Genomic DNA, 57,671 nt, shown 5'->3' on the forward strand with positions numbered 1-57,671 from the left:
CAACGCACGCATCAGCGTATAGGCCAACTGCAAGAGGCCCTTAGCGGCTGCGATAAAGTGGTACTTCAGGCGCAGCTGGACGAGGTTGATTCACAGTGTGCGCAGCTAAGCCGGGACGTCGTTCACCTCGAGGAACGGGTTGACGCCACTCAACAGGCGTTAGCGATAGCTCAGCAAGAGCAACACGAAGCCGCCCACAGGCTCGATCTGAGTAAAGGGGAATTACAAGATTCTCGCGCCAGCCTGGCGGCCCTTAATACATTAGCCCAGACCCGCGCCGCCGCCGAGCCTGCCGGTGAACAGTTTTCACCGGCATGGCAGCACATTGCCATAGCGCCCCAGTGGGCAAAAGCAGCGCAGGCGGTGCTGGCTTATTTTCATGACCCAATCATAGCGAATACGCCGCAAGGCCACGCTTTTGACAATCTTGCGCTACCCGATGGCACGTTACTATGGCTCGACTCACAGCTTAGCGACCAGCCTGTACCGGATTCCCTGGCTGCTTATTTGTTACCGCATAGCGCGATACCGGCGGTGTTTAATCAAATTAAACCGGTATCTACGCTGGCCGAGGCCATTAGCGAGATCAGCGAGTTAACCGATGAACAGCTCCTAGTGACGGCTCAGGGTCAACTGTTAACCGCAGGCTGGATTTATCAGTATGGCGACGACACGGGCCAAGGGGCATTAGAAGTTGCCATGCAAATCGAGCGCTTAACGGGGGAGGTCGCCAGGCTCGATGGCGAGGTAGCGCAGGCGCGACAGACATGGCAGAACACCGATGCAGCACGGCAGGACGCTGATGAAGCCGTCAAGGCCAGTGCCAGTGCATTACAACATGCCCAGCTTGCGCTAACCAACCAGCAGCACAAAAGTAGTATGCTAAATGAGGAAATCCGCCGCCAGAATAGCCGGAGTGAACAGCTCACCGATGAGCTCAAACAACAAACCATGCTCATGCAGGAAGAAACCGACGAGATAGACTTGCTGAGCGAACAATTGTCAGTCGCCAGTGAACAATTAGCGCAATACGGTGAGCAAAGAGAGCACTGTCAGGCTACAAAAGAACAACTGGAAGGGCAACTGGCGCATCATCGGCAAGCGGTGGTGCAGTGCCAGCAGGAACGCCATCAGTTACAACTGACCGTGCAGCAATACGAAAACAATGTGGCCCGGCAACAAGATAACCTGCAGCGTTTTGAGCAGCGCTACCAGGAACAGGAAGCGCGCCAACAGCGGCTGCAGCATGAATATGACTCACTTAGCGCGCCACTGGCACAACAGCAGCAAACATTACAGCAGTTATTAGCTGATAAAGAAGCGCTGGATAAGCAAATGCAGATAAGTCGTAGCGAGCTACAGGCGCTGGAAACCTTTATTGATGACGCACGTAAAACGCAACAAGATATAAGCAGTCGACTGGCCAGTCGCCAGACGGGGATCGACGGGTTGACTATCGAAATTGAGTCAATACGGGCGCGGGCTGATGCGGTATTGGAACAGCTAAGTGAGGCTGGGCAGGCGCTTAAAGAGGTGCTTGAAAAACTACCGGCAGATGCGCACGAAACACAATGGCAGTCGCAGTTGGAACAAACCGCAGCGGCGCTGGGTAAGTTGGGTGCAGTGAACCTTGCCGCAGTAGAAGAGTATGAAATACAAGCCGAGCGTAAACAGCATCTGGATACTCAGTTTGATGACTTAACCCTGGCGCTGGAGACATTGCAAAGCGCGATTAGAAAGATTGATAAAGAAACCCGGACGCGTTTCTCTGCCACTTTTGATCAGGTAAATAGCGATTTACAAGCGTTATTCCCTAAAGTATTTGGCGGGGGCTCAGCCTACCTGGACCTAACCGGCGACGATATGTTGGAAACCGGTGTAACCATCATGGCCAGGCCGCCAGGTAAGAAAAATAGCACGATTCATCTATTAAGCGGTGGAGAAAAAGCGTTAACCGCTTTATCATTGGTATTTGCTATTTTCAGATTAAATCCGGCACCATTTTGTCTGCTGGATGAGGTAGATGCGCCATTGGATGACGCTAATGTAGGTCGCTTTTGCAACCTGGTTTCACAAATGTCATCCTCGGTGCAATTTATTTATATCACCCATAATAAGATTGCTATGGAAATGGCTACGCATCTTACTGGTGTTACTATGGCTGAACCTGGTGTTTCGCGCATGGTGGCAGTGGATGTGGATGAAGCCATGGCATTTGTAGAAGCATAACAAAGGGCGACTTAATTAAGATGGAAGATGAACTACGTCTGTCATTACTGGTAGTAGGCACAATCATTATTGTTGCAGTGCTGGCTCACGGTATTTGGAAAATCAGAAAAAATAATGGTCATTCGACAAGACGCAATCGAGTCGAGCCTGGCCAGTGGGATGAAGCCCGCCACAGTGATGACGGCGATTATCAGGATAAAGGCTGGCATATTAATAGTGCAGACAGCAACCTGGATAGCCCCTCAGGGCAGCATGATTTTGACGAGCTTGGTGTGGGCAAAGTACGGGTTGTAGGCGGTGCCACAGCCTCTTCTGAGCAGCACAATGAGAGCACTGGCGGCCGCTCTTCCCCGTCCAGTAATGCTGGTTCAGAGTCGGGTAATACAGCCAGTGAACAAACGAAGCCGGCTGCTGCTTCGGATGTATCAGGCGCCGCCTCGCAAGGTAAAAGTGATGCGGAAAAACAACAACTATACGGCTCAGTAGTCAGTAATCCTAAGCCGCATATGCAAAAGCCGTCGGGCGCGCATTCTGAACACGACAATGAAAGCGATCATCTACCGGAACCGCCAGGTTTCTTATTAAAAGAAAAACACGGAGCGGGGGCGTCAACGGCAGCCGGCGAAGTCGATGATTTTAGCCTGGATGCGCCAGGCCCGGGCCAGACGGAAGCTGACGAAGATAGCAACAGCCAAACCTTGCGTAAAACCCGCGGTTATCGGCAACGGCAGGAACCCAATTTCGGTGATGATCAGATGCGTATTGATTTTGATGATACGCCAGCTGCACCGGGGGCGCAGCGTCGCGAGCCCGAACAGGCCACGCCGTCTGCCGCCACGAAGCCTGTGCAGCAGGAAGTGCTGGTATTAAACGTCAGAGCTACAGAAGATAATCCTATCTCGGGTGCAGCCTTGTTACCGATGCTGCTTACCCTGGGCTTTAAATTTGGCGATCAGGATATTTTTCATCGGCATGTCAATTCCAATGGGAAAGGGCCGGTGCTGTTTAGCCTGGCAAATATGTTCAAACCGGGTGTGTTTGATATCGACAATCTGGAAACCTTTACTACGGTGGGGGTCTCATTATTTATGATATTGCCGATAGAAGGCGAGGCACACCAGGTTTTCAACATGATGCATAATGCAGCAAGAAAAATTGCTGAAGAATTTGGTGCACAGGTATTGGATGGGCGGCGCAGCGTGTTGACCAAGCAGGGATTGCAACAATACTTCGAAAAAATCAGGGATTTTGAGCGGCGCAGAATGCTCTCGCGCGCATAGGTTTAGTCAGGGCCATCCTCTTCGGGTGGCCTTTTCATTTAAAAGTAAGTTATGTCTGATAAATCACAATCACCAGAAGTACAAATAAATACGCTGCGAAAAACCCTTCGCCACTATAATCATGAATATTATGTGATGGATACGCCCAGCGTTCCTGATGCAGAATATGACCGCCTGATGCAGCAGCTTATTGAATTGGAACAAGCGCACCCGCAATTTGCCAGCGCGCAATCACCCAGTCAAAAAGTCGGTGGCGCCCCGCTCAGCGCGTTCACCCAGGTAACCCACGAAGTACCCATGCTGTCGTTGGATAACGCTTTTGATGAAGCTTCGTTGTTAGCCTTTGAAAAGCGTTTACGGGATCGGTTGAAAACACCGCAATCCTTTGTATTTAGCTGTGAACCCAAGCTTGATGGCTTGGCAGTTAGTTTGCTGTATGAAAACGGGGAACTGGTGCGGGCTGCCACCCGGGGCGACGGCCAGGTAGGGGAAAACATTACCCAAAATGTTCGCACAATTGGTAATATTCCGCTGAGGCTGGAGTCTGCTGAATTACCCCAACGGGTAGAAATTCGTGGTGAAGTATTCATTCCTAGAGCAGGGTTTGAAAAACTTAATGCCCGGCAAAAAGCGTTAGGGGCCAAAGTTTTTGCTAACCCGCGCAATGCGGCAGCGGGAAGTTTACGCCAGCTCGACCCCAAAATTACGGCAAAACGGCCGCTTATGTTTTATGCCTATTCTTTGGGGCTGGTTACACCCGAAGATTTTAGTTTGCCTGCTACGCATAGTGAACGGCTTGCTTTGGTAGCCCAATGGGGCATTCCTCTGTGCCCGCAAATAGATACGGCGACGGGCGGTAAAGGCTGTTTGGAATATTATGAGCGGATCCTCAAAGCCCGCGATACGTTGGCGTATGATATTGATGGTGTAGTATTTAAAGTTGACGATATCAGCTTGCAACACCAACTTGGATTTGTTGCCCGGGCGCCGCGTTGGGCCATTGCGCAAAAGTTCCCGGCACAGGAAGAGATGACGCGGCTGCAGGCAGTTGAATTTCAGGTAGGCCGTACAGGCGCAATTACCCCGGTGGCAAAACTTGATCCGGTTTTTGTCGGGGGCGTCACCGTATCTAATGCTACGCTGCATAATCAGGATGAAATCAATCGCCTCGGTGTGATGGTGGGCGATACTGTGGTGATTCGCCGTGCCGGCGATGTTATCCCGCAAGTGGTGTCGGTGGTATTACCCCAACGCCCGGCCGACGCAACGCTTATCGCATTTCCTAGCCAATGCCCGGTTTGCCAGTCGCAGGTAGAAAAACTTGCCGATGAGGCAGTGGCCAGGTGTACCGGCGGGTTGATTTGCCCGGCTCAACGCAAGCAAGCGTTAAAGCATTTTGCTTCGCGCAAAGCTATGGATATCGACGGCCTGGGCGATAAGCTCATTGACCAGTTGGTTGACGCCGATATGGTGACCAGCCCGGCTGATTTTTTCGATCTTACCGTTTCACAGCTTATCAGCCTGGAAAGAATGGCTGAAAAATCTGCATCGAAGTTACTGATCGCCTTAGAGAACGCTAAACAGACCACCCTGGCGAAGTTTCTGTATGCGCTGGGTATTCGCGAAGTCGGTGAGTCTACGGCTAATAATCTGGCAATCCATTTCACCAGCCTTGAGGCTGTTATGCAGGCCGACGTGGAGGCGCTGCAGCAGGTAAACGATGTAGGGCATATCGTGGCTCAGCACGTATACAATTTTTTCAATGAAGAACACAATACCAACATTGTTCAGGCATTAATCAACGCAGGTATACATTGGCCGGCTATTGAAGCGCCTTCTGGCGATCTGCCGCTGGACGGTCAAACTTGTGTATTAACGGGCTCGTTGGTGCAAATGAGCCGTAACGAAGCAAAAGCATTATTACAGCAATTGGGCGCCAAAGTAGCCGGTTCTGTATCGGCAAAAACTGACTTTTTAGTGGCGGGCGACAAGGCCGGGTCAAAATTGACCAAAGCGCAGGAACTCAATGTGGCAGTTTGGGAAGAGCAGGAGCTGGTTGACTATTTAACCCGCCAGGGCGTCCTGTAAGCCCGGTAAGTACTTTCCTCTGGACGCTGCGCTCGCAGCGTCTGCTGTTGTCTTAAATGCTGTTTTTATCTTAGTCGTCAACGGGAAGATTATTGTGCGTTACGCTTGGCGCGCGCTTGCCGTCTGGCTTCCCAGGCTTTTTTCACCGAAAAGCACCACACCATATTCAGGCCAAAGTACCCTATAATTCCGGCCACCACTGAGCATATCGCGCAGCCCACCACAAAGGCCGGGCCTATAGTGCTGATACTTTCCACCACCCATTGCCAGCTAAACTGAAATTCAAAGTGTGTCGGTTCGGACCCAAGTACAGTCGTGCCCACCTTATAAGCGGCGTAGAATATAGGTGGCATAGTAAAGGGATTAGTTATCCATACTGTTGCTACCGACAATGGCAGATTTGCTCGAAAGGGAATCGCGGTAGCCGCTGACAGCCACATTTGAAACGGCACTGGCCAGAAGGCAAAAAATAACCCGATACCAAAAGCGCCTCTGGCTGAACGACGGTTCAGATGCCAAAGGTTGGGCTCATGAAGAACAGTACCGAAAATCTTTAACGCACGATTACGTTTGATTGTCTGGTGGTCCGGCAAAAATCGTTTAATAAATTTTCTTGGCATAACTGGATTAAAACCACGTTCGCGCTTCAAGGCTATTCAATGGTCAAGCATACCACGATCTGGATGACATGTTTTTGCATCGCCTCGCTATCAGCGGTTATTTGGCCTGTTTTACCTCATCCGTTGCTGTTAACTGTTTGTTGGCTACTACTGGTTGGTTGCCATGTGTTGCTAAGGCAATCCAAATGGTATCGCTACTTTGTACCCGTTCGGCAAAGAAATAGTTTGCTACCTGAGTACTTGCTTTGGGCCATGATAGCGTTTAACGGTTTTTTGACGGGTTGTATATGGGGGGCGAGTTTAGGGTATTGGTATATCAGTTGGCAACAGCCAACCGAAAAATTTCAACAAGACGTCATACTCCCGGTGGCTGTAGAGCAGGTTCGCCCTGCCCATAGCACTACCCAGTGCATCCTCACCGTCGCACTGATAACTCACAGCCAGCATTACCCGCACACGGCGGCGCTGGATACCAAGTTGATAGCTGGGTGGCATAACTTTTGGTTAACCCCAAAAGCGCGGCTGTACTGGTATGCAGCGCAGCCATGCCCAACGCCGGGCCAGCGGCTTTTGGTCCGGGCCAGATTACGGCCGCTAACCTTTTTGCGTAACCCTGGCGGCCCAGACAGCGGTCGGCAGTACATCGCGCAACGTATCGTCGCCACAGGCTATGTGAAGTCCCTACTGCAACAATTACCCGCCTCTGCTGCCAGCTTGCATCAACGTATAAGCCAGGCCATCAGGCAATTGGCTATGCCCAACCAGCGTTGGACATTAGCCCTATTAACCGGTGATCGTAGCCAGCTTACCGATACCGACTGGCAGTCGCTTCAACATACCGGCACGGCACACTTATTTAGTATTTCGGGGATGCATTTAGCGCTTATCGCCGGTTGGGCAATACTTATAGCAAGTTACTGTATTTTACCGCTGGTCTCGTTATTCACGAGGGGCCGTGCTCAACCCCCTCTGCGGGGGGCGTTGATATTTATCACCTGGCTGATATGTGTAGCCTATACAGCCTTAGCAAACTGGCAGCTGCCCGTTTGCCGGGCTTTGTTATTATTGACCGTGGCTGGGCTGTGTTACCTGCGCGCAGCTTTCATACGCCACACCGATATGGCCCTGATAATGTTATGCGTTTGTTGTGTTGTATTCCCGTTTGCGGTCTATGGTTCAGGCCTGTACCTGAGTATTGGGGCAGTCATGGTTATCTGGCTCGTACATTGGCGGATACGACCAAACCTTACTTCGTTAATGGCACGGTGGCGTTGGTTCATGCTGTTGCAAGCGTGGCTTACAGTATGTTTGTTACCGTTAACCCTAGGCTTTTTTGATACATTCTCAGCCACTGCTCCGCTGATCAATTTATTGGTGATTCCGATTATTGGATTATTATTACCACTAGGAATGGGGGCCTTACTTGTATTGGTTTTAAGCAATGGAGCATGGTCTCAACCGCTACGGGTATTTGATCAGACGTTGGGGGGATTAACCACAGGCTTGCAAAATGTCGCATCGGCATTGCCGTTAGCTACAGTGTCGCTGTCATGGCTGTCCCTCGTGGCCTTGTTTGTGGCGATTTTACTACTTCTGGCGCCAGCTTTTTCAACCAAACGATGGTGTATAGGTATCTTATTGATGCCTGTGTTGAGTCAGTTTCTACCGTTTAATCCGCGCTACTGGTATTTACACGTGTTAGATGTAGGGCAGGGTACAGCATTGGTTTTTAGCCAGGGGGCCCGAGCTATTTTAGTCGATACCGGACCAGCATACCCTGGCGCTGCCAGTGCATTCGAACGCCACATTCAACCGGCTTTGCGCACTTTGAACCTGACCTCCTTGGATGCCGTGTACATCAGTCACGGTGACAATGACCACGCAGGCGGGGTGCCGCAAGCGCTGGCTTACGCCTCGGCCGGCCAGGCGCTAAGCTCTGTGGCCGGGTGTCAACAGGGATATCATGTACAATGGCAGCAATTAACTTTGACCGCGCTGTGGCCCCAGGCGGCAAATAACATAGATGACAATAATCACTCGTGTGTACTGTTGGTTGGCGATGGCATTAACCATGTATTGGCGCCCGGAGATATTGAAAAACAGGGTGAATATGGCATGTTGTATCATAGTGCTATCAGGCCCGTAGACGTACTTATTGCCCCACACCACGGCAGTGCCAGCAGCTCTGGTGCGCTATTTGTGGAGCGCTTTAAGCCTGACTACGTGGTATTTACCACTGCCCGGTTCAATCGATGGGGCTTTCCGGCCCCGTCGGTGACGAAACGCTACGCACAGGTCGGTAGCCAACAGCTTAACACGGCTGTGGGTGGCTATACTCGTTTTCGATTTAGCGAGGACGATGCGGTATCGGTGTTAAGTTATCAGCAACAGCACCCCAGATGGTACTATCGACCCCTGCAATAGGCTTTTTTAAGGTCGGCGGGCAATAAACCACGCCGACATATTATGGAATTTGGCCGGTAGCAGGTACACTATTGCGGTTATTTTTAGTGGTGAATGAAATACATGCAACAGACTGATTATTCGGGAAGCCAGATTAAGCGCTTTATGGGCTATCTGCGCCATTATAAGCTTGAATTTGCCGTGGCGGTCATTGGGATGATTGGCTATTCGGCCCTGGATACCTATGTGGTCGCGCACTTAAAAACGCTGATAGACGAGTCGTTGTCCAACAACGACAGCGCATTTTTGCGGGTGGCGGCATACGCTATTGTGCCGCTGTTTATCGTGCGCGGTATCTTCAATTTTATGGGCACCTACACCCTTAACTGGATTGGCGCTAAAGTAGTCATGCGGATGCGCCAGCAGCTGTTTGAAAAATACTTGCATTTACCGGTAGCCTTTCACGATACCCAAGCGGTAGGCAACCTTATCAGTAAGGTTACCTATGACACAGAGCAGGTCGCCAATGCTGCGGGTAAAGCCTTTTTGACGTTGGTACGTGAAGGCGCGTTGGTGATTGGCTTGCTGATCGTCATGTTTTATTATTCCTGGCAGTTGTCGCTAATATTTTTGCTAATCGGGCCCGTGGTGGCAGTGATTGTGGCATTAGTCAGCAAGCGCTTTCGCAAAGTCAGCCGCAGTATTCAGCAATCTATGGGAACGGTAACCGCCGCGGTCGAGCAAGCGGTGAAAGGACATAAAGTCATTTTGATGTTTGGTGGCCAGAAGATAGAGGAAGATCGCTTCGCGGCCAAAAATAATCATAACCGGCAACAGAATATGAAGCTGAATGTGACGCAAATATTAAGCGTGTCGTCTATTCAGGTGATTGCTTCTATCGCGCTGGCCTTTGTATTGTATATGGCGAGCATGCCTTCTATGATGCAGGACCTTACTGCGGGCACTTTTGTGAGTGTGGTGTTTTACATGGTGATGTTACTCAAACCGTTAAAACAATTAACCACGGTAAATAACGAATTTCAAAAGGGTATGGCTGCCTGTAGTAGTATTTTTGAAATACTGGACACGGCCGATGAAGATAATTCGGGTACTAACGAGCTTGGTCGGGCACGCGGTGAGCTTGTTTTTGATGACGTTACGTTCACCTACCCGGGGAAATCAACCCCAGCGCTGAAAAATATATCGTTCAGTGCCAATCCTGGGCAGACCATCGCTTTGGTCGGCCGCTCCGGCAGCGGAAAGTCCACCATATCAGCGTTGCTTACCCGCTTTTATTCGCCGCAACAGGGCACTATTTCAATTGATGGCTATCCGCTAAACGAGATCGAGTTAAAAGCCTTACGTCGTCAGTTTGCGTTGGTTTCCCAACATGTGGTGTTGTTCAATGATTCCATCGCTAACAATATTGCATATGGTGCCAATGAGTCGGTTACCCTTAAACAAATTGAAGAAGCCGCCAATATGGCGCATGTTACCGAATTTGTTGATCAGTTACCCGAGGGGCTGGACACTGTTATTGGAGAGAACGGTTTAATGCTATCCGGGGGCCAGCGGCAACGTATAGCGATTGCCCGGGCAATATTGGCAAATGCGCCGATTTTGATTCTGGATGAAGCCACCTCTGCGTTGGATACAGAATCTGAGCGATTAATTCAGGATGCGTTGGAAACCTTACAAAAATCCTGTACCAGCTTGGTTGTGGCACATCGCTTATCAACAATAGAAAATGCAGACCAGATAATGGTGGTTGAGCAGGGCGAAATTATCGAGCGGGGCCGCCACCAGGAGTTGTTGGAGAAAAAAGGCCCTTATTCACAATTACACGCGTTACAGTTTGGCGAGCAGTCCTAAGGTGGTCTGGTGAGCGTACTTGAGCGGGCCTGGTACCGCGCAGGTCCCTGGTTATGGCTGTTATGGCCACTGTCGTGGCTATTCGCCATTATCAGTGCCAGCCGGCGCTATCTGTTTAAAGCCGGTTTCAAAGCCAGTAGCAAGCCTGCGGGTACCTTGGTTATTGTGGTCGGGAATATCAGTGTCGGTGGCAACGGTAAAACGCCGGTGGTCATCGATGTCGCTGAATACTTGTTAAAACAGGGCTTGCGGCCAGGTATCCTGAGTCGTGGCTATGGTGGCAGCAATACAGTATTTCCCCATCTGGTCACCGCCGGTGATACCGCGGCTCAGGTTGGCGATGAACCCAAATTGATGGCCTTGCGTACCGGCGTGCCAGTGGTGACCGATCCGAAACGGGCACGCGGTGCCAACTGGTTGCGCGAGCAACATCAATGCAATGTCATCGTCTGTGATGATGGCTTGCAACACTATGCCTTAAAGCGCGATATGGAACTGGTGGTAATGGATGAGCGCCGCTTCGGTAATGGCCATCTGTTACCCATGGGCCCACTTCGCGAAGGTGTATGGCGGTTGGATACCGTGGATATGATAATTCACAATGTCAGACAGTTTGGTAGCGCCAGATTGTTGGGCGTAGCCCCTGCGCAATACCCAATGCAGCTGGCGCCTAACCACTTTGTTAATGTTGCAGATCCCTCTCTCACACAATCTTTAGCAACGTTTATGGAGACTGACCGCAACATTACTGCGCTGGCCGGCATTGGAAATCCGGCACGGTTTTTTAGTCAATTAGATAACCTTGGTATTTCCTGCAAGCAGCAAATCCCGTTTGCTGACCATTATGAATTTAGCCCGCAGGATATACCATCGGGCACAGTTGTTATGACCGAAAAAGACGCCGTGAAAGTGGCCTCGTTTGCCCACGATGATTGTTGGTATATAAAAGTGTCAGCCCAGCTCCCGCAGGCGTTTTACCATCAGCTAGACCAGAAACTGGCGCCGTTTAAAAAAATACAGAAGGAACATGATCATGGTATTTGATATTAAACTACTCGATGTACTGGCTTGTCCGGTATGCAAAGGAAAGCTTACCGCCGGCAGTGATAAGCGTACCCTGGTCTGTCGGTTTGACCGGCTGGCCTATCCTGTACGTGATGGTATTGCGGTCTTAATTGAAACTGAAGCGCAGCCATTAACCCAGGCGCAACTGGATGATATGAAATGAACACGGCCAATGATTTAGCCTTCACTGTGATTATTCCTGCGCGCTACGGCTCTAGCCGGTTTCCCGGTAAGCCCCTGGCCGATATCAATGGTAAACCCATGGTTGCGCATGTGATTGAACGTGCTCAAGAGGCTGGCGCACAAGCTATTGTAGTGGCGACTGATGATGATCGTATTGCCAGTGCCGTAGCCAACCTATGCCAGGTATGTATGACCCGTACCGGCCATAATTCCGGTACTGAGCGGATAGCCGAAGTCATCAGCACTTTGCAAATACCGGCCGATGCGGTAGTGGTAAATGTACAAGGCGATGAGCCATTCGTGCCAGCCTGTAATATTCGACAGGTAGCGCAAAACCTGGCGCAGCAGAGTAGCGCACCGATGGCTACATTAGCCACCCCATTTTTAAATGCTGATGACATTGCTAACCCCAATATGGTGAAAGTGGTAACCAATCACGCCGGCCATGCGTTGTATTTCTCGCGCTCGGCGATGCCTTATGATCGCGCGGCGATGCTGGAAAATACAGCGGCAATCGATCCTTCACATTATTTACGACATATTGGACTATATGCGTACCGGGCAGGTTATGTAAGGCAATATGTGGACTACGCACCCTGTGCTCTGGAGTCACTTGAATCGCTGGAGCAACTACGCGCTTTGTGGTACGGCGATAACATTATCGTAGACGTAGCAGAGCAAGCGCCCCCCGGCGGCATAGATACGCCAGAGGATTTAGCCCATTTACTGACATTGTTATAAATAGACAGCAATTATAAAAGGAGAGAGCCAGGTGAACGTTGTTATCACAGGAGCAAACCGGGGTATCGGACTGGCGTTAGTTAACGCGTATTTGTCCCGTGGTGATACAGTTTACGCGCTGTGTCGCAATAGCTGTGATGAGCTTAACCGTAGTGGTGCACATATTCATTGCGGAATAGATGTCTCGCGCCCGGAAGTATTAGAGGAAGGCTTAGCCCCGCTGAAGAATGTCAAAATTGATATTTTGCTCAATAACGCAGGGGTCCTGGGGAAGGAAACGTTAGGTGACTGGGATCCCCATACCATTGATTATCAGTTCCGCGTTAATGCATTAGGGCCTCTATTGGTGACCCAACGCCTGTTGGGGAATCTTTCAAAAGACAGCAAAATAGGTTTGATGACCAGCCGGATGGGGTCGATGACCGACAATGGTTCGGGCGGATATTATGGTTACCGAATGTCCAAAGCTGCGTTAAATGCGGCGGGGGTGTCGCTGGCTAACGATTTACGGGATCGCGGAATAAGTGTTGCTTTGCTGCATCCAGGCTTTGTGCAAACTGAGATGGTTAATAACGCCGGTGATATAGATGCGCAGACAGCAGCCCAGCGTCTGGTACAGCGAATGGATGAGTTGACGCTGGCAGATACCGGTAAGTTTTATCATTCCAATGGTGAAGTACTGCCATGGTAAGCCGTCACCGGCTATCCAGGTTGCTTGGGCTGATTTGCCTGGCAGCCAGTGGCGCTGCCAGCGCCGCAGCTAAACCTATCTATCACTGGTCAGCAGGGCCGAATTTGCCTGCGCCGGTGCAGGAGATTTATCCGGCTGTGGTGCAGGGCAATATATATGTTGCTGGTGGCTTGGCGCAGGATGGCGAAGCGATATCTATCAGTGACGATGTTTTTGTATTGAAAGATAAGCCTACCTGGCAGCACACTGTCAGCTTACCTGAGCCTCGCCATCACGCCATGCTGGTAAACTATCGTGAAACCTTGTGGTTGTTTGGCGGCTTTATCAATTCTGCCAGGGGGCAGTGGACGAATACAGATGCTGTTATGTCACTTAACCTGCAAAAGAATCAGTGGGAAAAACAAACTCCCATGCCGAAGCTGGTATCTGAGACGGTAGCCATAAATTTGGCCGGAAAGATTCATGTTATTGGGGGGCGCACGGTTAAAGGTAAGGTCAACGGGCGGTGGCATGATCATACCGACACTGACTGGCATGGTGTCTTCGATCCTAAAGCCGATGTATGGACAACTGCAGCGTCCATGCCCACGCCTCGCAACAGCGCATGTGCGGTGGCTTACGATGACAAAATACATGTAATTGGAGGTCGCCAGGTTGACGGCGGGAATGTAGATAGGCATGAGGTTTACGATCCGGCTGACGATTCGTGGAAAACCTTACCGCGCTTACCTCAGGAACAGGCTGGCATAGCGTGTGTCGTTTATCGTCATGGCATATTTGTTTTTGGCGGTGAGCATTTTATCGATGGCGGTGATGTCTTTTCAGATGTATGGCGCTATGATTTACATCGTAAAAACTGGAGTAAAGTCTCCGTCATGCCTTTGCCCCGTCATGGATTGGGTGCGGTGCTCGCCGACGATAAAGTTTGGCTGATTGGTGGCGCGGCGAAAGCAGGAGCAAAGGCCACCAGTGATACTGTCAGCCAGTTAACCAGTTTGCAATAACCAACAGCAAGGCTGTATTACAGCCTTGCTGATATCCGCTAAAGCCCGGGGCAGTTGCTCTGGTGTCAGTATCATTTAACTGAGTTCAGGCTAAACGCTCCACCACGATAGGCTATAGCCGGCTATTCCATCACGGCGCTGTGGGCAGAATCAGCTTCCTCTTCGAGTTCATCTTCAACAGGAACAGCCCAGGTATCGTGATTGTCGGCATGGATTATTTCTGCCCACACCCGTTGACCGGGTTTAACGTCATACACACCGTTTAGGTGAACAATACCATCTACCTCCGGGGCATCAGCAAAAGTGCGTCCGGTAGCCCCTTCAGCATCAACGCTGTCAATCACAATCAAGTATTCTTTACCAATCCGCTCTTGTAGTTTCTGGGCACTGATACTTTCCTGGATTTCCATGAATCGTTGATGGCGCGCCTGTTTAATTTCCTCTGGTACGGGGTCTGCCAATTCATTTGCTTTGGCTCCCTCTACCGGTGAATACATAAAACAGCCTACACGGTCCAGCCGTGCTTCACGAATAAAGGTCAGTAACTCTTCAAACTCTTCTTCGGTTTCCCCTGGGAAACCTACTATGAACGTTGAGCGAATGATCAGCTCAGGACAGATTTCCCGCCATTTGCGAATTCGTTCAAGCGTCCGATCAGCACTACCTGGCCGCTTCATTAAGCGAAGGATACGTTTATTGGCGTGCTGTAATGGAATATCCAGGTAGGGCAGTATTTTGCCTTCATTCATCAATGGAATCAGGTCGTCCACATGCGGGTATGGATATACATAATGCAAGCGAACCCACATATCCATGCCCCCCAGCTTCTGGCATAACTGCTTAAGATGCGTTTTTACCGGCATCCCATCCCAGAACCCGGTTTGATGCTTAACATCAACGCCATAAGCACTGGTATCCTGCGAAATAACCAACAGTTCATTGACTCCACCTGCCTTCAGCCGTTTCGCTTCATCCAGAATTTCTCCGACTGGACGGCTAACTAAATCGCCGCGCATCGAGGGGATGATACAAAATGTACAACGATGGTTGCAGCCTTCTGAAATTTTAAGGTAAGCAAAATGGCGTGGGGTAAGCTTGATTCCATGGTCAGGCACCAAGTCGGCAAACGGATTGTGCGCCGGTTTGGGCAAGTGGGTATGTACCTGATTTACCACTTCCTCATAAGCGTGCGGGCCGGTTACCGCCAGGACGTTGGGGTGGACCTCACGTATTTCGTCATCTTTGATGCCCAGACAACCGGTGACAATAACCCGGCCGTTTTCTTTCAGGGCTTCGCCAATAGTATCGAGCGACTCTTCTACCGCCGCATCAATAAAACCACAGGTATTAACGATTACCAAATCAGCATCGTTATAGGTGGGGACCACATCATAACCTTCAGTGCGCAACTGCGTTAAAATACGCTCTGAATCGACCAGGTTTTTAGGGCAGCCCAAGCTAACAAAGCCAATTCTGGGACTTTGGTGGTCCGTCATAGCAGTGTCAGATTGCTGACTTCTAAGTACGTCAGCGGGACCACTTAATGTGGTGGTTTGGTTTGGGGTGTATTTCTCTACTGTCATTAATTAAAGCGGGGTTCATGTACTGATGGCGGTGATTATAGCATTAAGCACCAGTTCATCTCACTATTGTATTTACTGTGGTAGCAATTGCGCCTGAAAAGGCGCATTCTAGACCCCAGGTAAGTTGACCCATAATACATTAATCCGTACGGTGTCTCTTATAATTTTGTTTTACCCGTCAAGGATATACAGTTGCGTACTTTATTAAAGCAGCCCGCCGCTATCACCACCCAGGTGGCCCGCCAAATTATCCAGGCCAGAAACAGTTTGCTAGGAAAACTCGATATGGCCTTAAATAAATTTGACCTCACCGCTGCCCAGTATGGCGTACTGGATAGCCTCGCTGAGGCAGAGGAAGCCACCGCCGGGCAACTCTGTCAGCGGTTGAATTATGATAAGGGTGCGATGAGTCGAATGTTAGTGCGGCTGGAGAAAAAGAAACTAATTACCCGGCTGGTACAAAAAGAAGATGCCCGGGTTTTTAACCTGGCGCTATCCGCCAGTGGTGTGGCCATGTTCCCCAGCGCCCGCTCGTGCGTGGATAAAGTGTACGCAGATGTATTTGCACATATCAGTGGTAACGAATTAAATACCCTTCAGTCAGTGTTAGCCAATACCCTTACCACACGAAAATAACCTTCCTTGCCGTCGCTATTGGTAGTTTACATATCGCGCCGTGAGTGAATACCCCCCTGGTTTACTGCTAATGCCTATTTTTTTGCGCTTTAGCCTGGTATGTCTTTTGTGCTTTTACTTACGCTTTTTTTAGCAGGCGAAGTTCAGCAGGGGGTTGTTGTTTTTCAGCCAGACTCCATTACCATAGCCACAGTTTTTGCAACGTTAATGTGAATATGGCCATTCTTCCACTACCGCTGACTTATTACGATGAAGCCGGCATAATCAAGCCGCCCGTATGGCTGTACCTACTATTACTGGCCAATAGTGTGGACTGGCTTATTACTACGTTTGCTGTGGTAAGTATGCAGCATACTACGGTACTGCTGGGGATTTTTTACCCCCACTCTTCGTTACTATGGGTCAAATTAGTAGCCAGTGTGCCCTTTATCCTGGCGCTCCTGTTGATAGGTAATCGGGAAAGGCTATGGAAAAAAAGCTGGCGTCGCTGGGTGGGCGTTTTACGTTTGTTGTGCTGGGTAGGAATTATTGCCAGTGGCACATTACTTATGCAACAACTGTGGCTGAGCCATTGGGCTTTTCATTGGTGGCTGGCCATACAACTGGTAACCCTACTCTTATTTAGCGCGCTGCTAGCCCGAAGCCAACATCTGCGGCTGATGTTGGCTGATTGGCGCAAGGCAAGCTAACCCAGTAAGGGGTTACCTGCGCAGACAATGGCTATTGTGTTTTGGTTTGCAGCGCCTGGTCAAAATAGGCCTTCACACTGACATGGCTATCATTGACCAGTCGTTCATAGCAGATGCCGGCAAATGCATAAGAATGCTCACCGCTATCAAGTACAACAAAAGGGGCGTCTGGATTTGTTTGGTCGTAGCGCCATTCGCCACTCACCAAACGTCGATAAGTCTCACCCAGGTAGGCCCCGTAAATATTGCACAGGGTGAATACCGCACTATCTTCAAGTGCTTTATCCTGATATTTTTCGACAAACGCGAGTAATAGATCGTCCACCGCACGGATACTTTGCGCACTGTAATCCAGTTCAATGGCAAATTCTTCGCGCGCTGTTTGTACTGCATTATGTGCTGAGTCGCTCATCAGCTTTTCAAGTTCCTGTTGTTGCATCGGTATTCTCCTGTAGGCGTTGCAGTTGGGCAACCGTAAAAGGCGCAGTTACGCTGCGGTTATTCTATTAATGATACTTGCTGCTGCCAGCATCCCAAAGGTGGCTGTTACGGTAACACTGGCACCAAAGCCGCCAGCACAGTCCAGCCTGGTGCCATTTTCCATTGCCGATTTATTAAAACAAACACTGCCATCGGGCTGCGGATAGCGCAACTGTTCTGTGGAATATATGCATTCCACGCCAAACCGTCGTTTGGGGTTTTTGGAAAACCCATAGTTGCGACGTAATTCATTGCGTAACTTCGCGGCCAGCGGGTCTTGTATTGTTTTTGCCAGATCGCCCCGGGTTATCTGCACCGGATCGATTTGTCCCCCGGCACCTCCTATCGTAACGACTGGCATTTTATTGCGTTTGCAACAATATATGATAGCGGCTTTTGCCCGAATACTGTCAGTGGCTTCAATAACCGCATCGAACTGTGAAGTAATGTATTCTTGCACATTTTCGGCAGTAACAAAGTCTTCCACCTGGTGGACGGTGCAAGACGGATTGATTAATTGTATGCGCTGGGCCATCACGGTGACTTTAGGCTGTCCGATGGTGTTATCTAAGGCGTGTATTTGTCGGTTCGTATTGGTCAGGCAGACATCGTCCAAATCAATCAGGGTAATCTGACCTACACCTGAGCGTGCCAGTGCTTCAGCACTCCATGAGCCGACGCCCCCGATACCTACTACGCACACGTGACTGGCCGCCAAGCTGGCTAAGCCATCATCCCCGTATAGCCTGGCGGTACCGCCAAATCGTTGTTTATCACTCATAATGTTGCTCTTCCTATACTACCGAGGCCGTGCAAAAGGACTGCAAATGTAAATTAAGCCGGCCATTGTACCTAAAAATGCGTCGCGTATTAAACTGTCGAAAACCTAAAAGCGACCTGTGGGTTCGAAAAAGTCGAACAAACAATCCGAAACTGGCTGGCTTACGTTCAACAGTGTGTATGGTTTAATCGACTTCCGACACACAAAGTGGAGTAACAAATGGGCTTACTGGTAGATGGCAAATGGCAAGATAAGTGGTACGACACCGATAAAAACGCCGGCAAATTTGAGCGCCAGGAAGCCAGCTTCCGGCACTGGATACAAGATGCACAGGACGCCCGCTTTCCCCCGCAGCGCGACCGCTACCATCTTTATGTTTCGCTGGCGTGTCCATGGGCGCACCGTACGCTTATTATGCGCCAGCTAAAAGATCTTCAAGACATTATTAGTGTAAGCGTGGTATCGCCCGAGATGTTGGATAATGGTTGGACATTCGCCGGCTATCCTGACGCTACGGGCGATACGCTATACCGTAAGCAATTTTTGTATGAGCTATACACCATGGCAGATGCCCATGTCACGACGCGGGTTACTGTACCGCTACTTTGGGATAAACAGCAAAAGACCATCGTCAGCAACGAATCGGCAGATATTATACGAATGTTTAACAGCGAATTTAACACGCTGACGGGCAATACTGACGACTATTATCCAGCGCAGCTCGCACAAGAAATAGAGCAGGTAAATGCCTTGGTGTACCACAACATCAATAATGGCGTGTACAAAGCGGGTTTTGCCACGACACAGTCGGCGTATGAAGAAGCGGTGACATCACTGTTCAGAGCACTCGATACCATAGAACAGCGGTTGGTTCATCAACGCTATTTGTGTGGTAAGCAATTTACTGAAGCTGACTGGCGCTTATTTACGACACTTATTCGGTTTGATGCAGTATATTACGGCCACTTCAAATGTAACATTCGACGTATTGCCGACTATCCTGCACTTAGTGGTTATATGCGCGAGCTTTACCAACATCCAGGGGTGTCACAAACGGTTAATCTCAATCACATAAAACACCATTACTATTTTAGTCATACGATGGTTAACCCAACCCAGGTAGTGCCGTTAGGCCCTGAACTGGATCTTGATTCACCGCATGGCAGGGAGCAGTTATTTTGAAGCAGCGTCACGTCACGCATCGGCTATCCGGACAACCCGCTTCTGATGGCGCAGGAGTGAAATTACAGCGGATAATTGGCCAGCCCGCGCTACCCAGGCTGGATCCATTTTTATTATTAGACCATTTTAGCTCAGACCAGCCTGATGACTACATAGCCGGGTTTCCGGCCCATCCTCACCGCGGGTTCCAAACCGTTACTTATATGCTGGCCGGTAAAATGCGGCATCGCGATTCGAAGGCCAATGAAGGGATTATCTCGGCAGGCGGTATTCAGTGGATGAACGCGGGTAGGGGACTTATCCATGAAGAGATACCTCAGCAAACGGCGGGGTTGCTAAGTGGCTTTCAGTTGTGGGTCAACTTACCGGCGGAGCAAAAAATGTCCGACCCGGGGTATCAGGATATACCGCCTGAGGCTGTACCGCGTATCCAGCATAATAGTGCTACAATCGACATTCTGGCCGGTAGTGTTGAAGGGGTAACCGGCCCGGTTAAGCACGTGCCCGTAGACCCGTTATTCGTTCATATAAATACTGACCACGCCACCCAAGTTTCTGTTGCGATCACTGAGTCACATACGGCTTTTTGCTATTGTTATCAGGGTGGTCTGATTATTGCTGGCTCTAATGACGAAGATAATCAGCACGTGAACACTGTGCAAAACAATGCAACAACCAGTGCTGGTACGCAAATTAACGAAGGCGAACTTGCCGTGCTAAGCGAGGGGGCGAGTGTGACCCTGCAAATGGCGGCTAACAGCGGGTGTATTGTTATTGCCGGCGCCCCCTTGAACGAACCTGTAGTGCAATATGGTCCATTTGTAATGAATACTCAGCAACAGATAGACCAGGCGCTCAAAGATTATCAGGCGGGGAATTTTGGGTAATCGGCTATAAATTGTTCGCTTAGTAAAAAAGTGCCAGTTTTTTACATCTGTTTTGCTTCGAAAACAGTAAATAACGTGAGTTTATAAACAAGTTCATTGATTGCAAATTTGAGCTTGATTAACATGGCATTAGGACATTAAGGCTAAAGCCGTCAATCATAGGAAAGAGAATGAAACCAGTAATCTTGGCAGGTGGTACAGGCAGTCGTCTGTGGCCAAAATCACGCGCAGCACTTCCAAAGCAGTTTCTTGCGCTTACATCTGAGCAAACTATGCTGCAGGAAACATTAAGCCGTTTGCACGGGGTTCAGGCTTCTCATCCCATTGTAATCTGTAATGATGCGCATCGCTTTTTGGTGGCTGAGCAGCTACGGCAGCAAAATATCGAACATGGCGGTATTTTGCTGGAGCCAGTGGGGCGCAATACCGCACCCGCCATCGCGTTAGCGGCCTTGCACGCGTTGCAAAGTGATGCAGACGAAACCTTACTGGTATTGGCGGCCGACCACTTAATTAAAGATACTGGTGCCTTTCATCAGGCCATCGGTAAAGCGCAAAAGCTAGCCGATGCCGGATATCTGGTGACTTTCGGTATTGTGCCTGATGCCCCGCATACCGGCTACGGTTACATCAAAGCCGGTCAGGAATTAGAGACCGGTATGGCGGTAGCGCAGTTTGTTGAGAAACCAGATATGGCAACTGCTCAGACCTATGTGGATTCGGGCAATTACCTGTGGAATAGCGGCATGTTTATGTTCAAAGCATCCCGTTTTCTGGAAGAGCTGGAAAAATATAACCCCAAGATGCTGGAAATTTGCAAAAAGGCCATCGCAAGCGAATCACAGGACTTGGATTTCATTCGTATTGATGGTGATATTTTCGCGACCTGCCCGGATGACTCAATAGATTATGCGGTAATGGAAAAAACTGCCAAAGCCGCCATGGTGCCGCTGGATGCAGGCTGGTCAGACGTTGGTAGCTGGTCTTCCTTGTGGGAAACATCGGCCAAAGATGCAAACGGTAACGCGGTTATCGGTGATGCTATTTTGGAAAATGTTTCCAACAGCTACATCAACGCCGAAGAGCGCTTGATATCAGTAATTGGTTTAGACAATGTGGTAGTCGTGGAAACCAAAGATGCGATTATGGTGGCGCACAAAGATAAAGTGCAGGACATCAAAAACGTAGTGACCCGCCTGAAACAGGAAAAAAGACCTGAGTTTGAGTTTCACCGCGAAGTATTTCGGCCGTGGGGCAGTTACGACTCAATCGATCAAGGGGCCCGTTTCCAGGTTAAACGAATTACCGTGAAGCCCGGCGAGAAATTATCGGTGCAGATGCACCACCACCGCGCCGAGCACTGGATTGTTGTATCAGGGACTGCCAGTGTAACGATTGGTGAGGAAACCCGGATGGTAACCGAGAATGAGTCAACCTATATCCCGATTGGTGAGGTTCATGCGCTGGAAAACCCCGGCAAAATTCCGCTGGAATTGATTGAAGTACAGTCTGGTGCTTACTTAGGCGAAGACGATATTGTGCGATTTTCGGATCGTTACGGCCGTACAGCGAAAAAATAGGAAGGGACTATGACCAGAGCAATCACCTGTTTTAAAGCTTACGATATTCGCGGTGAGTTAAACGAGCAACTAGACGAAGAGGTTGCCTATCGGATTGGATACGCATTTTCCAGTGTGCTGACAGCCAGTAATGTGGTGGTCGGTGGTGACGTGCGTTTAACCTCTGCGCCACTTAAGCTGGCGCTCGCTGCAGGGCTGATAGACGGCGGTAGCGCGGTAATCGATTTGGGGCAGGCGGGCACCGAAGAAATTTATTTTGCTACCAAGTATCTGAAGGTAGATGGTGGTATTGAAGTGACAGCAAGCCATAATCCTATTAATTATAATGGGATGAAGCTAGTAAAAGCGGACGCCATTCCCATTAGCGGGGATACAGGCTTGCATGCTATCAAGCAAGCTGCTGAAGAACTCGACAGTGATTACGTGAAGCAGCGCCTGGCTGAGTATACCCAGCAAAAGCCTATTGATCCCAAGGCCTTCTATAATGGTCAGGGGCATATCGCGGTAAGCGTGCTGGAAAATAGTGGGAAATACAAGCAGGATAGCTGTCTGGATGCTTATATCGACCACTTACTCACCTATATTGAGTCAGCTAACTTTACGCCGTTAAAGCTGGTGGCCAATGCCGGTAACGGCGCCGCAGGCAAAGTGGTTGACGCTCTGGAAACAGCCTTCGAACAACGCCGTATTCCCATTGAATTTATCAAAGTTCATCATGATGCGGATCCGACCTTCCCCAATGGTATACCTAATCCACTGCTGCCAGAGAACCGCGCCGATACGGCGCAGGCCGTACGCGAACATAATGCGGACTTTGGAATGGCGTGGGATGGCGATTTCGACCGCTGTTTTTTGTTTGATGCTAAAGGTAACTTTATTGAAGGCTATTATATTGTTGGATTGCTTGCCCAAGCCTTTTTGGATAAAGATCCCAGTGCGAAAATTATTTACGATCCTCGTCTTTACTGGAACACAGAAGATATCGTGAATCGCGCAGGCGGCACCCCAGTCAAAAGCAAAACCGGACATGCCTTTATTAAAGAGCGTATGCGTAAGGAAGATGCTGTATACGGCGGCGAAATGAGTGCCCATCATTATTTTCGAGATTTTGCTTATTGCGATACAGGCATGATCCCATGGTTACTCGTGGCAGAACTGTTATGTACTAAAAAGCAAACATTAGCCTCGATGGTGGAACAACGTATAGCGGCTTACCCGTCTTCCGGTGAAATTAACAGTAAGTTGCAAGATGCTGACGCGGCGCTAGCCAGGGTACTTGAAAAATACCGGCCATTGGCTGAAGCCATTGATGAAACCGACGGAATTGGTTTGGAATTTGGGACATGGCGCTTTAATTTAAGAAAATCCAATACCGAGCCGGTTATTCGTCTGAATGTAGAGTCAAAAGGTGATATACCTTTGATGGAAGAAAAAACCGCAGAACTGTTGGCGCTAATTCGCGCAGAGTAAGCTCACCAATATATTATCTTTCGAAGGGAAATAAGATAAGAAAATAGGCAAATTGGCGTCCTACACAGACGAAAATATCTGTTGATAACACTAAGGCCAGCGTATGATGCTGGCCTTTTTTGTGCTTAATACGTTTACCTGCGCAGGTCAGAAGGTCAGAAGGTACGCCGTTAAGCCAGAATTGTTACCCACAGGCTTGGGTTCACCGCATTAAAAATATCATTACAGCGTGGCACAGGACGACCACAGTGGTCAATCCTACCCGCATTGAAATATAGCTAAGTATCAGATCTTTAGGCAAGGCCAGGGTAAACTTGTCGTAAAATAGAATCAGCAGATAACTGATAGACAGCACGCCTAAGACTCGGACGTCTGCACCATAAGCCAGTGCTAGCCAGGCTACAATGGTCGGTAGCATAGCCAAATAAAGCTGATGATTGGTTTTGCGGGAGGCAATTGCGTCAAACCAATGTACGCCGCCAAAAAACGATAATAATACAGCTGAATATTGGGTGAAATAATGTAGAGCGGCCAACTCGCCAATGACTCCACTAAGGCTAAGAATCGGCAGGGCAATAAACGGAATAAGACCGGCTATACCTAACAGCAGCGCTGGATACGGCATAATATCTCCTCTATCTGACAACGACGGCGACGGGGCATTATGCCATTTTGTCGCTCGCCAACAAGCAGGTATCTTGGTAAAAAACCTGCTACAAACAAAAATAGCGCCCTAAGGCGCTATTTGTAGTCAACTGACCAGAGCTATTTAAGCGGCGTAAATTTACGCTGGCTGTAGCCTGTATACAACTGACGCGGACGACCAATCTTTTGCTTCGGATCGCTCATCATTTCATGCCAGTGTGAAATCCAGCCAACTGTGCGTGACAGGGCAAAGATACACGTGAACATGTTAGTGGGTATACCAATCGCCTTTAGGATAATACCTGAATAGAAATCAACGTTCGGGAACAGTTTTTTCTCTACAAAGTAATCATCACTCAGGGCGATACGTTCAAGTTCCATTGCTACTTCAAGCAGCGGATCTTTTACGTCTAGCTCTTTAAGCACTTCATGACAGCTTTCGCGCATAACAGTGGCGCGTGGATCGTGGTTTTTGTAAACCCGGTGTCCAAAGCCCATTAAGCGGAAAGGGTCATTCTTATCTTTAGCCCGTTCGATAAACTCAGGGATACGATCAACACTACCAATTTCTTCCAGCATGTTTAAACATGCTTCATTGGCACCGCCATGCGCAGGGCCCCACAGTGAAGCCACACCGGCGGCAATACAGGCGTAAGGGTTAGCACCTGATGAACCAGCTAAGCGCACTGTTGAAGTAGATGCATTCTGTTCATGGTCAGCATGTAACGTAAAGATACGATCCATCGCGCGTTCAACCGCAGGACTAATCTGATAATCTTCAGCTGGCACAGAGAACATCATGTTCAAAAAGTTAGCCGCATAGCTTAAGTCATTACGCGGATATACGAATGGCTGGCCTATGTTGTACTTGTAACACATCGCTACCAAGGTCGGCATTTTTGCAATCAAACGATGCGCGCTGCGCATACGTTCTTCGGCATTACCTACATCTAAGTCACTGTGATAAAACGAGGACATAGCGCCTACGGTGCCACATAACATTGCCATAGGGTGGGCGTCGTTACGGAAACCGTGGAAGAACATGTTGATTTGTTCATGTACCATAGTATGGCGGGTTATCGTGGCACGAAACTCTTCGTTTTGTGCTTTATCCGGTGCTTCGCCGTTAAGTAACATGTAGCAAACTTCAAGATAGTTTGCATCACGCGCTAACTCTTCAATGGGATAGCCACGGTGCAGTAACACCCCGTTAGCGCCATCGATGTACGTGATTTCTGACTCGCAGGAACCTGTTGCCATAAAGCCGGGGTCAAATGTGAAATACCCTTGCGCGCCCAGAGAGCGTACATCTATAACATCTTGTCCTTCGGTACCGGACAGAATAGGAAGTTCAATTTCCTTATCGCCCGCTTTAAGAATGGCTTTCTTATCTGCCATATAATGCTCTCCTCAGAATGGTTCTGTTGTCAGCAAAAATCGTCAAAAAATAGCCGCTTTGCTGGGAAAAGTGGCGTAGTTGTACTTTATTATGCATCTACAAGTCAATTTAAATGCATTTTTGCACAATAAATATCCGATATTGGTATAGCTTATAGTCCCCAGCGTAATAACTGAGCAATTAAAAATGTTTCACGAAACACATAAAAACCCGCAGCGACTTGATTTTGAGGTCAAAATGGCTGCTTTTTATTAACAAAATAAATGGGTTACGAAATGTACGCCGACATTTTATTTATCAAGATCTGACGTGATCATCAGTACTATACGCCAGTTCGCCGTAGTTATCATATACAGGTGCTGATAAAATCACACCGTCTTATATACTCTAAAGGTTAACATTTTTGATCAGCAAGACAACTGAATCTTAACTGTAAAACACTTGTATAAGACGATAGTCCTACGTGTTGACAAAAAATTGTAATTATACAACGCGCTAGATATACTCAGCCGAGCCTGAATTAGAAAGATTCTCTTTAGTTAATCAGGCAATTATAAGTTCACAAATTGTTAACATCTCACAGGATGAGGCAATTAACAGTAAACAAACGAAAATTACTCAGTCAGGACATAAAAACAACGGGTAATTCATTGTCCCTACGGATAAAACAGGCATACATTGTGAAAAAGCAAAGACCAGTAAATTTAGATCTCAAGACCATTAAATTTCCTCCTGCTGCTATTTCGTCAATTCTCAACCGTATCACAGGCGTGGCCATGTTCTTCGCGCTGCTGTTCGTTATTTGGGCATGGGCGGTTTCAGTCGCTTCGCCTGAAGGCTTTGAACAAGTGCAGTCAGTAATGGCCGGTGTATTCGGAAAAGTAATTGCGATTGGCACCCTATCTGCTTTGATTTACCACACTCTTGGTGGTATTCGCCACGTCATTATGGATATGGGACATTGGGAAGAAATGAAATCAGGTAACCTGAGCGCGCAAGCAATAATTGCGCTTTGGATAATCCTGACAGTCGTATTGGGAGTAGTACTATGGTAACGAATCAGGCAAGCGTTAAACGTAACGGCGTGCAGGATTACTTATCGCTGCGCACCACAGGAGCAATAATATTTGCCTTTACTGTGTATATGGCGTGGTTCTTTATTTCAACCGACAGCATCACATTTATCGAATGGCACGGCTTGTTTTCAGGGATACCGATGAAGGTGTTTACCCTGGCTACGCTAGTGTCGATTATGATTCACGTACGCATTGGTCTGTGGCAAGTGCTGACAGACTATGTTAAAGCGCCTAAAGTACGCGCTTTGGTGCAATGGGTATTGAACCTGATTGCCTTCGGGTACGTGTTAGTTGGTCTGTTTGTTCTGTGGGGTGTGTAAGATGAGTCTACCAGTACACGAATTTGATGCCATTGTTATTGGCGCCGGTGGTGCGGGTATGCGTGCCGCTTTGCAGATTTCACAATCAGGTAAGTCCTGTGCGTTGTTGTCTAAAGTATTTCCAACCCGTTCGCATACGGTATCTGCCCAAGGTGGTATTACTGTTGCGCTGGGTAATTCCCATGAAGATAACTGGGAATGGCACATGTATGACACGGTTAAAGGGTCTGACTACATTGGCGATCAGGATGCCATTGAGTACATGTGTAACGTGGGGCCGAAAGCCATTATAGAAATGGAAAATATGGGTCTGCCATTTTCACGTTTTGAAGATGGCACAGTATATCAGCGCCCATTCGGTGGCCAGTCGAAGAATTTTGGTGGCGAACAAGCCGCTCGTACGGCTGCGGCAGCCGACCGTACTGGTCACGCACTATTGCATTTGCTTTATCAGCAAAATGTTAAGAATAAGACCAAAGTTTTCAGTGAATGGTATGCCCTTGATCTGGTGAAAAACCAGGATGGGGACGTAGTGGGTTGTACGGCCATCGATATTGAAACCGGTGAAGTCGTTTACTTTAAAGCGCGGGCTGTGGTGCTGGCTACCGGTGGTGCAGGGCGTATATTTGCTTCTACTACCAATGCCCATATTAATACCGGTGACGGTGTGGGTATGGCGATGCGAGCTGGCGTATCTATGCAGGACATGGAAATGTGGCAGTTCCACCCAACTGGTATTGCGGGTGCGGGTACGCTGGTCACAGAAGGTTGTCGTGGTGAGGGTGGTTATCTGCTCAATAAAGACGGCGAACGCTTTATGGAACGCTACGCACCGAATGCCAAAGATCTGGCAGGTCGTGACGTAGTGGCGCGTTCAATGATGACCGAAATTCGTGAAGGACGTGGTTGTGATGGCCCGTGGGGTACCCACCTTAAGCTTAAGCTTGATCACTTGGGTAAAGATGTATTGGAGTCGCGTTTGCCAGGTATTCTTGAGCTTTCACGTACCTTCGCTCACGTTGACCCGGTCAAAGAACCTATCCCGGTTATTCCTACCTGTCACTATATGATGGGTGGTATTCCTACCAACGTGCATGGTCAATGTATCCGGGTAGATGAAAACGGACAGGACCACATCGTAAATGGCCTGTTTGCATGTGGTGAAATTGCCTGCGTATCGGTGCACGGCGCTAACCGCCTGGGCGGTAATTCACTGCTCGATTTGGTCGTATTTGGCCGTGCTACAGGCCTGCATCTGGGTGAATCGCTGAATCAAATTGCCACTACTCGGGATGCCAGTGAGTCTGATCTTGAGGCGGCTATGGCGCGCTTCAACCGGTGGGAAGGTTCTGAAAAAGGCAAGGGTGAAGACCCGGTTCAAATTAAAAAAGACATGCAGGAATGTATGCAGCTCAACTTCTCGGTATTCCGCGAAGGTGACGCAATGGCTGACGGTCTTAAACAACTTAAAGACATTCGTGAGCGTTTGCAGCATGCGCGTCTGGATGATAAGAGTAGTGATTTCAACACCCAGCGTATTGAGTGTCTGGAATTAGACAACCTGATGGAAACCGCGTACTGCACAGCAGTAGCAGCAAACTTCCGTACCGAAAGTCGTGGCGCACACAGTCGCTTTGATTATCCAGACCGTGATGATGAAAACTGGTTGTGTCACTCAATCTACCGTCCGGAAGATGAATCAATGACTCGTCGTGAAGTCAATATGGCGCCCAAGCTGCGGGAAGCCTTCCCGCCTAAAGCGCGTTCATATTAATAGAGGTGACCAGTATGCAATTAAATATTTCGATATACCGATACAACCCTGACGTTGATAAAGCGCCGCGCATGCAGGATTACAAACTGGATGTGGAAGAAGGCCGCGATATGATGGTGCTGGATATTCTGATTAAGTTGAAAGAGCAGGATCCATCGTTATCATTCCGTCGTTCATGCCGCGAAGGTGTGTGTGGGTCTGATGGTTTGAACATGAACGGTAAAAACGGTCTGGCGTGTATTACGCCAGTATCCGCGCTGGGCAAGGGTAAAATTGTGATTCGCCCGTTACCTGGTTTACCGGTTGTGCGCGACCTGGTGGTAGACATGACCCAGTTCTACATTCAATATGAGAAAGTGAAGCCGTTTCTTATCAACGATACTAAACAGCCGCCTGCCCGGGAATTCCTGCAAACCCCGGAAGAGCGTGCTAAGCTAGACGGACTTTATGAATGCATCCTTTGCGCATGTTGTTCTTCTTCGTGTCCATCATTTTGGTGGAACCCTGAGAAGTTCATCGGCCCGGCTGGTTTGCTGCATGCTTATCGTTTCCTTATTGATAATCGTGATACGGCCACTGAAGAACGGCTTAGCGATTTAGATGATGCGTTCAGCGTGTTTCGTTGCCACAGCATAATGAACTGTGTCAGCGTATGTCCTAAAGGGTTGAACCCGACCAAAGCCATCGGCCAGATTAAGTCGATGTTGCTACAACGGGCTGTTTAGTTACACTAGTTTGTGTAAGGTATTGTATGCACAAATGATATGCGCTAAATGGCCATCCTGTTAAGGATGGCTATTTTTTTTGTATACGTGGCGTAAATGGTTGGTTCTGTTGTAAATAACAGTCATAATAGCGCCTCGTGTTATTTAGTTTTTACAAAACGTAGCAAGGCACAATAATGCAAGAAAGCGTGATGAAAGCATGGTGGGATTCGTCGCATATGGCTGGTAATAACGCCGCCTATGTCGAGGAGTTGTACGAAGCGTACCTCGAAGATCCGCACAGCGTTTCAGATTCCTGGCGACAGGTCTTCGATAGCCTTCCCAAAGTGGAAGGTGCTGAATTAGAGAACAATCATACAACCGTTCGTGAACAGTTTCGAAAGATGGCGGCCCTAGGGCCCGCAGCACGAATGTCTTCACCGGCCGCCAGCGCCGGCCCCAGTTCATCCGACGGCCGTCAGGTCAAGGTTCTGCAACTTATCAATGCTTATCGGTTTCGTGGACACCAACATGCGAATCTCGATCCGTTAGGTCTTTGGCAGCAACCTCGCGTTCGTGACCTTGAACTCTCCCACCATAACCTGTCCGAGCAAGACTTCGATACCGTTTTCAACGTAGGCTCTTATGCCTATGGTGGCGAATCTATGTCGTTAGGCGAGCTGGTTAAATCGTTAAACCGCACTTATTGCGGCTCTATCGGTGCTGAATATATGCACATTACCGATACTGAGCAAAAGCGCTGGTTACAACAAAAAATTGAGTCAGTTCAGGCCAAACCAGAAATCAGTAAAGAACAGAAGTTACAAATTCTTAAAGGCCTGACCGCCGCTGATGGTATGGAAAAATACCTGGGTTCCAAATTTCCCGGCGCTAAACGTTTCTCATTGGAAGGTGGTGATTCACTGATTCCTATGCTGAAAGGGCTGATTAGCGAAGCGGGTTCGGCCGGCGCGAAAGAAGTGGTAGTGGGCATGGCTCACCGCGGCCGGCTAAATGTATTGGTTAATGTCCTGGGTAAGAACCCCTCAGTGCTATTCGACGAATTTTCGGGTAAGCATGACGAAAGTCTTGGTTCTGGTGATGTGAAGTATCATGCCGGTTACTCTTCTGACTTTGCAACCCCCGGTGGTAATGTTCACCTGGCGTTGGCGTTTAACCCTTCTCACCTTGAGATAGTTAACCCGGTGGTAATGGGCTCTGTGCGGGCGCGTCTGGTACGTCGTCATAACGACAGCAGCGCGGTATTGCCGATTACGATTCATGGTGATTCCGCTATCGCCGGCCAGGGTGTAGTACAAGAAACATTTAATATGTCGCAAACCACGGGGTTTGCGGTCGGTGGTACAGTTCGGATTGTTATTAACAACCAGGTTGGTTTCACCACCTCGAAGTTAGAAGATACCCGCTCTACGCAGTATTGTACGGATATTGCGAAAATGGTGCAGGCGCCTATCTTCCACGTCAATTCGGACGATCCGGAAGCGGTTATGTTCGTTACCAAACTGGCCTTGGAATACCGTAATAAGTTCAAGCGCGATGTGGTAATTGACTTAGTTTGCTATCGCCGTCATGGCCATAACGAAGCTGATGAGCCAAATGCTACCCAGCCGTTAATGTACCAGAAAATTAAAAAGCATCCGTTACCCCGCGTTTTATATGCTGAGCAACTGCTGGCCGAAGGCGTGATGGAACAGCGTGAAGTCGATAAGCTACTTGAAGACTATCGCGCCGCACTTGATCATGGTGCCTGTGTGGTAGATGAATGGCGGCCTATGACCGAGCATTCAGTTGATTGGTCTCCTTATCTGGGACACGACTGGGACACGCCTTATGATGGTTCAATATCGCTCGACCAATTAAAAGAATTAGGTGAGCGGCTGACCAGTTTTCCCAAAGATGTAAAATTACATTCGCGGGTGAACAAGCTATATCAAGACCGCAAAGCCATGGTCGCCGGCGAAAAAATGCTTGACTGGGGTATGGCCGAGAACCTTGCATATGCCAGCTTAGTTGGTATTGGTACGGATATCCGGTTGGTGGGTCAGGATTCAGGGCGGGGGACTTTCTTCCATCGTCATGCGGTTCTGCACAATCAAACTGACGGTTCAACCTATACACCGCTTCAACATATAAAAGAAGACCAAGGCGAAATTGAAATATACGACTCGGTATTATCTGAAGAAGCAGTGATGGCATTTGAATACGGCTTCGCTACCGCTGAACCTTCTTGCCTAACCATTTGGGAAGCACAGTTTGGTGACTTTGCCAACGGCGCCCAGGTAGTGTTTGACCAATTCCTGAGTTCAGGTGAGGCAAAATGGGGTCGACTCTGTGGTCTGACCGTATTGCTACCTCATGGTTACGAAGGTCAGGGGCCAGAGCATAGTTCAGCGCGATTGGAGCGGTTCCTGCAGCTATGCGCAGACCACAACTGGCAAGTATGTATACCGTCAACACCGGCGCAGGTGTTTAATATGCTACGCCGTCAAATGATTCGTCCTATGCGTAAACCCTTGATTGTAATGTCGCCAAAATCATTGTTGCGGCATGCTCAGGCTACATCTTCGCTTGAAGAGCTTGCCGAAGGTGTGTTCCACAATGTCATTGGCGAGATTGATGACATAGAGCCGTCAAAGGTTAAACGTGTAGTCATGTGTTCCGGTAAAGTTTATTACGATCTGTTAGATCAGCGTCGTAAAAATGAACAAACCGATGTGGCCATTGTTCGGCTGGAACAGCTTTATCCGTTCCCGTCAGAAGAATGTGCTAAAGTAGTGGCCGATTACAGCCACGTTAAAGATTGGGTTTGGTGTCAGGAAGAACCGCAGAACCAGGGCGCATGGTATTCCAGCCAGCACCATTTCTGGGCGGCTATTCCAGAAGGTGCCAAACTGTCGTACGCAGGCCGTGAAGCATCGGCTTCACCTGCCGTAGGTTATGTCTCTGTCCACAATCAGCAGCAAAAGGCCCTGGTTGAAGACGCACTCACTATTAAATAAGGAACAATGATGACAATAGAGATTAAAGTTCCGGTCCTACCAGAGTCAGTTGCCGATGCCACGATTGCAACCTGGCATGTGAAGGCCGGTGACAAGGTAACACGCGATCAGAACCTGGTTGATATTGAAACCGATAAAGTGGTACTGGAAGTGGTTGCCCCGGCCGACGGCGTAATCAGTGAAATCATTGATGAAGAAGGCGAAACCGTATTAGGTGAGCAGGTTATCGCTAAGTTAGATGATAGCGGTAAAGCAGAACCTAAAAAAGACACAGAATCTTCGAAGTCTGAAGAAAAATCAACGTCTGAAGAAAAACCAGCCGAACAGCAGCAGGCGAAAACTGCCAGTGCTGGCGGTAAAACCTCAGAAGTAAAAGTACCGGTTCTGCCTGAATCAGTCGCAGACGCTACCATTGCAACCTGGCATGTATCGGTAGGCGAGCAAGTTAGTCGCGACCAGAATCTGGTTGATATTGAAACCGATAAAGTAGTATTAGAAGTCGTTGCACCTGGTGACGGCTCTATTTCTGAAATCCTGGCGGAAGAGGGTGCCACGGTTACCGCAGAAGAAGTCATCGCTAAGTTTGTAGAAGGCGCATCAACGGGTGGTAATGCACAAGTTGCTGAAGACTCTACCGATGAAGGTGCCGAAGACGACGCCGATGCACTTAGCCCATCAGTACGCCGTTTGCTAGCCGAAAAAGGCGTTGATTCTGCGAAGGTTAAAGGTACTGGCAAAAATGGTCGGATTACCAAAGAAGACGTTGAGCAATATCTGAAATCAGGTAAAACTGAAGATAAGGCGGCCGCGAAATCGTCACAAACTGAAGCGCCTTCAGTAGCTGCTGGCGAACGCACTGAAAAGCGTGTGCCTATGACGCGCTTGCGTAAAACCATTGCTAACCGGTTGCTAGAGGCGAAAAACTCTACTGCCATGCTAACTACGTTTAACGAAGTTAACATGAAACCTATAATGGACTTACGTAAACAGTACCAGGAAAGCTTTGAAAAGCGTCATGGTATTCGTCTTGGCTTTATGTCATTTTATGTAAAAGCGGTAACAGAAGCACTTAAGCGCTTCCCAGAAGTAAATGCCTCACTAGATGGTGATGACATTTGTTACCACAACTATTTTGATATCTCGATTGCCGTATCCACCCCACGTGGTTTGGTTACTCCAGTGTTGAAAGACACGGATACGCTTGGTATGGCCGGCGTAGAGAAAGGTATCAGAGAGTTAGCGCTAAAAGGCCGTGACGGTAAATTAGCCATGTCTGATCTGCAAGGTGGTAATTTCACGATTACTAACGGCGGAGTATTCGGATCACTGATGTCTACCCCTATCATTAACCCACCACAGAGCGCGATCCTTGGTATGCACAAAATCCAAGATCGGCCAATGGCAGTTAATGGCAAGGTTGAGATACTGCCTATGATGTACCTGGCATTATCTTATGACCATAGAATCGTCGATGGTAAAGAGTCGGTTGGATTCTTGGTTACAGTTAAAGAGATGCTCGAAGATCCTACTCGTTTATTACTAGACGTTTAAGACTTTCATCTTATGCATTGTGTGCAGTCACGGCCTGAAGGTATGCTCGGGTCGTGATTGTCACAACGTCGGCAGGCTCGGCGTCTGTCGGTCAAGTTAATCAAGTCGCAATAGCGGCTTTTGTCTTACTAAAAATCGGATAGAAACACCATGAATTTGCATGAATACCAAGGCAAGCAGCTATTCAAAGAATACGGCTTGCCTGTTTCTGAAGGATACGCAGCCGACACACCTGAAGGTGCAGTTGAAGCAGCAGACCGCATTGGCGGTGAAGAATGGGTTGTTAAATGTCAGGTCCACGCAGGTGGACGCGGTAAAGCTGGCGGCGTTAAGTTGTTTAAAAATAAAGACGACATTCGCGGCTTTGCGGAAAACTGGCTAGGCAAAAATCTGGTGACCTTCCAAACTGATGAGAAAGGCCAACCGGTAACTAAAATTCTGGTAGAAACCTGCACTGATATCGCTAATGAGCTGTATCTGGGTGCAGTTGTTGACCGTGGAACCCGTCGTGTGGTTTTCATGGCCTCAACAGAAGGCGGTGTTGAAATTGAAACCGTTGCAGAAGAGACGCCAGAAAAAATTCTGAAAGCTGAAATTGACCCGATTGTTGGACCACAGCCTTACCAGGCGCGTGAGATGGCATTTAAATTAGGTCTTGAAGGTAATCAAATAAAGCAGTTTGTTAAGATCTTCTTAGGTCTGGCGAAAATGTTTGAAGAGCTTGATGTAGCACTTATCGAAATTAACCCGCTGGTAATTAAGGCCGATGGCGATTTGCATTGCCTTGACGCTAAAGTGGGTATCGACGGTAACGCACTGTATCGTCAGCCTAAAGTTAAAGAAATGCATGATCCTTCACAAGAAGATGCTCGTGAAGCGCATGCGGCTAAGTTTGAATTAAACTATGTTGCGCTGGACGGTAATGTTGGCTGTATGGTTAACGGTGCGGGCCTGGCAATGGGTACCATGGATATCGTTAATTTGCATGGCGGTAAGCCAGCAAACTTCCTTGACGTTGGTGGCGGTGCAACCAAAGAGCGGGTTGCTGAAGCGTTTAAAATTATCTTATCAGATGACAACGTAAAAGCCGTATTGGTTAATATCTTTGGTGGTATTGTACGTTGTGACATGATCGCTGAAGGTATCATCGGCGCGGTTAAAGAAGTCGGTGTAAATGTACCGGTAGTGGTTCGCCTTGAAGGTACAAATGCAGAGAAAGGCCGTGAAGTTCTGGCACAGTCAGGCCTGGATATTATTGCTGCAAGCAGCCTGACTGACGCAGCTCAGCAAGTTGTTAAAGCGGCGGAGGGCAAATAATGTCAGTACTTATTAATAAAGACACGAAAGTAATTTGTCAGGGTTTCACTGGCGGTCAGGGTACATTCCACTCTGAGCAGGCTATAGCCTATGGTACGCAAATGGTAGGTGGTGTTACACCTGGTAAAGGCGGTACTGAACATTTAGGCCTGCCTGTATTTAATACAGTGCGCGAAGCAGTTGAACAAACCGGTGCCACTGCATCAGTAATTTATGTTCCAGCTCCATTTTGTAAAGATTCAATCGTAGAAGCTGCTGATGCAGGTATCGAACTGATTGTATGTATTACAGAAGGTATTCCTACCATCGATATGCTTTATGTAAAAGAGTATGTTGATGCCAAAGGTGTACGTTTGATTGGACCAAACTGCCCAGGCGTTATTACTCCTGGCGAATGTAAAATCGGTATCATGCCTGGTCATATCCATAAACCAGGTAAAGTAGGTATTGTTTCGCGTTCAGGTACGTTGACCTACGAAGCGGTGAAGCAAACTACCGATGAAGGTTTTGGTCAGTCTACCTGTGTAGGTATTGGTGGTGACCCGATTCCAGGATCAAACTTCATTGATATTCTGAAGATGTTCCAGGAAGATCCGAAGACAGAAGCAATCGTGATGATTGGTGAAATCGGCGGAACCGCGGAAGAAGAAGCGGCGGCGTTCATTAAAGAAAATGTTACCAAGCCAGTGGTATCCTATATTGCTGGCGTGACTGCGCCTCCAGGAAAACGGATGGGCCATGCCGGCGCGATTATCGCCGGTGGTAAAGGAACAGCTGATGATAAATTCGCAGCTCTGGAAGATGCCGGCGTGAAGACGGTTCGTTCACTGGCCGATATCGGCAAAGCGTTACGCGAAGCCACCAACTGGTAAGCGTGCACTACGCACTCTGTGAAAGAAATCACTGATAAAAAAGCTCGCCTTTGGCGGGCTTTTTTTTACCCTTGTCACCTGCGCCGCTAGGCAGGTGGAACTAACGTGCTTCTATTCGGCGTAAATCACTTTTTCTGCCACCGTTTTAGCCCCCTCATCAATGAACGGCAAGGTACTTCCGCAGTTTGTTCCCCAATATTGTTTTTATTTAATCTGTAACGTTTTCTTCGCACTGTCCTCAAATGTTAACGCTAAGGGATGTTTAACCTATTGAATATAAAGAAAAGAAAAAGATTTAGGAAGTTAACGATTCGTAGCCAACAAGATGCTGCTGTTAATCAAATGTATAATAATATTTATGAATACGTATGCATAACATTGAGCAAACACGCCTATGGGGATAGGATTTAGCCTGTTTTATATCTGGCCTGCCTACTCAATAACAATACCGGCAGAAGTCTTAGGATAGTCAAGGGATACCTACATATGAACCACTTTAAACCAAATTCAATCAAAGCTGCGCTGGTTGCCAGTGGGCTTTGTGCTTTTAGCCTGCCGGTGATGGCGCAACAGGCCAACACGGCCAATCAGGATGCAGAACCGTCTGTAGAAGTTATTGAAGTTTCAGGTATACGCGGTAGCCTGCAACGTGCTCAAGCGATCAAAATGGATAATTCTTCCATCGTTGAAGCGCTCTCTGCCGAAGATATTGGTAAATTACCCGATACCAGTATTGCCGAGTCACTTTCACGTCTACCAGGTCTATCTGGCGAACGTCGTAATGGCCGTACCAGCGGAATTTCAGTACGTGGCTTTAATGAAAACTATGTCGGTACCTCACTTAATGGCCGCGAGCTATTGGGTATGGGTGATAACCGTGGCGTAGAATTCGACCTTTATCCAACTGAAATCATTTCTAACATCCTGGTTTACAAAACCCCTGAAGCAGGTATGACAACGCAAAATATCGGTGGTTCCGTAGATTTACAAACGGTGAAACCCTTGGTCGCAGAACAAACATTTACCATTAATGGTACGTTTGAAAAAAATGCGGACGATTCTGGCAACCCCGATTTCGACAACGATGGCCACCGGTTATCGTTTAACTACATCGATCAATTTGCCAACGACACAGTCGGCGTTGCGTTAACCTTTGCCACTATGGAGTCGCCACGCCAGGAACGCCAGTTCCGCGGATGGGGCTATCCAAATGTACCTACCGGTGACGATGCGACGGCGGTTAGCCTTGCTGACGGTGTAGCCGTGGATGAAAACACGGTAATCCTGGGTGGTCATGACAGTTTTGCCCGGTCAGCTATGATGGAGCGTGACTCGGTCGCCGCTATTATTCAATGGGCACCGAACGATCGTCTGAACTTACAACTGGATGCGTTGTATATTGATTTCCAGGAAAATGATGCTCGCCGCGGTGTGGAAGAGGGGGGCCCGGTATGGGGTCCGGTAGACTTTACCGTTACTGAAGTCGAGAATGGCCTGGTTACAGCGGGTTATCATGATGGTTTTTACAGCATTGTTCGTAACGATGTGCGTAAACAAGATGCCGACCTGACCACGTTTGGTCTTAACATGGAATACCTGTTAAACGATAACTGGACGGTTAATGCTGACGTTTCTACCGGTAAGGTAGATAAAACGATTACGGATGTTGAAAGTTATTCAGGTACTGGCCGCGCTGGCACTGACGGGCGTCAGTTAACAGCTCGCAGCTGGGAAATGACCTCAGAAGGTGTCATGTTCTCGGATCACCCCACGCTGGCACCGACTGACCTGACGGATCCGTCACTTATTCGCCTGGCCGGCCCGCAAAGCTGGGGGCCTACCCTTAAAAACGAAGACGGTGAGCAGGTTTACTTTTCTAATCAACAGGATGGCTTCTTAAACCAGCCAGTATTTGAAGAAGAGTTATCTACCTATCGGGTGAGCACAGAAGGCTTTGTAGAGTGGGGTATGTTCACCGGTGTAGAATTTGGTGCGATTTATTCTGACCGTAGCAAGTCGAAAATAAACAATGGTGCCTACCTTACTGCGCCGGCTTATCCGGATGATGCGGCTATTCCTGATGTACTTGGCATAACACCCCTGGACTTTGTCGGTATTGAAGGTGTATTGGCCTATGACGCACTGGGTTTATACAACAGTGGTTATTACAACGAACTTGATGCGCAGTTAGTACAGGCTGACCGTTTAGGTGACACCTACGAAGTAGAAGAAAAACTGACTACGTTGTACGCCAAGCTGGATCTGGATACCGAATATGAGGGTATTTATATTCGCGGTAATCTGGGCCTGCAAGTGGTGCATGCAGATCAGCAGTCTTATGGCTTCAGTACGGTAACTGATAGCCTGGGCTTTGTGGAATCGACCGTTGTATCCGGTGGTACGGATTACACAGATGTATTACCCACCCTGAATTTGAGTGCAGAAGTTGCCGAAGGTCAGTTTGTACGTATGGGTCTGAGTAAAGTACTTACGCGTCCACGTATGGACGATATGCGCCCCAACAGTCAGGTAACGTTCTCGTTCAATGATGCACAGATTCTGAGTACAGACACCGATAACGGACCCTGGGGGGCAGTGCTGGTAACCCGGAATTGAAACCTTATGAGGCTAACCAGCTTGACCTGGCTTACGAGAATTATTTTGCAGACACCGGATATGTCGCAGTGTCATTCTTCTTTAAAGATCTGAAAAACTGGCATAGAAATAACGCCATTGCGGCAGACTTTGAAGAGTTTTATATCCCAGATATACATCAAAGTTCAGACGGTCAACCACCGGTATTGTTTGTGGGTGAACGCACACAGCCGCAAGATGGCTTCGAAGGTTTTGTTCGTGGTTGGGAAGTGCAGGGTAGCTTACCAGGTGAATTGTTGCATGAGTCGTTACAAGGCTTTGGTATGTTCGCCAGTGCAACCTTTATGGATGGCACGGCAGACGCAGCCCCAGGTACCGATGAAACCCGTATACCAGGTCTATCGGATGAAAACTATAGTCTAACTGTATTCTATGAAAATCAAGGGTTTGAAATTCGCTTAGCTGGCACCAAACGGTCAAGCTATTTAAGCGAAACGCGCGGCCTGAGCCTGGCGTTATCAGACTCAACCAATCAGGGCGGTACCTTTGTTGATGCTCAGGTGGGTTATGATTTCAGTGAATCTGGTATTGAAGCTCTGGATGGACTACGGGTGACTTTGCAGGCCCAAAACCTGACAGATGAAGATGATATCCAAAGCTCTGGTACGGATTCTCGTCAGATAACCTTGTACCAAACTTATGGCGCAAACTATCTGCTTAGCTTTAACTACGACTTTTAAAGACTAGCCGTAACCTACGTGGCTTACGGCGGTAACAGCAGTTATAGCAGTTGTATATGGGGGTTACCGGAGCGAGAGCTGCGGTAACCCTTTTTAGTTAATAGCTCTATACAGCGGTACCGCGCAAGGTTTAGCCACCTACCTTTCATTGCTTTCAGATAATTTGGCCTGAGCAGCGTTTGTGGCCGCCCTTATCGTGAACCTTAACAGGCTATATACGCTTACCCCTGCGTCACAGTGACCACGGTTAGCCGGCAACCTTTACACCGATGTTTATGCGTTTTCATCGTATCTTCCAGCCATTGTAACGTCTTTTATATCCCGCTATACCCCTCCAAAAATCAGACTGCATACCCTATGGATGTAATCGTAATGTAGCAAATATGTAATGAATACGTATGCATCGCGTTGCTCTAAATTTCGCCTGTCCTTACTATTAATTGCGCTATGGGAAGGCATTGCTTCATCGCCTATCTACAGTAGCTCAATAGCAAAATTGCGATCTTACCGCCGCTGGTTAATTCATTTACGGCCGGGCCGAGTAAGTGGGCTGTGATGCAATAACAAGGAAACGTGAAAGGCATGGGAAACACAATGAAAAGGTTCTCTATAAACAGGGTTACTGCCGTTTTAATATCCGTGGGGTTAGCCGGCCAGGTTAGCGCTCAGGAATCTGCGGCAACTCCTCAGGATGACGAGATTGAAAAAATAGAGGTGAGAGGATTTAGCACTAGCCTTATTCAGTCTTTAAATCAAAAGCGTTACTCCGATACAGTAACTGAACAAATTTCGGCAGATGATCTGGGTGGCTTACCCGATGTATCGATGGCAGATGCATTAACCCGCCTACCGGGTATTTCAGCGGTACGCACCGGTGGGCAAGCAGCCGAAATAAACATTCGTGGATTATCCGGGGATTTTGTATTTTCGACATTGAACGGGCGTGAACAGGTTTCCACCAGTGGTAGCCGGTCTATCGAGTTTGACCAGTACCCGTCAGAGCTGATTAATTCCGCTGCAGTGTATAAGTCACCTAAAGCCTCATTAATTGAAGGTGGGGTGGCCGGCACCGTTGAACTGCAAACCGCCAGTGCGCTGAATAACGAACAACAACATACCTTTAGTGCGAATGTGCGAGGTATGTTCAACGACCGCGCTGATGAAATTTATGATGCAACCGAATACGGGCACCGCCTAAGTTTTTCGTGGCAGGGAAAATTTTTGGACGATACGTTGGGAATTTCGGCGGGCTTTGCCCGACTGTATCAACCAAGTGTGGCCACCCAGTTTGTCGGCCTGGCTTACAATCAGCAAATTGATGTAGACGGTTTAGCGAACGATACGCAAAATCCTAATGCCCAGTGCCCTGGTTGCGAATTGGTAAGCGAAGGGTTTGAACTGCAACACAGAGGCGGTGAGGAAACCCGGAACGGGTATCTGGCATCCATTGAGTGGGCGCCCCACGATACATTACGAATCAAAGCCGATGCTTTTGTGTCCCGTTTTGATACGGCTACGTTCGCGCGCGGCTTTCGGGTAAAGTTCGGCGGTGAGAACGCCAGTATTACTAATCCGGTAGTGGAAAATAACGTGGTGACAGGGGGCGTCTTTACCCGCACTAAAGACAACTATACCCGTGTTGAGCTGGTTAATGATGACAATAACGAACAAGATCAAATAGCCAGCTACGGGATCAATGCTGACTGGCAGATCACTGATAACTTTGCCGTACAAATTGATATTTCGCTATCAAAAGCGCAAAGCGATTTCAAAAACGGTTTGTTGTGGGGATTGGTGGCACAAGATGCTACGGCGCTTAACCCTGTCATTGATAATAATGTGCAAATTGCATATCAACTTAACGGGCTCAATTTGCCGGATGTGGCATTTAATCAGGCTGAGGCGTTTGCCGACACTTCACGGGTTATGGTGAGTAAATATGGTATTTACCCGTTTCACAATGAAGATGAGCTTGATGCATATCGCGGTGATTTTCAGTATTTTGTCGATAGCGGTCCACTTGCGTCAATTGAAGGAGGGTACCGTTATTCTAACCGCGAGTATACTAACCAGCGTTCGGTATTTGAATATGGTAATGATGGAGCGTTGTCCGCTGCTCAGCCGCCCCTTGCATTAAATAATGAGATTACCGAAACAGTGAGCTGGGGGGGCCAGTTTGATTATTTTCCTGACTATCTTGCGGTAGATGTGCCGGGTGCATTAGCGGCCTGGTTTCCGGCAGGGGTGCCGCAACCAGTGCAAACCTGGGGACCAGGTGCGGCCGGTGTTATCAATGGCCCGGGCAGCGGCGCTGATACGGCCTGGACTATTCAGGAAAGTGGCGATGTGTTCGAAACGGTCAATGCAGCCTACCTTATGGCTAACCTGGAATTTAACGTATTGGGTTTGCCCATCAACGGCAATATAGGGGTACGCTACGTGGACTCTATGCAACGTTCAACCACGTTGCAAAGAGCCACTACTATGCTCAGCCAGGCAGAAGGACAAACGGAAGTAAGCGATCCTACCGCTGGCGCGCAGAATATTCTGGATGAGGCCGGGTTAGTTAATAACTTTTATCGTCCGGCAATGCTAACCCATGAGTATACTGACTGGTTACCTTCTATTAATTTGAATATTAAACTGTCAGAGCAATCGCAATTACGGATGGCCGCAGCCAAAGTGATGGGTCGGGCGCCTATTAACCGCTTTGCTGCCAACACCACGACGAGTGTCGAAACGCTCACCGCCTCTATGGACCGCGACTCTGGCGAAATACAGATCTCCCAGCCAACCGCTAAGGTAAGCGGTTCATCCAGAAACAGTCCTTACTTAGACCCGTTTTACGCTACCCAGTACGACATTTCTTATGAGTATTATTTTGCCCAAAGTGATGGCGCTATTGTAGTGGCCGGCTTTTATAAAAATATTGATTCCTTTATCGAAAATATCGCTATCGACCCTTACGACTTTGCGGCCAACGGGTTGGTTACGCCGGACAGCGTTGAAGTGCCTGTTTTTATGGCGGCGCAATTTGAAGGCGAAGAACCCGAGCAGGCTGTCGATGCCACAGGAGCGCCATTATTTATCACTGTACCGGTTGAAAATGGCCGCTACGAAACAGCGGTAAATAACGCTAAAGGGGGCTACATTCGAGGTATTGAGATAGCTTATACGCAAATTTATAGCATGCTACCTGGTGCTTTATCAGGGCTAGGAGTAAACGCTTCTTATTCGTTTACCGAAAGCGAAATTGAACGGTCAGTGGGCGATGGCGTGTATGCCTCTGCGCTGCCCGGCCTATCTGAGAATGTTGCAACGGTAACCCTGTTCTGGGAGTACGCAGATTTTGAAACCCGTTTGTCGGCCCGCTATCGGGATGCGTTTGTGTCACAACAGGTGGCTGTTAACGATCAAACGGTTAACTTTGCCGAAGAACTTATCTTTGACTATCAGGCCTCGTACAACCTCAGCGACCACGCCAGCGTGTTGTTTCAGGTAAATAATGTGACTGATGAACCCACCAGAAGTTATTTCAGCGATGAAACGCAAACCGGGACTTTGCAGTATTTTGGCACGCAATATTACCTGGGCATGACCTATTCGTTTTAAGGACAAACAATGAAGATTACTAATCAATTACCCTGGGCCGGGACATTAACAATGTTCCGTAACCGGTTATCGCCAGATAACTTGCGCTATATAGTTAGTACCGTATTGCTGCTGTTTATCGTCAGCGGATGTGGCGCAGACAGTGTGACTTCGGGCTCGGCAGATTTACTCACCTGCACAGCGCCAAATGTACCCGATGCTGAGGGTAACGCATGTGTAGCACCGCCGCCCATTGCCTGCGAAGCACCCACGGTTCCCAATGAAACCAATGACGCCTGCGTGGTTGGCGCTGATCCATCATTACCAGATCCGGTTTTTTTCCCGGGCGACAATGAAGCGGTGTTGTATTACAACCGCAAACATGTTGATGCAGAAAATACGCCATCGGATACCGCTTATGACGGCTGGCGCTTACATACCTGGAACAATGAAACCTGCGACGCTTATGCAGATGACGATACAGCATGGGACAATGGCCGCCCGATAAGTGGTATCGATCCGACCTACGGAGCCTATTGGATTTTAGCGCTAAAACCGGATTACGATCAGTGCCATAATTTTATCATACATAAGGGCACTGACGATGCTGGTAAGGCGCTAGGTACTGGTGACTTTCAGGCCCCGCTAGACCAGGACGATGAAACATTTACGCGGATGAATTTCACCCTCGACGGTGAAGCCACAATATTTGAGTTTCCTATTGCCGGGCTGGGCCCCCAACCAGTAAATATCGAAGGTAGAGCTGCCCACTGGATAGATCAACAAACGCTTATCTGGCAGGTGGGCGATGAGGTCAGCCAGGTCAAGCTTCATTATAGTGACAATCAGCCGTTGCAAAGCTCTATTGAAACCGGGCTAAGTGGCGAGACATTGGTACTGGAAGCGACCTCATTAACGGATGAGCAACGCCAGATCTATCCGTTTATTGCTGACTGGCCAGCCTTTTGGGTGGATATTGATGACGTTACCGCCAAAGCTTTGTTAAAAGGACAGATTGCATTAGCTGCTTACAATGCTCAGGGCGCCTTAATTTCAGCTACGGGCATACAGCATGCGAAGGTATTGGATGCATTGTATACACAAGGTGCGGAAGATGCGGATAACCTACCGCTGGGAGCCACCTACCAGGATGGCGCAATTAATGTGGCGGTGTGGGCGCCGACCGCCCGGGCTGTTAGCTTATTAAGCTACGCCGACGACAAAACATTGCAGCAGCGCTACAGTATGACGCTGGACGAGGCCAGTGGAGTCTGGACGTATCAGGCGGACGAGGCCCTGGATCGTACATTGTATCGTTTCGAAGTAGATGTATTTGCGCCCACCACCGGCCAATTTGAAACCTTTGAAGTTACCGATCCCTATTCGCAATCAGTATCAACTAATGGCCGTTTTTCGCGGTTCGTTAACTTAGCAGATGACGATCTGAAACCGCAAGGCTGGGACAGTCATTTCATTCCCACCCTCGACAATCCAGAGGATGCGGTTATTTATGAAGTGCATGTTCGCGACTTCAGTGCCCGGGATGCTACCGTCAGTGAAGCTAACAGAGGAAAATACCTGGCCTTTACCGAAACCGACAGTGCACCGGTTGAGCATTTGCGCCGGCTTCAGCAAGCCGGGCTTAACTATATTCACCTGTTACCCCTGGCGGATATCGCTACCATAGAAGAGGATCCCACGAAGACCGTTAATCTTTATAGTAGTGTGGCCCAGCTATGCCAGCTTAATGCATCGGCCGCAGTATGTGCAGAAGAAGATGCCGAACGTCAACTGATTGATGTGTACCAAAGCTACGATCCCATATCAGAGCAGGGTAAAGCGCAAGCGCTGACTCAGCAACTGCAGGACATTGATACGTTCAACTGGGGCTACGATCCACATCATTTCAATGTTCCTGAAGGCAGCTATGCCACGGATAGCGAATCTGTCGCCAGAATCAAAGAAATGCGTGCAATGATTATGGCCCTGCACGAGATGAATTTGCGGGTGGCCCTGGATGTGGTATTCAACCATACCCACGCCTCGGGCGTTTTTCCAAAGTCAGTATTAGATAAAGTGGTGCCAGGCTACTATCACCGCTATGACGCTGCGACCGGCGCGCTGATAAATGAAACTTGTTGTGATGATACAGAGCCTCAACAGGTCATGATGGAAAAACTAATGGCTGATTCATTGGCCATGTGGGCAGAACACTACAAGTTTGATTCGTTTAGATTTGACATTATGAGCCAGGCTACCGTCGATACTATGGTCAAATTGCGCGAGCAGATTCAGTCCATCGATAGCGACAACTATTTTTACGGAGAAGGCTGGCTAAAAGAATACCCGGGTTATACCCAGGCAAATCAGCTCAATATGGCAGGCACCGGCATTGGCACCTTTAATGACCGGCTACGCGAAGCGGTCCGGCAGGGCAATATTTTTAACCCCAACAGCGATGCTGCATTGGCTGACCAAGATAAACTGAAAGTGGGTTTAGCCGGTACAATGGCCGACTTTTTACTGACCACATCTACCGGCAATGCGGTAAATGCCAGTGCGTTAGGAGGCTACGCGCTACAGCCTGCGGACATTATCAACTATGTATCTAAACACGATAATGAAACCTTGTGGGACCAATTCAACTATACCCTACCTGCTGATATCAGCTTAACTGAACGGGTACGTATCCAAAACATTGGTATTGGTATCCCGCTGGTAAGCCAGGGGATTCCTTTTCTGCAGCTTGGTGGTGATATGCTGCGTTCTAAATCGATGGACCGCAATACCTACAACGCTGGCGACTGGTTTAACTTTGTCGACTTCACCTATCAGACAAACAACTGGAATATCGGGTTGCCGCTGGCAGCAGATAACCAAACGCGCTGGCCTGAAATGGTGGAATTCATTTATGCGCCGGAGCGGGCGGCTGGAAGTACAGAGATCCAGTTTGCCAGTAGCGTGTTCACCGAATTTTTATCAATTCGGCGCGATTCTGCTTTATTCCGATTAACCACTGCGCAGGCTATTTCCGACCGTGTGGGTTTCCATAATATTGGATCAGCGCAACAGGTGGGTTTGGTAGCGATGAGTATTGATGATGGTATCAGTAACGATCCTGAGCATCCCCGGGCTGATCTGGATCCCATGGCTGATGCGTTGATGGTGGTGATTAATAGCGGCTATGACGAAAAATCGATAAGCATAAATACGGCGACCGGTTTTAGCCTGCATCCCGTCCAGGTAAATTCGGTTGATTCGGTGACAGCCTCTGCTTATTTTACAGAAGGGCAAGACGGCAATGGTACGTTTACGGTGCCCGCCCTGACTATGGCAGTATTTATTAAATCCCAGCAGGGCGCCCAAGGCGCGGGTCTTGCCGCTATTGCGACCTCCGGAGCGCCAGACGTTGCGCCATATGCGGCAACGTTATATCTTCGCGGCGATATGAACGAATGGGGTACGCAACATCCGCTGAACTACCAGGGCAATGGGCAGTATCGGGTGCAGGTTAACCTCAACGCAGAAACAGAATATCAATTTAAACTGGCCTCAGAGAATTGGAGCGACGTGGATTTAGGCGCTGCGAATACCAATACGCTGACGGTAGGCCAAGCGATAGCGCTGGCGCGCGGTGGGGCTAATTTAAGTTTTACCCCCCCGCGCAGTACCATGTACGAATTGCTGCTTGATGCCAGTGATGCTGAAAACCCGGTGTTACAGATAGATTTTGAACAGCCCTATGCAGATACACCGCTATACATCCGCGGCGACTTCAATGCGTGGGGAACCGGTAACCCTATGGTCTACCAGGGAAACAAACTCTATAGTGCGCAACTAACGATAGCGCCAGGCACCTATGGTTTTAAATTGGCGTCGGAAGACTGGAGTACGCTTAACTTTGGCGCATTATCTGCGACTGAGGCCGACACTGCGCTGACACTAAACACAGAATTAGCCCTGACAAACTCGGATAATAACCTGACATTCAGTATAGAACAGCAAACCGATGTAGTGTTTGTACTGGACCTATCAAACCCTCAAGCGCCAAAAGTCAAAGTATTTGAAGAGCAATTCTTTGGTAGCACCGAGGTGTTTGTCAGGGGCGCCATGAACGGCTGGGATACAACCGATTTACTGCAATGGCAGGGCGGCAGTACGTATGCGGTGGATATCGCCATTGCGGGTGGGGCGACGGAATTTAAAATTGCCTCCCAGGACTGGGCTACCGTAAACCTGGGTAATCCCGATAATGCGACCTCCAATACCGTGGTGGTGGATGAGGCCAAGCGGTTAAATAGCAGCAACAATAATCTGGTGATAGATTTACCCGCCGGAACATACACGTTCAGTGTAATAGGTCCAGATGGTAATAATCCCTTTATTTTAATTACTGAAAAATAAAGCGTCTTATGTGCCAGCATCGAAATTAAACTTCGGTGCTGGTTATCCTCTTAAAAACATCTTTCCTGTAGTGTTAACCCCGTCTTATTTTTCGCTCAATTAACCATCATATAATATAAATCTACTATTAATTAATCTGTAAAAATTATTAAGTTAACGTAAATGAAAATGCTTTAATCCTAAATTAACGCTATTCCATCTTTCCAAAAAGTTGCTCTTACTTGCTTGATATTGTTGATAAATTAAACGTCTTTGTTGCCTTTTATTTGCACAATATGATGTTCATCGTTCTAAACCTGTCTTTCACCGATGATATTGAACTTTACGTTGTATTTATATTCCCCGGTTGCTTAATATCGTTTCCGATTTATTACCATCATGTAATAAACATATAAAAATAAATATATTTAGTTGACTGAAAAAGTCTTCCAGGGAGAACAATTATGATAAGAAAAAGTCTACTCGCATTAGCGATAGGGACCTCATTAGGCCTATCTGCGCCGGTCTTTGCCGCAGGTAGTACTTCCAGTATTTCAGGTGTGGTTGAATCTCAGGACAGTACCCAGCTAACGGTTACAGCCGTCAATCCTGACACCGGTTTTTCGCGCACCGTATCGGTTGCTGCGGACGGTAGCTACCGGTTCGCTAAAATGGAGACAGGCACTTACAACATCACTATAAAACGTGGTGATTCAGTGGTGGCCGAAGATACGCTTCGCGTCACTCTGGGGTCCAACAAACAAGCAGATTTTAACGTGGGCGCAATGAATGCTGAGCGCATTGAAGTGACCGGCGCGCGTATTTCTGCTATTGATTTATCTTCTACTGACTCTGGCTTGGTGTTAGGAGAGGCGGAAATTGACCGTATGCCTATCGCCAGAAATATAACTGCCGTAGCGTTACTTGCTCCAGGTGTTGTCCAGGGCGATTCAGGCTTTGGTAACGTAGCCTCATTTGGCGGCGCGTCTGTTGCTGAAAACGCCTGCTATATCAACGGCCTGGAAGTTACTGATACTCGTCAGGGCTTGGGCTGTGGGGCGGTTCCATTTGAAATGTACAAAGAGTTTCAGGTTAAAACCGGCGGTTTCTCTGCTGAGTTTGGCCGTGCTACCGGTGGCCTGGTTAACGCCGTAACGAAAAGTGGTACCAATGAGTGGCAGTTTGATTTTACTGCTAACTGGTCTCCGTCTTCATTACAGGAAGATGGTTCGGTATCACGTGGTATGGGTGGTACTGGCGAAATCTTCCGCGACAATCGGAATGATGAAACTGATGAATGGGATTACAGCGTTTCGGCTGCAGGTCCTATCATTGAAGACAAGCTGTTTTTCTACGCATTGGTAAATCCACGCTCTGTCTCAAATGACTTCTCCTACGGTGCTGTATTTGATGAATATGCTGCAACAGATCAAATGCGTTATCGTGAGTCTGACGGTACTGATAATTTATTCTGGGGTACCAAAATAGACTGGGATATCGTTGAAGGTCACCGCCTGAGCTATTTTGCTTATTCAGACCAGAATGATGCGATAGAAGATGTTTACGGTTACGATGCTGAAAGCCAGACCGTTGAAGAGTATCAAGGCTCTTATTTACGTAAACGGGGTGGGGAAGCACAGAGTGTAACTTATACCGGTTACATTACTGACGATCTTTCGGTTTCCGCCATGTGGGGTGAAATTGAAACCCAGTATGAAACCACGCCTACTAATCTTGATTGCCCTACCATTACTGACCAGCGCAATGTACCCTCAGCTGAAAAAGCGCCACAGTGCGGTCCGGGTGGTTCATTCGGCGATAATTTCGATGAAAATACCCAGTATCGATTCGACATCGAATATTACTGGGGCGACCACCTGATTAAAGCGGGTATCGACAAACAGGACCGTGCTTCCACACGGATTACGCGTCCAGTGGGTGGCCACTCGTATCGTTATTTCTCACTGGAATCGGGCTCTAATATCCAAGGTGATATGGGTAATCTTTACACTAATACCACCGGCGCAGCCCAAGACTTGGTGTCTGACCGGATATTCGACGGCGGTGGCTCGTTTGAATCTGATCTGACCGCTTATTATATTGAAGATAAGTGGCAGGTTACCCCGTCACTGATGCTTACAATTGGCTTACGTAAAGATCTATTCGAAGGGGCGGGTACCACCGGCAAAACCCTGTTTGACTTTGATACCGATATCGCGCCGCGTTTAGGCTTTAGCTGGGATGTAAACGGTGATGGTGAATCAAAACTTTATGGTAACTATGGTCGTTATTATTTACCCATCGCGAATAATACAATCTATCGGGCGGCGTCGGGCGTAAGTGATACCACTACGTATTATACGTTCGATGATATTGATTCGGTAAGTGGTGCTCCTATCGGCGCAACACCAGTGAACGGCGCGGTTGAAAACTCACAAACGGCTTCATCGGTGGCAGCGGTACCGACACAAGATACCTTCCAGGCACAAGAAGCCGACCCGTTTTCACGGGACGAATACATTCTGGGCTACCAGTTTACGGTTAACGACAATCTGACCGCTGAAGTGACCGGGACTTACCGTGAAGTTACCAGTGCGCTAGATGACTATTGTGGTATTTACGCTTATCCGTATTGCGTTATGCTGAATCCTGGTAGTGATATGAGCTGGTATAAAGACGGCTATTATTGGGATGGTTCGCAGCTTGATGAATCAAAGCTGCCATTATTTGATGGTAATGCTGATGAAGGTTCGTTAACTACGCATACCGCGCAAACATTGCAGTTGCCTGAAGGTAAAAATGAATATACTTCGGTTCAGTTGAAACTGAATTATATAGAAGATAATTATCGCGTTAACTTCCAGTACACCTGGGCGCGCAGTGTAGGTAACTTTGAAGGGGCTGTTAAGTCTGATATCGACCAGGCGGATGCCGGGGTCACGCAAGACTTCGATTTCCCAGCGCTGATGGATGGTGCCGATGGCTATCAGCCAAACGATCGTCGCCATACATTTAAGCTCTATGGCTCATATGATGTAAGCGAAGACTTTATCGTTGGTTTTAATTCATCACTGCAAAGTGGTCGTCCGCTGACCGCATTTGGTCAGGGATACCCAAGTGATGATGCTAACCTGTATGGTAGCTATGGTGATACGTACTACATCCTTACTGGTTGCTCAGCGGCGTTGTCTGACGAAGGCTTATGTGCTCAGGACGACAAGCAATATCGCTACAGCCCACGCGGCTCGGTAGGCCGTACACCTTGGACGTTCAATCTTGATGTGTCTGCTGCCTATATGTTTAGCTATCAGGAAGTCGATATGCGTATGACGCTAAATATCTTCAACCTGCTGAACTCGCAGGAAGAAATGTCGACTAACGAACATTATGAGATAGAAGAAGGTACACAGAACCCTTACTACGGTGCAGCCTATTCCTGGCAGGCACCACGTTCAGTTCGGTTATCATTCGAAGCACGTTATTAATTTTATACAAATGATTAGGCATGCTTAGGTTATTCCTAAGCATGCACTACATCATGTACTGATAAACAGTTCCTTGGACCCGCCTGGCTCCCTGCCGGGCAATCCCTTTGGCAGAGGTTTACCCCTCTGCCGTTTTCGTTTGTGGCTACTGTATCAAGACATTATCTACCTGCAGTATTGCTCCTTGCGCTTCCCCCCATTGTGGAAACACCAACAGTAAATTCAGCTTGCTCAAGGTTAGCCCCTGGGCGGCGAGGTCCGCTAAGCGAAACGAATAGGTTTGCCATTCACCGGGAACGGGTTGCTGCTGCTCCAGTGAATCTGTTAAGGCAAATTCGGCAACGCTACCATCGCTGGCTTCAACTTTCAGCATAATGGGCACCGCACTGGCGAGGGGTAACTGGGCAATGAATAGATCAAATTTTACTACGCTGTCCGGGTTGGCTGTGGCGTAGTCATTCACATTATGCTCAATACTCGCCCGAAATCCGGCTACCGTAGGTGCCGGGCCAAAATAATCCAATTCTGCTACCGGTCCATGGTTATCGTTACCCGTATTAACTTCACTAAAGCGCGCATTGCCGCAGCAATCCCATAGCGTCCAGTATGTCGCCAATGCATCCGCGTATAAGGTGTAGGGCTCAGTGATGGTAATGTTCGCTGGGATAGGGGGCGTCAGCCCGCTCGTAGTAAAATGCACATTATCGACCTGTAACACGACTCCTTGTTGATTCCCCCAGTCGGGGAAAATGACCAACGGAGTGTCGACCCGCGACAAACTTAATGTCGATCCCGGCTGGGTAACCAGTTCCTGCAAGGGAATACTGAACGATTTCCACTGGCCCGGGGGGGCCGGCTGAATTATAAAATCGGCACTGCCACACGGATGGCCGCAATCCACTTTTATATTGAATCCGCCCGATGTACGAAGGTCTTCCAATATGAGTAAATCAAACTCAAGTGTATCAAAAGGACGTGCATCAAAGCCTATGGGCGTCCCGTTGTTATCCGGGGCGCTTTGAAAGTAACCTACCGCTTCGTTAGTGTTAAAGCTAAACTGGCGCACTATATTGTGCTCACTATCTGCAGCGACGACATCTTCAATATCAAGCTGGCCGCTAGCCACATACTTCCCTGCCACAAACGGCGGGCTATTGGCGTCGTCAAATATACTCAGGCGGGTCAGGCCGGTGGTGTCAAATTCATAACGAATGTTATCAAGCTCTATTTCCAGCGGGCCGCTTGGCTCTATTACCAAGGTATTGATAATACTGTTTAGGTCGGCGTTATTACCGGGGGCGTAGCGATTACCACCGGCAATTATCTGAGCTACCGGGACACTCACCTGATGCCATTCATTGTCCAGGGGTAACGATACATCATAATCGCTAACCGCCGGCCAGCCGCTATCCAGTTTTATCAGTAACCCACTGGCTGCACTATTGTCGAGTACACGCAGAGCAAACTTGAGCTGGCCAAGCTGGGCGTAATCCGACATATCAACTGCTTCAGCGGCATGCAAATACAGATTGCCGGTATTACCGGTTTGCCTGACGACTAACGAGGTACCGCCCGCATGGTCTTGTAGCGCGTAGGACAAGCTGGCATCCGGGTTATAGGTGTCGAAGGTCAGCTGAGCCGCAAGTTCATCATCAAACAAGTTGTATAGGGGGCCGCGCACCTTAGTTTGCGGACTGATATCCGGCGGTGTATGCCCGGGCACCTCTTGGGCATTAGCATCAACGGTGGCGCAACCCTGGCCGTTAGAGGGGTTTACTGAACACTCGTAAACACGTACATAATCAATCGCCATGCGTTGGGGAAACGCGCTTTCGTCGATGCCGGTTTCATTTACGTTTGCCGCCCATGAACCGCCCACTGCAAGGTTTAGAAGTAGATGAAAACGTTCATTGAAGGGGGCATCTGCGGCCCCGGTTTGCCACTGGCCGCTGTCATCCTGATACTGACTGTACCACCCGTCACTGGTTTGCGTGGCATAATGAATGTCATCTACATACCAGCGTATTTCATCCTGTTCCCATTCTACTGCGTATTCGTGAAACCCCTCGGCTGGATTAATATTACCCGGCAACCGGTAGGCTGTTCCCGAATGCACATTGCCCGGCCACTGCCGACCGTAGTGCAAGGTGCCATAGACGCGATTTTCTGCGCTCCCCTCTGCCTGAGGGTCATCTGATGCAGCAGACAGGTTAACGGCTTCCATAATATCGATTTCGCCGGAGGCCGCCCAACTGCCGTAGACGTAGTCAGACGGTAACATCCAGATCGCTGGCCAGGTGCCCTGGCCCTCGGGTAACTTAGCCTTTATCTCAAAGCGGCCATAAGTCCAGTCTCCTTTGTTTAGGCTGCGTAGCCGGGCCGAGGTGTAGGGTAGGGTTGCGGTACTGGCAGGGTTGCCTTGTGGGTTATCGGGGCCGGTAAAATCCTCGCGTCTGGCGGTGATAATCAGCTTACCATCTTGCAGATGGCTGTTGCTGGCCCGGTCGGTATAACATTGTTGTTCTGCATTACCGCCGCCCCAGCAATTTTGCTCATAGCTCCATTTTGTTAAATCAAGTTGATTGCCGTTAAACTCATCGCGCCATACCAGCTGCCAACCATTGGCCGCTTGCTGCTGTAACAAACGCGGATCAAAACTAAGCGCCCCGCGTTGCAACGCAAAGGGAACGGCAACCTGAAACTGCTGGCCCGGGTGAAGGCGGGCGCGGGATAGTGGAAGGTAATGGATTTGCCTGCCACTGTCCCACTGGGCGTTAACCGGCATGTGCGACGGCTTATCGATAACTAATCGAAATGGGCCAGTTAAGGTTTGATCACTTAAATTAGTCACATCGACAATGACATTGTACTGGCGGGTCGCCCGATTAAATACCGGGCGTCCCTGGCTAAGCTGAAGGGCGCTTGATATATCTGTCCATTCACCTTTTGAAGGTGCAACCGCTGAGGCGCTATCCGGCGTAAGGTTAGGTTGGGCAGAAGCCAGCGCCACGGCGTTAGCCGGCATGGCTATCAATACGCCGGATACGCCGAGCGCGGCAGAGATGTTCCGTACGGTGCTAGGGATTTGCATTACCGTATCTCCTTCGTTGTCCGCCGGGCGCGGCCTAACAAACCGAAGCTCATTATGGCCAGCAGCGCGGTGGACGTAGCCGATACCGAGGCAGGCCGAAACGGTTCAATGGATAACTGTTGAATATCCATCCACGCGGCTGCGCCATCAAAATTACTCAGTAACTGTACTTCCAGTGACCAGCCTGTTTGATTAGCAAAGCTATCAGCCAATAAAAAGGTACCCTGGTAATTAGCTGCGCCATTGATGTCGGGCGTACCAAATAAGGTGCCAACCTCACCTTCTGCATTGAATAACTGGCCACTGCCATCATTAAAGCCCATGGCAAAATAATCCGCTGACAGCGAAGGCTGATTGGCTAGGGTACTATCCACCGAAAAGCGATAGTGTAAAACTAGCGGATCAGTGTCAGAAAGGCTGAAATCTACTGGTTGATAGAGCAAATTAATAAACGCAGAAGAACTATCTATTTCAATGTGGGCCTCGCATCCATCAGGCCTGGAGACAATCGAAAAGTCTTTAGATGTGGCGGGGCCTGGAACAGATTCCGTAGTCCAGCCGGAATAATCGCACCGGCTAAAGTCGGCATTGGTTATACTGGCAGCCTGCACGTTATAGGTCGACACTATACAGCCAGTCAGTATCCCTAAAGCGAATTTTTTCATAGCAGCATCCTTGAATGTTAGCGCTTACATTTGCACCTTGAGTAAGCGGTTCGTTGCGGTAACGGGCTCGCCAGTGCCATATGGCACTGGGCAGTTAAGCTAGCAATGGTAGCGCTTACAAATTAGCCAGTATGCTGGTTTATGTCAACAAAATGTTAACGAAATTGGCGTGGTTACCATTTCAGATGGGGTAGGTTTGCTGGGTCTGGCAAACCTCAGGCGAGTGGTTTTAACGGGCTAGGGACCAGCTAATTGCGTATAGAGAGCAATAATATTCCCACACACGTACCGGCCCCGGTAACTATGTGTAAACCCGAGGTGTCGTATTAGACAGCATTGCTTGCGCCAGCGTAAAGCCTAACCGTGCCGCTAAACGGGCGGTACGACAATCTGTATCATAACGGGGGTTCAGTTCGGCAATGTCTGCCAACTGCCAACTGACCCCAGCTGAACTGGCCGCGTTACCTAGCCAATTCAGCAGTTTTATTACGTGTATCGGGTCAACCCCCAGCGCCGCCGGCGCACTTACCCCAGGCGCTGCATAGCCGGGAAATGCATCCATGCACACAGTGACATACAGGTTATCTATATAACGCAACATCGGTGCAACGGCTATTTTTGCAGTATCAAACGAAAAGTCGGTATCACTGATTACGGTGCATTGTTTATGGTTGGCAAATTCAAATAGCGCGGAGCTATTGCTGGCCCTGGACACGCCCAGACAAACATAGTGGAAAGCGCGTTGGTGGGTGTCGCACCATTGTGCAATTTGCCGAAACGGCGTGCCGGAGCTTGGCCCTGTCGCCGGGCTGCGTAAATCTAGATGGGCATCGATATTAATGATGCCAATGGTCTGCTTGGGTGGCAGATGTTGGGCCAAGGCTAAATAGCTGCCTACCGCAATATCGTGGCTGCCTCCCAGCGATAAAACTGCATGGGAGTGGCGTAATAACCCTGCCAGTTTTTGCTGGTAATGATGTTGGGTGGCAGGTAAATCTGAATATACCGGGGTATTACCACAGTCATAGAGCTCGGCTTGCCAGGGCCAGGCTACTGAAGCCAGCATTTTACGTAAATACGTCGGGCCCTCGGCAGCGCCAACCCGGCCCTGGTTGAGACGTGCACCTTCATCGCTTGGATAACCTATTACCGCCAGCTGCTTTGTCGGGCTATCTTTGCTAGCGGGCGTTTGAGGGGGACTAAAGCGAACTACATGATGCCATAATAAAGCGCGGGCATGGTTGAACGCTGCGTCTTCTGTTCGGCCGCACCATAGCTGTTCAACCGACATATTTTCCTCCTATCCACCGCGCCGTAGGGCGATAGCCATTTATTTCATAAATCAGCGCGGTAGGGGTATCAACATTCCATAAACAACAATCTGCGGCCATTCCGGCTTTAAGCATTCCCTTGTTGGTTAAACCAAGAGCGCTGGCGGCGTGGCGGGTTATTCCGACGAGGGCCTCCTCGGGCGTCAATCCAAACAGCACACAGGCCATATTGGCACAGGTTAACAAAGAGCTGACCGGCGAGGTACCCGGGTTACAATCTGTAGCAACTGCCATCGGGACCTTATACTGGCGAAGCGCTGCGATGGGCGGCAGCTGTTGTTCCTTTAAATAATAAAAAGCCCCCGGTAATAAAACCGCTACACACCCGCTATCGGCTAGCGCAGGTACGTCATCAGCGGATAGGTATTCAAGGTGATCAGCGCTTAACGCCTGATATTCAGCTGCCAACCTGGCGCTGTGAGTATTGGTTAATTGCTCGGCGTGGACCTTGACCGGTAAACCGTGGTTTTTTGCTGCCGCAAAGACTTGTCGTGTTTGGTCAAGGGTAAAGCCGACAGTTTCGCAAAACACGTCCACCGCCTGGGCAAGCTGTAGCTCAGCCACCAGTGGAATCATCCGGGTACAAACAAAGTCTATGTACGCCTGGGCATTATCGCGGTATTCAGCCGGCACGGCATGGGCGCCTAGATACGTTCTTATTACCTGCACTGGCAGATGCCGGGCCAATGCGCGGGCGACATTAAGCATCTTTACTTCGGTGTGCTGGTCCAGCCCATAGCCCGATTTAACTTCCAGGGTTGTGACCCCTTCGTCTATCAGCCGCTGGGCGCGGCGCATACTTTGCTGCAACAAGTCGCTGGCCTCGGCAGCGCGGGTTTGCCGGACCGAATTTAAAATTCCCCCGCCGGCACCGGCGATAGTGGCGTAGGGTACACCATCAAGCCGTTGGCTGAACTCATCGGCTCTGGAGCCGGCATAAATCAGGTGGGTATGACAGTCGATAAAGCCAGGCAGACACCACTGGTTTTTGGCATCAATGGACCGATGGGGGCGCTGCTGCCAATCAGCGGCGGGGCCCACCGCCACAATGTCATTCTCATATATCCATAGTTCGCTATCACACAGGATACCGTTTGCCCCCGATGGCAAAGAGCTATCCATGGTCATCAGGTTAACATTGTAAATTCGCGTTGTAGTCATTGCTGCACCGCCGAAGTTCTTAGGCTGTCTATACTTGTATATACAAGATAGTTGGCATAAAGTAACATTAAATTAACAAATGGGCCAGCTTATGCAGCCACAGTTTGTCAGAATAAAAGCACAGCTTGTCAGTGCCATTGAACAGGGTAGCTTGAAACCAGGCGATAAAATTGCTTCTGAAAATCAGTTGGCCAGCGATTTCGGCGTGAGCCGAATGACTGCCCGCCAAGCGCTATCGGAACTTGTTGCTGAAGGGATTTTGGCCCGCTCGCAGGGTCTTGGCACCTTTGTTAGCGATGAACGGCCGATGAGTTCGATGCTGACGATTGTGGGAATCAAACAGGAAATTGAGCAGCGCCATCATCAATACGATGTTCAGGTATTAAGCCATGAAGCCCGGCGCGCGGATAAAGTCACCGCAGGATACCTGGGGTATGAAGCATCACAACAGTTGTTCTACAGCCAACTGGTACATTTGGAAAACCGC

38 protein-coding genes and 1 pseudogene (2 of these 39 only partly in view) are annotated in these 57,671 nt (G+C 48.8%); 29 read left to right on the top strand and 10 right to left on the bottom strand.

What is annotated here, in order from left to right; genetic code table 11:
- The 3 genes in view from smc to ligA are tightly spaced (at most 51 nt apart) and all read left to right on the top strand, a layout consistent with a single transcriptional unit that may run on beyond the window.
- On the top strand, window positions 1-2,229 hold the 3' portion of the coding sequence (gene smc, locus D0Y50_RS08830) for a chromosome segregation protein SMC (protein WP_117316509.1). The gene continues 1,236 nt to the left of window position 1, outside the view; 2,229 of the gene's 3,465 nt are visible here — the last part of the coding sequence; the start codon falls outside the window, past its left edge; the stop codon is at window positions 2,227-2,229.
- A gap of 20 nt (window positions 2,230-2,249) precedes the next feature.
- On the top strand, window positions 2,250-3,509 hold the full coding sequence (zipA, locus tag D0Y50_RS08835) for a cell division protein ZipA (RefSeq protein WP_117316511.1): 1,260 nt from the start codon (window positions 2,250-2,252) through the stop codon (window positions 3,507-3,509).
- A gap of 51 nt (window positions 3,510-3,560) precedes the next feature.
- Complete coding sequence (gene ligA / locus D0Y50_RS08840) at window positions 3,561-5,597, top strand: NAD-dependent DNA ligase LigA (protein ID WP_117316513.1); 2,037 nt, start codon at window positions 3,561-3,563, stop codon at window positions 5,595-5,597.
- An 89-nt stretch (window positions 5,598-5,686) separates the two neighbouring features.
- Here the strand turns inward: ligA and D0Y50_RS08845 are convergent, their stop codons facing one another.
- Entirely contained in the window at window positions 5,687-6,217 is a 531-nt protein-coding gene (locus D0Y50_RS08845) for a DUF2062 domain-containing protein (protein WP_117316515.1), read from the bottom strand.
- 63 nt (window positions 6,218-6,280) lie between these two features.
- Here D0Y50_RS08845 and D0Y50_RS08850 point away from each other — a divergent pair, with 63 nt between their 5' ends.
- From D0Y50_RS08850 to D0Y50_RS08880, 7 genes are all read left to right on the top strand, one after another.
- The gene (locus D0Y50_RS08850) at window positions 6,281-8,641 is read left to right on the top strand and encodes a DNA internalization-related competence protein ComEC/Rec2 (RefSeq protein WP_232366515.1); all 2,361 of its coding nucleotides are present in this window, start codon (window positions 6,281-6,283) and stop codon (window positions 8,639-8,641) included.
- A gap of 102 nt (window positions 8,642-8,743) precedes the next feature.
- Entirely contained in the window at window positions 8,744-10,492 is a 1,749-nt protein-coding gene (msbA, locus tag D0Y50_RS08855) for a lipid A export permease/ATP-binding protein MsbA (RefSeq protein ID WP_108567068.1), read from the top strand.
- A gap of 9 nt (window positions 10,493-10,501) precedes the next feature.
- Window positions 10,502-11,536: a tetraacyldisaccharide 4'-kinase gene (gene lpxK / locus D0Y50_RS08860; RefSeq protein WP_117316519.1), complete on the top strand. Its 1,035-nt coding sequence runs from the start codon at window positions 10,502-10,504 to the stop codon at window positions 11,534-11,536.
- Window positions 11,526-11,720, top strand: a complete 195-nt coding sequence (locus D0Y50_RS08865; protein WP_108567010.1) for a Trm112 family protein — start codon at window positions 11,526-11,528, stop codon at window positions 11,718-11,720. Before lpxK ends, D0Y50_RS08865 begins: the two co-directional genes overlap by 11 nt.
- Window positions 11,717-12,481 carry a 3-deoxy-manno-octulosonate cytidylyltransferase gene (gene kdsB / locus D0Y50_RS08870; protein WP_117316521.1) on the top strand — a complete coding sequence of 255 codons (765 nt, stop codon included), beginning with the start codon at window positions 11,717-11,719 and terminating at the stop codon, window positions 12,479-12,481. The genes D0Y50_RS08865 and kdsB overlap by 4 nt, the downstream gene beginning before the upstream one ends.
- 31 nt (window positions 12,482-12,512) lie before the next feature.
- On the top strand, window positions 12,513-13,172 hold the full coding sequence (locus D0Y50_RS08875) for an SDR family oxidoreductase (RefSeq protein ID WP_117316523.1): 660 nt from the start codon (window positions 12,513-12,515) through the stop codon (window positions 13,170-13,172).
- Window positions 13,166-14,176: a Kelch repeat-containing protein gene (locus tag D0Y50_RS08880; RefSeq protein WP_117316525.1), complete on the top strand. Its 1,011-nt coding sequence runs from the start codon at window positions 13,166-13,168 to the stop codon at window positions 14,174-14,176. Before D0Y50_RS08875 ends, D0Y50_RS08880 begins: the two co-directional genes overlap by 7 nt.
- Window positions 14,177-14,298: 122 nt before the next feature.
- Here D0Y50_RS08880 and rimO read toward each other — a convergent pair whose 3' ends face one another.
- Window positions 14,299-15,759, bottom strand: coding sequence for a 30S ribosomal protein S12 methylthiotransferase RimO (rimO, locus tag D0Y50_RS08885; RefSeq protein ID WP_117316527.1), 1,461 nt, complete (start codon window positions 15,757-15,759; stop codon window positions 14,299-14,301).
- A 192-nt stretch (window positions 15,760-15,951) separates the two neighbouring features.
- Between rimO and D0Y50_RS08890 the strand changes: the two genes are divergently transcribed.
- Both D0Y50_RS08890 and D0Y50_RS08895 read left to right on the top strand, forming a co-directional pair.
- On the top strand, window positions 15,952-16,395 hold the full coding sequence (locus D0Y50_RS08890) for a MarR family winged helix-turn-helix transcriptional regulator (RefSeq protein ID WP_108567015.1): 444 nt from the start codon (window positions 15,952-15,954) through the stop codon (window positions 16,393-16,395).
- Window positions 16,396-16,610: 215 nt separating this feature from the next.
- Complete coding sequence (locus D0Y50_RS08895; RefSeq protein ID WP_117316528.1) at window positions 16,611-17,084, top strand: DUF2919 family protein; 474 nt, start codon at window positions 16,611-16,613, stop codon at window positions 17,082-17,084.
- Window positions 17,085-17,115: 31 nt separating this feature from the next.
- Here the strand turns inward: D0Y50_RS08895 and D0Y50_RS08900 are convergent, their stop codons facing one another.
- A complete protein-coding gene (locus D0Y50_RS08900) occupies window positions 17,116-17,523 on the bottom strand; it encodes a hypothetical protein (RefSeq protein WP_108567017.1) in 408 nt (135 codons plus the stop codon).
- A gap of 48 nt (window positions 17,524-17,571) precedes the next feature.
- Window positions 17,572-18,345, bottom strand: coding sequence for a tRNA cyclic N6-threonylcarbamoyladenosine(37) synthase TcdA (tcdA, locus tag D0Y50_RS08905; RefSeq protein ID WP_117316530.1), 774 nt, complete (start codon window positions 18,343-18,345; stop codon window positions 17,572-17,574).
- Between the two features lie 219 nt (window positions 18,346-18,564).
- Here tcdA and D0Y50_RS08910 point away from each other — a divergent pair, with 219 nt between their 5' ends.
- The 4 genes from D0Y50_RS08910 (at window position 18,565) to D0Y50_RS08925 (ending at window position 23,464) form a co-directional block, all read left to right on the top strand.
- A complete protein-coding gene (locus D0Y50_RS08910; protein WP_117316532.1) occupies window positions 18,565-19,527 on the top strand; it encodes a glutathione S-transferase family protein in 963 nt (320 codons plus the stop codon).
- On the top strand, window positions 19,521-20,414 hold the full coding sequence (locus D0Y50_RS08915) for a pirin family protein (RefSeq protein ID WP_117316534.1): 894 nt from the start codon (window positions 19,521-19,523) through the stop codon (window positions 20,412-20,414). The genes D0Y50_RS08910 and D0Y50_RS08915 overlap by 7 nt, the downstream gene beginning before the upstream one ends.
- 170 nt (window positions 20,415-20,584) lie before the next feature.
- On the top strand, window positions 20,585-21,994 hold the full coding sequence (locus tag D0Y50_RS08920) for a mannose-1-phosphate guanylyltransferase/mannose-6-phosphate isomerase (protein WP_117316536.1): 1,410 nt from the start codon (window positions 20,585-20,587) through the stop codon (window positions 21,992-21,994).
- A 9-nt stretch (window positions 21,995-22,003) separates the two neighbouring features.
- A complete protein-coding gene (locus D0Y50_RS08925) occupies window positions 22,004-23,464 on the top strand; it encodes a phosphohexomutase domain-containing protein (RefSeq protein ID WP_117316538.1) in 1,461 nt (486 codons plus the stop codon).
- A gap of 202 nt (window positions 23,465-23,666) precedes the next feature.
- On the opposite strand, the gene D0Y50_RS08930 is transcribed toward D0Y50_RS08925, so the two are convergent.
- Together D0Y50_RS08930 and D0Y50_RS08935 are read right to left on the bottom strand one after the other, a co-directional pair.
- Complete coding sequence (locus D0Y50_RS08930; protein ID WP_108567023.1) at window positions 23,667-24,089, bottom strand: DUF3429 domain-containing protein; 423 nt, start codon at window positions 24,087-24,089, stop codon at window positions 23,667-23,669.
- A gap of 140 nt (window positions 24,090-24,229) precedes the next feature.
- Window positions 24,230-25,507, bottom strand: a complete 1,278-nt coding sequence (locus tag D0Y50_RS08935; protein WP_108567024.1) for a citrate synthase — start codon at window positions 25,505-25,507, stop codon at window positions 24,230-24,232.
- A 681-nt stretch (window positions 25,508-26,188) separates the two neighbouring features.
- Between D0Y50_RS08935 and sdhC the strand changes: the two genes are divergently transcribed.
- From sdhC to D0Y50_RS08995, 12 genes and pseudogenes are all read left to right on the top strand, one after another.
- Window positions 26,189-26,563 (top strand): succinate dehydrogenase, cytochrome b556 subunit, encoded by a 375-nt coding sequence (sdhC, locus tag D0Y50_RS08940; protein ID WP_108567069.1) that lies wholly within the window; start codon window positions 26,189-26,191, stop codon window positions 26,561-26,563.
- The gene (gene sdhD / locus D0Y50_RS08945; RefSeq protein ID WP_108567025.1) at window positions 26,557-26,904 is read left to right on the top strand and encodes a succinate dehydrogenase, hydrophobic membrane anchor protein; all 348 of its coding nucleotides are present in this window, start codon (window positions 26,557-26,559) and stop codon (window positions 26,902-26,904) included. The genes sdhC and sdhD overlap by 7 nt, the downstream gene beginning before the upstream one ends.
- 1 nt (window position 26,905) lies before the next feature.
- Entirely contained in the window at window positions 26,906-28,678 is a 1,773-nt protein-coding gene (gene sdhA / locus D0Y50_RS08950; RefSeq protein WP_108567026.1) for a succinate dehydrogenase flavoprotein subunit, read from the top strand.
- Between the two features lie 14 nt (window positions 28,679-28,692).
- On the top strand, window positions 28,693-29,403 hold the full coding sequence (locus D0Y50_RS08955) for a succinate dehydrogenase iron-sulfur subunit (protein ID WP_108567027.1): 711 nt from the start codon (window positions 28,693-28,695) through the stop codon (window positions 29,401-29,403).
- 176 nt (window positions 29,404-29,579) lie between these two features.
- Window positions 29,580-32,402: a 2-oxoglutarate dehydrogenase E1 component gene (locus tag D0Y50_RS08960; RefSeq protein ID WP_108567028.1), complete on the top strand. Its 2,823-nt coding sequence runs from the start codon at window positions 29,580-29,582 to the stop codon at window positions 32,400-32,402.
- A gap of 9 nt (window positions 32,403-32,411) precedes the next feature.
- Window positions 32,412-33,953: a 2-oxoglutarate dehydrogenase complex dihydrolipoyllysine-residue succinyltransferase gene (odhB, locus tag D0Y50_RS08965; RefSeq protein ID WP_108567029.1), complete on the top strand. Its 1,542-nt coding sequence runs from the start codon at window positions 32,412-32,414 to the stop codon at window positions 33,951-33,953.
- Window positions 33,954-34,103: 150 nt separating this feature from the next.
- Window positions 34,104-35,270: an ADP-forming succinate--CoA ligase subunit beta gene (sucC, locus tag D0Y50_RS08970; protein WP_108567030.1), complete on the top strand. Its 1,167-nt coding sequence runs from the start codon at window positions 34,104-34,106 to the stop codon at window positions 35,268-35,270.
- A complete protein-coding gene (gene sucD, locus D0Y50_RS08975) occupies window positions 35,270-36,142 on the top strand; it encodes a succinate--CoA ligase subunit alpha (RefSeq protein ID WP_108567031.1) in 873 nt (290 codons plus the stop codon). The genes sucC and sucD overlap by 1 nt, the downstream gene beginning before the upstream one ends.
- 486 nt (window positions 36,143-36,628) lie before the next feature.
- A pseudogene (locus D0Y50_RS08980) lies at window positions 36,629-39,477 on the top strand (TonB-dependent receptor).
- 594 nt (window positions 39,478-40,071) lie between these two features.
- The gene (locus D0Y50_RS08985; protein WP_117316540.1) at window positions 40,072-43,089 is read left to right on the top strand and encodes a TonB-dependent receptor; all 3,018 of its coding nucleotides are present in this window, start codon (window positions 40,072-40,074) and stop codon (window positions 43,087-43,089) included.
- Between the two features lie 9 nt (window positions 43,090-43,098).
- On the top strand, window positions 43,099-47,472 hold the full coding sequence (locus D0Y50_RS08990; protein ID WP_332308385.1) for an alpha-1,6-glucosidase domain-containing protein: 4,374 nt from the start codon (window positions 43,099-43,101) through the stop codon (window positions 47,470-47,472).
- Between the two features lie 443 nt (window positions 47,473-47,915).
- Window positions 47,916-50,936 carry a TonB-dependent receptor gene (locus D0Y50_RS08995; RefSeq protein ID WP_117316542.1) on the top strand — a complete coding sequence of 1,007 codons (3,021 nt, stop codon included), beginning with the start codon at window positions 47,916-47,918 and terminating at the stop codon, window positions 50,934-50,936.
- A gap of 145 nt (window positions 50,937-51,081) precedes the next feature.
- Here D0Y50_RS08995 and D0Y50_RS09000 read toward each other — a convergent pair whose 3' ends face one another.
- From D0Y50_RS09000 to hutI, 4 genes are all read right to left on the bottom strand, one after another.
- On the bottom strand, window positions 51,082-54,027 hold the full coding sequence (locus D0Y50_RS09000; RefSeq protein WP_218023568.1) for a glycoside hydrolase family 16 protein: 2,946 nt from the start codon (window positions 54,025-54,027) through the stop codon (window positions 51,082-51,084).
- Window positions 54,027-54,692 carry a hypothetical protein gene (locus D0Y50_RS09005; RefSeq protein ID WP_117316544.1) on the bottom strand — a complete coding sequence of 222 codons (666 nt, stop codon included), beginning with the start codon at window positions 54,690-54,692 and terminating at the stop codon, window positions 54,027-54,029. Before D0Y50_RS09005 ends, D0Y50_RS09000 begins: the two co-directional genes overlap by 1 nt.
- Window positions 54,693-54,993: 301 nt before the next feature.
- A complete protein-coding gene (hutG, locus tag D0Y50_RS09010) occupies window positions 54,994-55,983 on the bottom strand; it encodes a formimidoylglutamase (protein WP_117316546.1) in 990 nt (329 codons plus the stop codon).
- The gene (gene hutI / locus D0Y50_RS09015) at window positions 55,973-57,184 is read right to left on the bottom strand and encodes an imidazolonepropionase (protein ID WP_117316548.1); all 1,212 of its coding nucleotides are present in this window, start codon (window positions 57,182-57,184) and stop codon (window positions 55,973-55,975) included. The genes hutG and hutI overlap by 11 nt, the downstream gene beginning before the upstream one ends.
- A gap of 91 nt (window positions 57,185-57,275) precedes the next feature.
- Here hutI and hutC point away from each other — a divergent pair, with 91 nt between their 5' ends.
- On the top strand, window positions 57,276-57,671 hold the 5' portion of the coding sequence (gene hutC / locus D0Y50_RS09020; protein ID WP_117318698.1) for a histidine utilization repressor. Its footprint extends 321 nt past the window's final position; the window shows 396 of its 717 coding nt (coding positions 1-396); its start codon is at window positions 57,276-57,278; its stop codon lies off the right edge, out of view.

The organism is Salinimonas sediminis (assembly GCF_003429285.1).
GTDB lineage: Bacteria > Pseudomonadota > Gammaproteobacteria > Enterobacterales > Alteromonadaceae > Alteromonas > Alteromonas indica.

Bases quoted from the DNA above. Each gene is read 5' to 3' on its own strand.
- zipA (WP_117316511.1), top strand. From the start codon at position 2,250: ATGGAAGATGAACTACGTCTGTCATTACTGGTAGTAGGCACAATCATT.
- ligA (WP_117316513.1), top strand. From the start codon at position 3,561: ATGTCTGATAAATCACAATCACCAGAAGTACAAATAAATACGCTGCGA.
- D0Y50_RS08845 (WP_117316515.1), bottom strand. From the start codon at position 6,217: ATGCCAAGAAAATTTATTAAACGATTTTTGCCGGACCACCAGACAATC.
- D0Y50_RS08850 (WP_232366515.1), top strand. From the start codon at position 6,281: ATGACATGTTTTTGCATCGCCTCGCTATCAGCGGTTATTTGGCCTGTT.
- msbA (WP_108567068.1), top strand. From the start codon at position 8,744: ATGCAACAGACTGATTATTCGGGAAGCCAGATTAAGCGCTTTATGGGC.
- D0Y50_RS08865 (WP_108567010.1), top strand. From the start codon at position 11,526: ATGGTATTTGATATTAAACTACTCGATGTACTGGCTTGTCCGGTATGC.
- kdsB (WP_117316521.1), top strand. From the start codon at position 11,717: ATGAACACGGCCAATGATTTAGCCTTCACTGTGATTATTCCTGCGCGC.
- D0Y50_RS08880 (WP_117316525.1), top strand. From the start codon at position 13,166: ATGGTAAGCCGTCACCGGCTATCCAGGTTGCTTGGGCTGATTTGCCTG.
- rimO (WP_117316527.1), bottom strand. From the start codon at position 15,759: ATGACAGTAGAGAAATACACCCCAAACCAAACCACCACATTAAGTGGT.
- D0Y50_RS08895 (WP_117316528.1), top strand. From the start codon at position 16,611: ATGGCCATTCTTCCACTACCGCTGACTTATTACGATGAAGCCGGCATA.
- D0Y50_RS08900 (WP_108567017.1), bottom strand. From the start codon at position 17,523: ATGCAACAACAGGAACTTGAAAAGCTGATGAGCGACTCAGCACATAAT.
- tcdA (WP_117316530.1), bottom strand. From the start codon at position 18,345: ATGAGTGATAAACAACGATTTGGCGGTACCGCCAGGCTATACGGGGAT.
- D0Y50_RS08910 (WP_117316532.1), top strand. From the start codon at position 18,565: ATGGGCTTACTGGTAGATGGCAAATGGCAAGATAAGTGGTACGACACC.
- D0Y50_RS08920 (WP_117316536.1), top strand. From the start codon at position 20,585: ATGAAACCAGTAATCTTGGCAGGTGGTACAGGCAGTCGTCTGTGGCCA.
- D0Y50_RS08925 (WP_117316538.1), top strand. From the start codon at position 22,004: ATGACCAGAGCAATCACCTGTTTTAAAGCTTACGATATTCGCGGTGAG.
- D0Y50_RS08930 (WP_108567023.1), bottom strand. From the start codon at position 24,089: ATGCCGTATCCAGCGCTGCTGTTAGGTATAGCCGGTCTTATTCCGTTT.
- D0Y50_RS08935 (WP_108567024.1), bottom strand. From the start codon at position 25,507: ATGGCAGATAAGAAAGCCATTCTTAAAGCGGGCGATAAGGAAATTGAA.
- sdhD (WP_108567025.1), top strand. From the start codon at position 26,557: ATGGTAACGAATCAGGCAAGCGTTAAACGTAACGGCGTGCAGGATTAC.
- sdhA (WP_108567026.1), top strand. From the start codon at position 26,906: ATGAGTCTACCAGTACACGAATTTGATGCCATTGTTATTGGCGCCGGT.
- D0Y50_RS08955 (WP_108567027.1), top strand. From the start codon at position 28,693: ATGCAATTAAATATTTCGATATACCGATACAACCCTGACGTTGATAAA.
- D0Y50_RS08960 (WP_108567028.1), top strand. From the start codon at position 29,580: ATGCAAGAAAGCGTGATGAAAGCATGGTGGGATTCGTCGCATATGGCT.
- odhB (WP_108567029.1), top strand. From the start codon at position 32,412: ATGACAATAGAGATTAAAGTTCCGGTCCTACCAGAGTCAGTTGCCGAT.
- sucC (WP_108567030.1), top strand. From the start codon at position 34,104: ATGAATTTGCATGAATACCAAGGCAAGCAGCTATTCAAAGAATACGGC.
- sucD (WP_108567031.1), top strand. From the start codon at position 35,270: ATGTCAGTACTTATTAATAAAGACACGAAAGTAATTTGTCAGGGTTTC.
- D0Y50_RS08985 (WP_117316540.1), top strand. From the start codon at position 40,072: ATGAAAAGGTTCTCTATAAACAGGGTTACTGCCGTTTTAATATCCGTG.
- D0Y50_RS08990 (WP_332308385.1), top strand. From the start codon at position 43,099: ATGAAGATTACTAATCAATTACCCTGGGCCGGGACATTAACAATGTTC.
- D0Y50_RS08995 (WP_117316542.1), top strand. From the start codon at position 47,916: ATGATAAGAAAAAGTCTACTCGCATTAGCGATAGGGACCTCATTAGGC.
- D0Y50_RS09000 (WP_218023568.1), bottom strand. From the start codon at position 54,027: ATGCAAATCCCTAGCACCGTACGGAACATCTCTGCCGCGCTCGGCGTA.
- D0Y50_RS09005 (WP_117316544.1), bottom strand. From the start codon at position 54,692: ATGAAAAAATTCGCTTTAGGGATACTGACTGGCTGTATAGTGTCGACC.
- hutG (WP_117316546.1), bottom strand. From the start codon at position 55,983: ATGTCGGTTGAACAGCTATGGTGCGGCCGAACAGAAGACGCAGCGTTC.
- hutI (WP_117316548.1), bottom strand. From the start codon at position 57,184: ATGACTACAACGCGAATTTACAATGTTAACCTGATGACCATGGATAGC.